The sequence below is a fragment of the Streptomyces coerulescens genome, assembly GCF_042657965.1.
Taxonomy (GTDB): domain Bacteria; phylum Actinomycetota; class Actinomycetes; order Streptomycetales; family Streptomycetaceae; genus Streptomyces; species Streptomyces coerulescens.
Map to the genome: position 1 here is coordinate 517,519 of NZ_JBHSKM010000044.1, position 48,641 is coordinate 566,159.

At 69.4% G+C, this 48,641-nt stretch carries 46 protein-coding genes and 3 pseudogenes (1 of these 49 running past the window's edge); 28 read left to right on the forward strand and 21 right to left on the reverse strand.

Features of this window, described 5'->3' with window-relative positions:
• Nucleotides 1-1,028: the 3' portion of an acetoacetate--CoA ligase gene (locus ACFPQ9_RS39715; protein WP_380864325.1), read on the forward strand. The gene continues 967 nt to the left of window position 1, outside the view; 1,028 of the gene's 1,995 nt are visible here — the last part of the coding sequence; the start codon falls outside the window, past its left edge; the stop codon is at nt 1,026-1,028.
• 137 nt (nt 1,029-1,165) lie between these two features.
• Here ACFPQ9_RS39715 and ACFPQ9_RS39720 read toward each other — a convergent pair whose 3' ends face one another.
• The 4 genes and pseudogenes from ACFPQ9_RS39720 to ACFPQ9_RS39735 all read right to left on the reverse strand — a co-directional run bounded on the left by ACFPQ9_RS39720 (nt 1,166) and on the right by ACFPQ9_RS39735 (nt 6,343).
• Complete coding sequence (locus ACFPQ9_RS39720) at nt 1,166-1,618, reverse strand: ATP-binding protein (protein ID WP_380864326.1); 453 nt, start codon at nt 1,616-1,618, stop codon at nt 1,166-1,168.
• Nucleotides 1,578-2,799, reverse strand: a pseudogene (locus tag ACFPQ9_RS39725) (PP2C family protein-serine/threonine phosphatase). Before ACFPQ9_RS39725 ends, ACFPQ9_RS39720 begins: the two are co-directional and overlap by 41 nt.
• Nucleotides 2,800-3,599: 800 nt before the next feature.
• A complete protein-coding gene (locus ACFPQ9_RS39730; RefSeq protein WP_380864327.1) occupies nt 3,600-4,244 on the reverse strand; it encodes a DUF6461 domain-containing protein in 645 nt (214 codons plus the stop codon).
• Between the two features lie 86 nt (nt 4,245-4,330).
• On the reverse strand, nt 4,331-6,343 hold the full coding sequence (locus ACFPQ9_RS39735; protein WP_380864329.1) for a hypothetical protein: 2,013 nt from the start codon (nt 6,341-6,343) through the stop codon (nt 4,331-4,333).
• Between the two features lie 480 nt (nt 6,344-6,823).
• Here ACFPQ9_RS39735 and ACFPQ9_RS39740 point away from each other — a divergent pair.
• The 3 genes and pseudogenes from ACFPQ9_RS39740 to ACFPQ9_RS39750 all read left to right on the forward strand — a co-directional run.
• A pseudogene (locus ACFPQ9_RS39740) lies at nt 6,824-6,910 on the forward strand (IS5/IS1182 family transposase); the annotation flags it as partial.
• An 894-nt stretch (nt 6,911-7,804) separates the two neighbouring features.
• A complete protein-coding gene (locus ACFPQ9_RS39745) occupies nt 7,805-8,128 on the forward strand; it encodes an ArsR family transcriptional regulator (protein WP_380864331.1) in 324 nt (107 codons plus the stop codon).
• 16 nt (nt 8,129-8,144) lie between these two features.
• Nucleotides 8,145-8,276, forward strand: a complete 132-nt coding sequence (locus ACFPQ9_RS39750; protein ID WP_380864332.1) for a hypothetical protein — start codon at nt 8,145-8,147, stop codon at nt 8,274-8,276.
• Nucleotides 8,277-8,875: 599 nt separating this feature from the next.
• Here the strand turns inward: ACFPQ9_RS39750 and ACFPQ9_RS39755 are convergent.
• Nucleotides 8,876-9,718 (reverse strand): GntR family transcriptional regulator, encoded by an 843-nt coding sequence (locus tag ACFPQ9_RS39755; protein ID WP_380864334.1) that lies wholly within the window; start codon nt 9,716-9,718, stop codon nt 8,876-8,878.
• A gap of 266 nt (nt 9,719-9,984) precedes the next feature.
• Between ACFPQ9_RS39755 and ACFPQ9_RS39760 the strand changes: the two genes are divergently transcribed.
• The 5 genes from ACFPQ9_RS39760 (at nt 9,985) to ACFPQ9_RS39780 (ending at nt 16,284) form a co-directional block, all read left to right on the forward strand.
• Complete coding sequence (locus ACFPQ9_RS39760) at nt 9,985-11,253, forward strand: extracellular solute-binding protein (protein ID WP_465269611.1); 1,269 nt, start codon at nt 9,985-9,987, stop codon at nt 11,251-11,253.
• A gap of 136 nt (nt 11,254-11,389) precedes the next feature.
• Nucleotides 11,390-12,376, forward strand: coding sequence for a carbohydrate ABC transporter permease (locus ACFPQ9_RS39765; protein WP_380864336.1), 987 nt, complete (start codon nt 11,390-11,392; stop codon nt 12,374-12,376).
• Nucleotides 12,373-13,236 (forward strand): carbohydrate ABC transporter permease, encoded by an 864-nt coding sequence (locus tag ACFPQ9_RS39770; protein ID WP_380864338.1) that lies wholly within the window; start codon nt 12,373-12,375, stop codon nt 13,234-13,236. The genes ACFPQ9_RS39765 and ACFPQ9_RS39770 overlap by 4 nt, the downstream gene beginning before the upstream one ends.
• Nucleotides 13,237-13,268: 32 nt before the next feature.
• Nucleotides 13,269-14,801, forward strand: a complete 1,533-nt coding sequence (locus ACFPQ9_RS39775; protein ID WP_380864340.1) for a beta-N-acetylhexosaminidase — start codon at nt 13,269-13,271, stop codon at nt 14,799-14,801.
• A 46-nt stretch (nt 14,802-14,847) separates the two neighbouring features.
• Nucleotides 14,848-16,284 (forward strand): cellulose binding domain-containing protein, encoded by a 1,437-nt coding sequence (locus ACFPQ9_RS39780; protein ID WP_380864341.1) that lies wholly within the window; start codon nt 14,848-14,850, stop codon nt 16,282-16,284.
• 51 nt (nt 16,285-16,335) lie between these two features.
• Here the strand turns inward: ACFPQ9_RS39780 and ACFPQ9_RS39785 are convergent, their stop codons facing one another.
• Nucleotides 16,336-17,040 carry a thioredoxin domain-containing protein gene (locus ACFPQ9_RS39785; protein ID WP_380864342.1) on the reverse strand — a complete coding sequence of 235 codons (705 nt, stop codon included), beginning with the start codon at nt 17,038-17,040 and terminating at the stop codon, nt 16,336-16,338.
• Nucleotides 17,041-17,204: 164 nt separating this feature from the next.
• Complete coding sequence (locus ACFPQ9_RS39790; RefSeq protein ID WP_380864343.1) at nt 17,205-18,509, reverse strand: YhgE/Pip domain-containing protein; 1,305 nt, start codon at nt 18,507-18,509, stop codon at nt 17,205-17,207.
• A gap of 199 nt (nt 18,510-18,708) precedes the next feature.
• On the opposite strand from ACFPQ9_RS39790, the pseudogene ACFPQ9_RS39795 reads away from it, so the two are divergent.
• Nucleotides 18,709-19,899 (forward strand): annotated as a pseudogene (locus tag ACFPQ9_RS39795) (SMI1/KNR4 family protein); the annotation flags it as partial.
• A gap of 222 nt (nt 19,900-20,121) precedes the next feature.
• Nucleotides 20,122-20,373 (forward strand): hypothetical protein, encoded by a 252-nt coding sequence (locus ACFPQ9_RS39800; RefSeq protein ID WP_380864345.1) that lies wholly within the window; start codon nt 20,122-20,124, stop codon nt 20,371-20,373.
• Nucleotides 20,374-20,457: 84 nt separating this feature from the next.
• On the opposite strand, the gene ACFPQ9_RS39805 is transcribed toward ACFPQ9_RS39800, so the two are convergent.
• Both ACFPQ9_RS39805 and ACFPQ9_RS39810 read right to left on the reverse strand, forming a co-directional pair.
• Nucleotides 20,458-20,580, reverse strand: coding sequence for a hypothetical protein (locus tag ACFPQ9_RS39805; protein ID WP_380864347.1), 123 nt, complete (start codon nt 20,578-20,580; stop codon nt 20,458-20,460).
• Between the two features lie 274 nt (nt 20,581-20,854).
• The gene (locus tag ACFPQ9_RS39810) at nt 20,855-22,060 is read right to left on the reverse strand and encodes a DUF4241 domain-containing protein (protein WP_380864348.1); all 1,206 of its coding nucleotides are present in this window, start codon (nt 22,058-22,060) and stop codon (nt 20,855-20,857) included.
• A gap of 488 nt (nt 22,061-22,548) precedes the next feature.
• On the opposite strand from ACFPQ9_RS39810, the gene ACFPQ9_RS39815 reads away from it, so the two are divergent.
• The gene (locus ACFPQ9_RS39815; RefSeq protein ID WP_380864349.1) at nt 22,549-23,211 is read left to right on the forward strand and encodes a pyridoxamine 5'-phosphate oxidase family protein; all 663 of its coding nucleotides are present in this window, start codon (nt 22,549-22,551) and stop codon (nt 23,209-23,211) included.
• Between the two features lie 110 nt (nt 23,212-23,321).
• Here the strand turns inward: ACFPQ9_RS39815 and ACFPQ9_RS39820 are convergent, their stop codons facing one another.
• From ACFPQ9_RS39820 to ACFPQ9_RS39835, 4 genes are all read right to left on the reverse strand, one after another.
• Entirely contained in the window at nt 23,322-25,040 is a 1,719-nt protein-coding gene (locus ACFPQ9_RS39820; RefSeq protein ID WP_380864351.1) for an acyl-CoA dehydrogenase family protein, read from the reverse strand.
• Between the two features lie 64 nt (nt 25,041-25,104).
• The gene (locus ACFPQ9_RS39825) at nt 25,105-25,701 is read right to left on the reverse strand and encodes a PadR family transcriptional regulator (RefSeq protein WP_380864352.1); all 597 of its coding nucleotides are present in this window, start codon (nt 25,699-25,701) and stop codon (nt 25,105-25,107) included.
• A 93-nt stretch (nt 25,702-25,794) separates the two neighbouring features.
• The gene (locus ACFPQ9_RS39830) at nt 25,795-26,427 is read right to left on the reverse strand and encodes an HAD-IA family hydrolase (RefSeq protein WP_380864353.1); all 633 of its coding nucleotides are present in this window, start codon (nt 26,425-26,427) and stop codon (nt 25,795-25,797) included.
• A gap of 29 nt (nt 26,428-26,456) precedes the next feature.
• On the reverse strand, nt 26,457-27,659 hold the full coding sequence (locus tag ACFPQ9_RS39835; RefSeq protein ID WP_380864355.1) for an MFS transporter: 1,203 nt from the start codon (nt 27,657-27,659) through the stop codon (nt 26,457-26,459).
• Between the two features lie 89 nt (nt 27,660-27,748).
• On the opposite strand from ACFPQ9_RS39835, the gene ACFPQ9_RS39840 reads away from it, so the two are divergent.
• The 8 genes from ACFPQ9_RS39840 to ACFPQ9_RS39875 all read left to right on the forward strand — a co-directional run bounded on the left by ACFPQ9_RS39840 (nt 27,749) and on the right by ACFPQ9_RS39875 (nt 34,402).
• Entirely contained in the window at nt 27,749-28,510 is a 762-nt protein-coding gene (locus ACFPQ9_RS39840; protein WP_380864357.1) for a DeoR/GlpR family DNA-binding transcription regulator, read from the forward strand.
• A gap of 220 nt (nt 28,511-28,730) precedes the next feature.
• Complete coding sequence (locus tag ACFPQ9_RS39845; RefSeq protein ID WP_380864359.1) at nt 28,731-29,072, forward strand: ArsR/SmtB family transcription factor; 342 nt, start codon at nt 28,731-28,733, stop codon at nt 29,070-29,072.
• Nucleotides 29,069-30,859, forward strand: a complete 1,791-nt coding sequence (locus tag ACFPQ9_RS39850; RefSeq protein ID WP_380864361.1) for a SulP family inorganic anion transporter — start codon at nt 29,069-29,071, stop codon at nt 30,857-30,859. The genes ACFPQ9_RS39845 and ACFPQ9_RS39850 overlap by 4 nt, the downstream gene beginning before the upstream one ends.
• Complete coding sequence (locus tag ACFPQ9_RS39855) at nt 30,856-31,263, forward strand: pyridoxamine 5'-phosphate oxidase family protein (RefSeq protein WP_380864362.1); 408 nt, start codon at nt 30,856-30,858, stop codon at nt 31,261-31,263. Before ACFPQ9_RS39850 ends, ACFPQ9_RS39855 begins: the two co-directional genes overlap by 4 nt.
• Nucleotides 31,263-31,676: an ATP-binding protein gene (locus tag ACFPQ9_RS39860; protein WP_380864364.1), complete on the forward strand. Its 414-nt coding sequence runs from the start codon at nt 31,263-31,265 to the stop codon at nt 31,674-31,676. The genes ACFPQ9_RS39855 and ACFPQ9_RS39860 overlap by 1 nt, the downstream gene beginning before the upstream one ends.
• Nucleotides 31,677-32,146: 470 nt before the next feature.
• Complete coding sequence (locus tag ACFPQ9_RS39865) at nt 32,147-32,500, forward strand: zinc ribbon domain-containing protein YjdM (protein ID WP_380864366.1); 354 nt, start codon at nt 32,147-32,149, stop codon at nt 32,498-32,500.
• A gap of 378 nt (nt 32,501-32,878) precedes the next feature.
• Complete coding sequence (locus ACFPQ9_RS39870; RefSeq protein ID WP_380864368.1) at nt 32,879-33,856, forward strand: M48 family metallopeptidase; 978 nt, start codon at nt 32,879-32,881, stop codon at nt 33,854-33,856.
• 195 nt (nt 33,857-34,051) lie between these two features.
• Complete coding sequence (locus ACFPQ9_RS39875) at nt 34,052-34,402, forward strand: ArsR/SmtB family transcription factor (protein WP_380864369.1); 351 nt, start codon at nt 34,052-34,054, stop codon at nt 34,400-34,402.
• Here ACFPQ9_RS39875 and ACFPQ9_RS39880 read toward each other — a convergent pair.
• The 4 genes from ACFPQ9_RS39880 to ACFPQ9_RS39895 form a co-directional block, all read right to left on the reverse strand.
• Entirely contained in the window at nt 34,365-34,970 is a 606-nt protein-coding gene (locus ACFPQ9_RS39880; RefSeq protein ID WP_380864371.1) for a hypothetical protein, read from the reverse strand. The genes ACFPQ9_RS39875 and ACFPQ9_RS39880 overlap by 38 nt on opposite strands.
• Before the next feature lie 197 nt (nt 34,971-35,167).
• Complete coding sequence (locus tag ACFPQ9_RS39885; protein WP_380864372.1) at nt 35,168-35,506, reverse strand: ArsR/SmtB family transcription factor; 339 nt, start codon at nt 35,504-35,506, stop codon at nt 35,168-35,170.
• 5 nt (nt 35,507-35,511) lie between these two features.
• On the reverse strand, nt 35,512-35,694 hold the full coding sequence (locus ACFPQ9_RS39890) for a hypothetical protein (RefSeq protein WP_380864374.1): 183 nt from the start codon (nt 35,692-35,694) through the stop codon (nt 35,512-35,514).
• Nucleotides 35,695-35,758: 64 nt separating this feature from the next.
• Nucleotides 35,759-36,127, reverse strand: a complete 369-nt coding sequence (locus ACFPQ9_RS39895; RefSeq protein ID WP_380864376.1) for a winged helix-turn-helix transcriptional regulator — start codon at nt 36,125-36,127, stop codon at nt 35,759-35,761.
• A gap of 74 nt (nt 36,128-36,201) precedes the next feature.
• On the opposite strand from ACFPQ9_RS39895, the gene ACFPQ9_RS39900 reads away from it, so the two are divergent.
• Nucleotides 36,202-36,888, forward strand: coding sequence for an NADPH-dependent F420 reductase (locus ACFPQ9_RS39900; protein WP_380864420.1), 687 nt, complete (start codon nt 36,202-36,204; stop codon nt 36,886-36,888).
• Nucleotides 36,889-36,989: 101 nt separating this feature from the next.
• On the opposite strand, the gene ACFPQ9_RS39905 is transcribed toward ACFPQ9_RS39900, so the two are convergent.
• The 3 genes from ACFPQ9_RS39905 to ACFPQ9_RS39915 form a co-directional block, all read right to left on the reverse strand.
• Nucleotides 36,990-37,616 (reverse strand): hypothetical protein, encoded by a 627-nt coding sequence (locus ACFPQ9_RS39905; protein ID WP_380864377.1) that lies wholly within the window; start codon nt 37,614-37,616, stop codon nt 36,990-36,992.
• A gap of 173 nt (nt 37,617-37,789) precedes the next feature.
• Complete coding sequence (locus ACFPQ9_RS39910) at nt 37,790-38,968, reverse strand: sensor histidine kinase (protein ID WP_380864378.1); 1,179 nt, start codon at nt 38,966-38,968, stop codon at nt 37,790-37,792.
• Nucleotides 38,949-39,602, reverse strand: a complete 654-nt coding sequence (locus tag ACFPQ9_RS39915; protein WP_380864379.1) for a response regulator transcription factor — start codon at nt 39,600-39,602, stop codon at nt 38,949-38,951. The genes ACFPQ9_RS39910 and ACFPQ9_RS39915 overlap by 20 nt, the downstream gene beginning before the upstream one ends.
• A gap of 112 nt (nt 39,603-39,714) precedes the next feature.
• On the opposite strand from ACFPQ9_RS39915, the gene ACFPQ9_RS39920 reads away from it, so the two are divergent.
• From ACFPQ9_RS39920 to ACFPQ9_RS39935, 4 genes are read left to right on the forward strand one after another with little or no spacing between them, the layout of a single operon-like run.
• Entirely contained in the window at nt 39,715-40,284 is a 570-nt protein-coding gene (locus tag ACFPQ9_RS39920) for a hypothetical protein (RefSeq protein WP_380864381.1), read from the forward strand.
• A gap of 2 nt (nt 40,285-40,286) precedes the next feature.
• Nucleotides 40,287-41,576 (forward strand): peptidoglycan-binding protein, encoded by a 1,290-nt coding sequence (locus ACFPQ9_RS39925; RefSeq protein WP_380864422.1) that lies wholly within the window; start codon nt 40,287-40,289, stop codon nt 41,574-41,576.
• Nucleotides 41,577-41,617: 41 nt separating this feature from the next.
• Complete coding sequence (locus tag ACFPQ9_RS39930) at nt 41,618-42,331, forward strand: ABC transporter ATP-binding protein (protein WP_380864383.1); 714 nt, start codon at nt 41,618-41,620, stop codon at nt 42,329-42,331.
• A gap of 47 nt (nt 42,332-42,378) precedes the next feature.
• Nucleotides 42,379-43,551, forward strand: coding sequence for an ABC transporter permease (locus tag ACFPQ9_RS39935; RefSeq protein WP_380864424.1), 1,173 nt, complete (start codon nt 42,379-42,381; stop codon nt 43,549-43,551).
• A gap of 291 nt (nt 43,552-43,842) precedes the next feature.
• Here ACFPQ9_RS39935 and ACFPQ9_RS39940 read toward each other — a convergent pair whose 3' ends face one another.
• Nucleotides 43,843-45,018 (reverse strand): cytochrome P450, encoded by a 1,176-nt coding sequence (locus ACFPQ9_RS39940; RefSeq protein ID WP_380864385.1) that lies wholly within the window; start codon nt 45,016-45,018, stop codon nt 43,843-43,845.
• A gap of 204 nt (nt 45,019-45,222) precedes the next feature.
• Here ACFPQ9_RS39940 and ACFPQ9_RS39945 point away from each other — a divergent pair, with 204 nt between their 5' ends.
• The 3 genes from ACFPQ9_RS39945 (at nt 45,223) to ACFPQ9_RS39955 (ending at nt 48,591) form a co-directional block, all read left to right on the forward strand.
• Nucleotides 45,223-46,821 (forward strand): amino acid permease, encoded by a 1,599-nt coding sequence (locus tag ACFPQ9_RS39945; RefSeq protein WP_380864387.1) that lies wholly within the window; start codon nt 45,223-45,225, stop codon nt 46,819-46,821.
• Nucleotides 46,822-46,898: 77 nt separating this feature from the next.
• Nucleotides 46,899-47,837: an urea amidolyase associated protein UAAP1 gene (locus ACFPQ9_RS39950; RefSeq protein WP_380864389.1), complete on the forward strand. Its 939-nt coding sequence runs from the start codon at nt 46,899-46,901 to the stop codon at nt 47,835-47,837.
• Nucleotide 47,838: 1 nt separating this feature from the next.
• The gene (locus tag ACFPQ9_RS39955) at nt 47,839-48,591 is read left to right on the forward strand and encodes an urea amidolyase associated protein UAAP2 (RefSeq protein WP_380864390.1); all 753 of its coding nucleotides are present in this window, start codon (nt 47,839-47,841) and stop codon (nt 48,589-48,591) included.
• Nucleotides 48,592-48,641: the final 50 nt, after the last annotated feature.

The following is a 48,641-nucleotide window of genomic DNA, read 5'->3' on the forward strand; positions in this document are numbered from 1 at the left end:
GGATGGTCTGGAACTTCCTCGTCGGCGGGCTGCTGCACGGCAGCACGATCATCCTGTACGACGGCAGCCCCACCTTTCCGGACGTCAACGGGGCCTGGCGGATCGCGGAACAGACCGGTGCCACCATGGTCGGCGTGGGCGCGGCCTACCTAACGGCCGTCGAGAAGTCCGGGACGCATCCCGCCGCCGAGCTCGATCTGAAGCGACTGCGTTCCATCCTCCAGACCGGATCGTCCCTGCCGTCCAGCACCTGGCGGTGGGTCTACGAAAGGTTCGCCCCCGGCATCTGGCTGCAGTCGATCTGCGGCGGCACCGACGTCTGCTCCGTTCTCGCGGGCGGTTCCGCCCTGCTGCCCGTACACGAGGGCCGGATCCAGTGCCCCGCGCTCGGCGTCGCGCTGGCCTCCTGGGACCCCTGCGGACAGCCTCTGACGGGTGAACAGGGCGAGCTGGTGGTGACCGCGCCGCTGCCGTCCATGCCCCTCCACTTCGTCGGCGACCCCGACCGCACCCGCTATCGTGCCGCCTACTTCGACGTCTACCCCGGGATCTGGCGGCACGGCGACTGGGTCACGATCGACGCGGACCTCTCGGTCGTCGTCGCCGGCCGCTCCGACTCCACCCTCAACCGCATGGGCGTACGGATGGGTTCCGCCGACATCTACGCGGTGGTGGAACAGCTCCCCGGCGTCGCGGACAGCCTCGTCATCGGCGTGGAACAGCCGGACGGCGGATACTTCATGCCGCTCTTCGTCGTCACGGCTCACGGCATCACACTCGACGACGGACTGCGCGAACGCATCACCGCGGCCCTCAAACGCCGCCTGTCCCCGCGCCATGTGCCCGACGTGATCGTGCAGATCCCCGCCGTCCCGCGCACGCTCACCGGCAAGAAGCTCGAAGTACCCGTCAAGCGAATCCTCCAGGGTTCCCCCGTCGCCGACGTCAGCAGCGCTGGATCGGTGACGCACTCCGAGATGCTCGCCTGGTTCGCGGACTTCGCCGCCCGTTCGGCCCCGGACGGATGAGCCCACCGCCCTCAGCTGTACCGGCTTCCTCGCATCGCCGCCTCCGGCAGCCGCACCGCGCCGATTCGGACCACGTTGCCCTGAGCAGACCTTCAGCCGAGCCGCACACGGTCGAGCGTCACTTGAGCGTCGAGAACTCAGCGATGTCCTGACACCGTCGCCGGTACGGTCGACGGCCTCCAGAAATCCGCACGCCGGACCGGCTCCGTGATCTCGTCGTCCGCTCGACCCGTTGCCAAGAATTCGTGCCGGGGTGCCACTGGTGAGTCCGACGCCGCAGGAAGTGTGAAGATCCCTATGAGCCTTGTTCCATTGCCCCAGCGCCTGCTCGGCCCAGATGGTCTTGCCTCGGGCGGCGTAGCGGGTTCCCAGCGGCCGGCGAGCTGGGCGACAAGGAAGAGTCCGCGGCCGCCCTCGTCCGCGGCATGGGCATATCGCAGGTGCGGGGCAGTGCTGCGCCCGTCAGAGACTTCGCATATCAGGGCTCGGTCACGGATGAGGCGCAACTGGATGGGGCCGGAGCCGTATCGGATGGCGTTGGTGACCAGTTCACTGACTATCAGTTCGGTGGTGAAGGTGAGTTCCTCCACGTTCCAGGTGCTCAGCTGCCTGCTTGCCAGGGTGCGCGATGTGGCGACTATGGCGGGGCCAGGTGGCAGAGTCCACGTGGCGACCTGGTCCGGGTCGAGGGCGTGGGGTCTGCGCCAGGAGCAGCACGACGTCTTCATCGTGCCGCGGTGACTCCCCTGCCTGGATGGCGGTCTCGCAGTCGTCCAGCGCTCGGAAGGGGTTGGCGAGGGCGTGGCGCAGGCGTGCCGGCTCTCGCTGCGGGGCACCCGCGTCGGCCCGGGCAAGCCCTTCGTTGTAGAGGGCGATGGTGGTGCCCTCGGGTAGCTCGAGTTCCAGGGTCTCGTACGACGGGGTGCCGCTGCCCAGCGGCGGCCCGGTGGGGACCTCCGGCCGCGTAGACGCAGGTTGCTCCGGCTGCCCGTTCCATGAGGGGCCTGTCCCTGGGTGCCTGGTCCGTGAACGTTCCGGCGACCAAGTCGTCGAGATGGGCCAGCAGCTCGTCGGGAGCCTTGTCCTGCGCGGCGAGGGTATGGACTGCGGTGCGCAGTCGTCCCATGACCGCGGCGGCGTGCATGCCGTGTCCCGGCACATGGCCCACCACGAGGGCCACTCGCGCCCCGGACAACGGCATGACATCGAACCAGTCACCGTCGGCGTGCTGCGAGAGGTGTCGCCAGGCCACCTCAACCGGGCTGAGATCTGGGAGAACCCGAGGCAGCAGGCTGCGCTGCAGGATGAGGGCGGCGTTGAGTTCCCGGGTGTAGCGCCGCGCGTTGTCGATGCACACAGCTGCCCGACCGGTGAGTTCTGTGGCGAGCGTGAGGTCGTCTTCGTCGAACGGGTCGATGGTCGTGGTCCGGTAGAAGCTGGCCAGGCCCGGCGCAATCCCACGGGCGGTGAGTGGCACCACCATCAGGGAGTGGGCTGCCCGTCCGATCAGCTCTTCTCGGTTCGAATCGTCCATGGGCCTCTCGGTGGTGGCTTCCAGATGCGGTACCAGGCAGGGGACCATCTCGGCGAGGTGCCGCGTGTGAGGGGACGAGTGGGGCAGGGTGGCCTCGCCTACCGTGGAGACCGACCGTGCCACCGTTGCTGCAGCAGGCTGGGAGGCCGCACGCCGAAGGACCGTCTGCGGGTCCATCGGTCCGGGCGGTGGCGCCTCGCCGCGGAGGACGTCGTCGAGCACGTCCACTGTCGCCATGTCGGAACGCCGCGCACGTACCACCACACACGGAACCCCCACCGAAACACTGCCGACGGAGGTTCCTCACATGTCACGCGCTATCACACTGCCCCTATGGCAGGGGCCCGTATGCAGGCCGACCACATCGTGCTAGGAGGTCGAAACGTCACAGGTCACGTCTAGCTGAGCGCAGCGCGCGGCACCGGGCGACGTGTAGCGCCACGGTCAGCTGTCAGGTCAGCGCAGCGACTCGGGCCCGCCACAGTGGGCAAGATACTCGGCGGCACCGCGGGGCAGGCCAGCGACCATCACGTCCGGCAAAGTCGGGATCACGACCCGCAGCCGCGCGCCGCGCTCTGGCAGCAAGGCCCGGGCCGAAGCAGAGGCATGGACGGCAGCGAGCAAGGAGCGTGCGCGGATCCGCCCGCTCCGGGTTTGCCCAGGGGCACACGCCGCAACCCATGCATGGTGGACACCAACCAGGCCGCGTCAGCGGTAGGAGGCGCCCAGCGGGGTAGGTCAAGCTTCAGGTCTCCACCACTTCGCGGAACGTGCTCTCGCGCTGGACCAGGTGCAAGAAACTCGCGTGCGGGCTGGCCACGCACCGGCACCGTACCCTCGACTTCGACGGGATGAACACCTACCGGCCTCAGGTCGGCCTCGACCCCGCACGCGCAGTCGACGGCCGGAGATGGAGCATGGGACGGCCTCGCCGGATCGGGAATCCGCCGGCAAGCTGGAACTCGCAGTCACTTCCGTGGACGTGACCGATGCTGCGCCCCTTGGCCGCCTGGTCGGATCTCCAAGCACGCTCGTGGTCACCAGGAGGAGGGAGGTGAGGTGCGGGTGACCACGGCAGGAAGCTGCCCGTGCTCGATCACCTGCCGCGGCAGTAACAGCCCGAAATGCTCACCGACGACCTGCAATACCCGGCGCTTCTGTTCGACAGGCGACAGTTCCTCGTCCGCGCCGAGCAGGTCATCGATGGAGCCTTCCGGCGGGATGACTCCGGCCGCTTCCAGCGCCGGGCGCAGCAGGTCAGGCTGGGCTCCGGCGGGGTCGTAACCGAAGCCCAACTCGAAGTGCAGCTGAACCTCACCGTCGGCGAGGTACCTGAACAAGGAAGGCGGATCGTCCGGCCGTGGGTCGAAGATCAGCACCTCGGCGCCGCCGCGGGACACTGCCGGGTCCAGGGCCCAGCCTTCGCTGCCCCCGCACTCCACGATGAACGACCAGTCGCCACTCTGGCCGATGCGGCCTACGCAGTAGACATGCGTAAGGTCGACCATGCGGGACGCTTCCTGGATGGTGAGGGCAGGCCCGATCTCGACAGGCTCATGGTCGGCCATGCGTTCAGCCAGTTGCTGAGGGCTGAGGCCGCGGGCGCAGGTGATGTACAAGTCGGTGGCGTTCAGGTTCGGGCTGTGCCAGGCGTCGGCGATCAATGCGAGGCTGTCGGGCATTGCCGATAGCTCCTTCCGTACACAACGTGGGCTGGTGGGGCACAGCGAGAACCCGGTGCGGTGCCCCACCAGCGGTCAGCAACCTGTCATGGCTTGGGTACCGTGCAGGCCACGGTCACCTTGGACGCATCGCAGTGCGCGAACTGGGGGAAGTCCACCCAGTACGGGTCCTTGTCCAGCATCCGGTACTTGGTCGAGAAGCCCGAGCTGAACGCTCCCCCCATCGAGGTGGAGTTGATCCATCCCGACATGGCCGAGCGGCCACACACTTCCTTCCATGTCGGAGCAGCCGCACGGAGGTCGTCGTACAGGTGCCATTCGCCCTGCTTGACCCGGGTGGCGTAGGTCTGCACGCAGTCGTTGCCGGTGTCGACCTCGTTCATGCCGCCCATGCTGGCGGGCATGCCGCCGGAATTGTAAGTAGAGGCGTAGGCGAACTCGTCACACGACGCCTTGTCGCCCGCGCTGATCTCGGGAACCGTGGTGGCTTCCGGGTTGCCGTAGGTGGCCGCCCATCCGTCAGGGCAGATCACCTTGCGGTTGTCGTCCGGGTCGCGGTTGTGCGCGTTCTTTGACGCGGCAGGCAGGTAGAACAGCGGCTTCTTGGCTGCCTCACTGCCGGGGTGGTTGGGCAGTTTGGCCTGCATCAGCCACGCGTGCGCGACGGCCGGCGGCGTCTTGGCGAAGTTCATCACCCACGTCGGTATGTACTTGTAGAAGGTGCAACCCGGCGTGGTGGAGGAAATCTTGTCGCAGCGGATCTGCGCACCATCGGCCTGCCACCGCATGGCGGCCGCGGTCGCCACCGGCGAATAGGCAGTGATCTTCGTGGACAGGTTCAGCGTGTCCGCGTTGTTCGCCGCGTTCCAGGTGTGGTCGATCTTCCCGACCGCGGAGTGTGAGAACGGATCCGCCCCCGTCCACACCAGCGCCCCGTTCCACGACTGCGGACCGTTGGAGCACCGGTCGGCCAGGAGGCAGTCGAACTCCACGTTGAGCGTCACCGACCCGAACTTCGGGTCGATCGCCACCGGCACGAGGACCAGTTGCTGCGTGAACGTCGCCGAGGTTCCCGCCAGTTTCACCTCCTGGCCGACCGCCCACGAGGCGTTCAAGACTTCACCGGTGGGCCTTCCGTCCTTGATGACGATGCCCTCGTACTCGTAGTTGAAGCTTCCGACGCACGCCTCATAGCGCTTGATGTGTGAGCCGGCCAGGTTTGCACACCAATCGACCAGGTGAGGCAGCGGCGCCCTCACCCCGTTCGTCCCCTTGGTGAGGGCGTCGCGGATCTTCTTGCTGGAGTCCGGCACCAGCCGCGAGCACGGCTGAATCCCCGTCGTCTCGTTCAGCTCGCCGCAGTTCCAGCCATCCGAAGCACTACGGCCGATGGGCGGGTCGGTTGGAGGCACCGCTTCAATGGACGGCTGGGCGATCTTCTGCGGCTCCTGGTAGCCGTCCTGATTGACCGCCGGAGCGTCCTTCTTCGGCTCGGGCAGGGTGATACTCACCGCCCGGCCGCGGGTGTGGAACTTCGCCCATGACGACCAATTGGTCTCGTACAGGCTGCCGTCGTAGGCGCTGGTACGGAACGCATAAGTGGTGTTCGGCTTCAAGTCGCCGTACCTGATGGTGACCTGCGCCGTTCCGCCGGACGTCACGAAATCGGACACGATCACACCGTACGCGGCGGGTTGACCGGTGTCAGGGTCGGTGAGTTTGACCTGGTCCTTCGGATTGCCGGCGGCGTCCGTCGTGTAGACCTGGAAGGTCAAGTTCGCCGCGTCGCCATCGGCGTCAGTGACGGTGTTGCGCAGTGTGACGTTGGTGCGATTGGCCTGCCACACGCCAGCCGAGTCCTTGGTGAACGGCGGGCCGGCCCTGAGGTTCTTGCCTGAGACGGGCCGGTTGTCGTTGGCCTTGGCGAGGGCCTCAGGGCCCGCCGCAGGCCGGGAGGACGGCGCATAGTCCCAATCGGGAGTGCCATCACCGCTGTCGGCTGCGGCGGCCACGCCGCCGGATCCCAGAAGCAGGATCGAGCAGGCGCCGAGGGCGAGTTTCGACAGGATGCGTCTTCTGCCTAATAAGCTTCCGGACAAGAGAAGTTTCCCCTCTGGCCCCGCCCACGTGTTCCCTCTGAGCGAGGCTCGTCGGTTGCAGTTCGTCGCACTGCTGTTCTATGAACTTGCGACCTAGGGCGGCAAGTTGCATCAACCGGGGCACACGCCAGGAACCGGGATGTGGTGGACGTGACGATGGGCACGGTTGTGCACTGTGGGGTCACGATCCTGTGAGGGAGCCGTGAAGGCACCTGAGCGTTTTGAAGGGGAATTTGATTCACATCGAAGTGCCATCAGCGGTTCCAGTACCGCGGTGGGTTCACGGCCCCGGCTGAACCCGAGTCCTGGTCAGCAAGACGCCGCAGGTGAGCTGCTGGACATCTGCACCCGGCACGCAATGGGATTACCTGCCATAAGAGTTGGGCCTCGGCTTCGGTTCCTCCTGCTGGCGGCGGCTGGCCGAACGGCAGCAGGCCGGGTGTGGGAGGACTCGCGAAGCAGCCCAAAGAATCGGTCCGTTGCCCGGTCGACCGCGCATGGCCGGGCTCGAAGCACCACGTACTGACCGATGCGCACGGCACGCCGCTGCGCGTGTCGTTCGGGAACGACACCGGCACACAGGTCGACCTGAGCAAGCTCAAGGGCGTGGACATCGTCAGCGACAGCAGCACCGACCTCTCCTGCCCCTGGGCCACGAGCTACCCGGACGTGCCCGGCGCCGACGCGATGACGGCCGCGATGAAGAAGGACGTGAAGGTACGCCTCGCGGGCTTCCTCGGCGAGGACATCGGGGGCCCGCCAAACTGCGGTGGCGCGGCCGGGTCAGAGGGACCCGCGCTGAACGTCAGCTTCTCGTTCCTCGTGGCCTCCGGCGACGTACTGGGCGTCGGCTGACGACGGTCGACCGTACGTCGAACGCGGACGGCATAGGCACAAGGGCGTACTGGTACGACAGTGCCGCCATAGGGCCAGACGGCTCTTTACGGGCCGCGCCCGCAAAGGGTCACCGAAGCCTGGTGGCAGGCTATTCACCCGGCCTGGCGTTTGGCGCTGCTTCGCATCCCACGCTGCGGGTGGCTTTGCAGGGGTGAAGGCTACGGCCTGGTTGGTCGCGAAGAGCTCCCGGGGCGGATACTGCGCGTCGGGCGTAAGCCGCATGGCGTCGCCGCGTCCTTGCTTCGGGTGCTCGAGAGAGCAGAACCCAAGTGCAACGGTGCGCACGGCGGACACTCAAACCCACCTACTCAGAAGCCCCGCCGGTCCGCACCTGCGGGGCTTCTCGTCACACGCCGCTCTCACACGCCTATCACCAACTGCGTCGACTCCCCCGGAGCAGAATGCCTTGACCTGGCTTTACGCGCCCACCTGGACTGGCCTGGACGCCCACGGACGGTCTCCACCAACCTGCGCCATGTGGTGCCAGGTGCACACAATCCAAGGCGATTTCATTCGTTGTCGCAGGCCAGAGGGCGCCGAGGCTGCGCACCACCACAGGCGGAGGTGCGGGGCGACACTGCGGAGCTTCTCGCAGGTCTCTTCCCCCTCGCGTTCGGGAGTCGACTGCCCCATGATCCCGCGTGCGCGGCGACCGAACTCGCCGACGCCGTCGGCATGGAACAGTCCGCCTGCTCCCACCAGTTGCGCCTGCTGCGCAACCTCGGCCAGGTCACCGGCGAGCGCCGGGGCTGCTCGATCATCTACGCGCTCTACGACAACCACGTCGCCGGACTCCTGGAGCAGGCCCTCTACCACGTCGAGTACCTGCGCCTCGGCCTGCGCGACACCCCGGCGTCGACCCCTGACACCGTGGCCGTGGCTCGCTGAGCTGGACGGCTGCGCCATGTCAGCCAAGGTCGTCAAGGCCGGCGACCAATTGCGCCACAACGACATGGCCCGCAAGACCTCACGGTGCGGCACCTGCGCCGCCTTCGACTTCGCCGCGATCTACCGAGAGCAGCCCAGCACTCCGTAACACCAGCCGACCACATCGGCCCGCTGGGCTGCGGTGTAGCGCGATACCGGCACCACGGCGCAACCACCGCCGACCCGATGGTGAGGGCTGCCCCCGCCCGATCGAGCTCAGCAAGGCGCGGCGATACGCGTCGCCGAGCACGCGACGAGACCGTGTCGGGCACCGGGTTGGTGCGCGGACCATTCGGTCAGGCCAGCTGGGCCCCGCTGAACTCCAGAGAACCCCGGTTGACCTTCGTCGCTACAGGCGACCTGAGCAGCAGCTCATCACCTCTGACGCCCCATCAGAACGAGCGTCAAATGAACGTCACTAGCGTCATTTCAGCGTCGAGGTATCGCCCGAAATGCCCACACTGCACATAATGCGCACGCACAAAACCGCAGTTCAGGAGCCCTTCCCCGCCCGTTCAAGGATCGCGACACACTCCACATGATGAGTCATCAGGATCACGTCGGGCGTGCGCTCGCCCACATGGTGCGTGACACCCACCTGCACCCGGCCTGCGCATCACCGAACAGCCCTCTGAGGCAGTTCCGGTGCAAGCTCGCCCGGTCGCCCGCTCTGCGCGGCCTGCCCCTCGCCCCGGATCGCGCCCGCCGTCACCGCTCCGCGTGGACGTCCCCCTGAGCCGTGAGAACGACCCCTTCCCGCTGCGAAAAAGCACCAGGCGGGATGCCCGGGATGGATTGCGTCGGGGTCGTCTGCTCGTCACCGGCCGACAACCCCAGGGTCAGGCGGGTGACGATGCGGTAGCGGTCGCCGCGGTAGATGGAGTGGACGTATTCGACGGCCCGGCCGTCGGTGTCGTGGGTGAGGCGCTCGAAGAGCAGTGCCGGCGACAGGTGCGGCACGCCGAGGATCTTGGCCTCGGCCTGGCTGACGACGGTGGGCTCGATCGTCTGCACGGCCTCGCTGACCCGGACTCCATGGCGGTCGTGCAGGTGCTCGTACAGGTCGCCCGCCTCCAGTTCCTCCGCGCTCAGCGTGGGCACCAGGCTCGCGGGGATGTGCAGGTGCTCGATGGCCATGGGCACTCCGTCGACGAGCCGTAGCCGCGCCACGTAGACGATGTCGGCGGCGGGTGACAGGTGCAGTTTGCGGCCGACGCGGGCCCCTGCCGCGATGGTGGTGAACTCCAGCAGACGGCTGGTCCAGGCGCCGGACGCTCTGGGCACGACCATGGCCTGGTGGTCCGACACCAGCTCCTGTGTGATCTTCTCCGGTGCCACGAACATGCCGCGGCCGTGCTCACGCACGAGGAGTCCCGCGGCGACGAGTTCGTCGACGGCTGCCCGCAGGGTCGGCCTGGAGACCTGTAGCGCGGCGCACAGGGATCGCTCGGATGGGATGGCGTCGCCGGGGTTCAGCGATTCCATGAGTTCGAGGATGTGGTCCCGGACGCGTTCTCGCTTGAGAACCGTCCCCGACTCGCCAGCGTTCATGCTGCTGCTCCCGCCCCGCCGTCCATGACAACCCTTGACCAGTGTCCGCCACTTCTTACCACTGATCGGGTACTGGTCAGGTGGAGTGTAGCCACCAACTGTCCGCCATGACACGGCTCGGCGTGAATCGTTCAACCAAAAGCCCGGTCAGCGCGGAGGGTTGACGCTTCGATTGGTCTATGCCACCTTCATCGACCAACAAGAGGTCACCTGACCAGTCGATGAACTGGTCAGGTGGCGTGGTGCTTTCCTCCCAGGGGTGAACTGTGAAGCTCCGCATGCTTGCTGGTGTTTCCGCGCTGGTGCTCGCCGGCGGCCTCAGTGCCTGCGGCGGCGATTCGGACTCGTCCGGTGAATCCGCCGAGGGCCGGACGACCATCGATGTCTGGCTCATGCGCGACAGCGTCTCCGCGCAGTTCCAGAAGGAGTTCGTCGCGGGCTTCGAGGCCGCCCATACGGACATCGACGTGAAGGTCCAGATCCAGGAGTGGGACGGCATAGGCGAGAAGGTGACCGCCGCACTCGCCAGCAACGACGCCCCGGACGTCATCGAGACCGGCAACACCCAGGTCGCCCAGTTCGCGCAGAGCGGCGGGCTGCTCGACCTCAGCGACAAGGTCGACGAACTCGGCGGCGGCGACTGGCTCAAGGGGCTGGCCGAGCCGGGCGCCTACGAGGGCAAGCAGTACGGCATCCCGTACTACGCCGCCAACCGGGTCGTCATCTACCGGACCGATCTGTTCAAGAAGGCCGGCGTCGACGCCGCGGCCATCAAGACACGGGAACAGTGGATCGCCGCGACCCAGAAGCTCAACAAGGGCGGGACGCAGGGCATCTACCTGCCGGGCCAGATGTGGTACGCGCTGGCCGGGTTCATCTGGGACGAGGGCGGCGACCTCGCCACGCGGTCCGGCGACACGTGGCAAGGCTCGCTCGACAGCCCGGAGGCCGTACGCGGCATGAACTTCTACGAGCAGCTCCAGGCTCTCGGCAAGGGCCCGAAGGACTCCGACGAGGCGCAGCCCCCGCAGGCCGAGGTCATGGCCAAGGGGCAGGTGGCACAGATCATTTCGACGCCCGGCGGCGCCAATGTCGTCATCGCGAACAACCCCGACCTCAAGGGCAAGCTCGGCTTCTTCCCGATCCCCGGCAAGACGGCCACGCAGCCCGGTTCGGTGTTCATCGGCGGCTCCGACCTCGTCATCCCGGCGGCATCGGGCAAGCAGGACGCCGCCTTCGCGTTCATCAAGGAACTCACCGGTGACGCCTGGCAGCGCAAACTCGCCGCGGCCATGAGCTATGTACCGAACAAGACGACCCTGGCCGACGCGGTCGCCGCCGACCCGGGCGCCTCCGCGATGGCCGTGGGCGCCGCCGTCGGCCGGGCGACACCCAACACCCCCGGCTGGGCCGCCGTAGAGGCGAAGAACCCCATCAAGGACTACATGACCGCCGTGCTCACCGGCGCCGACGCCGCGTCCGAGGCGGCCAAGGCGTCCGCGGCGATCACCACGGCCATGAAGACCGGCTCCTGAGCCGCCGGCCGATGCCGGACTCGACACGCCGTGCTCCTGACCGGCCCAGCTCTTGACCGGCCGAGCTTCTGCCCCGCCATGCCTTTGACCCGTCGTACAGCGCGAGCCGCACATCGAGAGGAGAGGAGAGGACATCGTGACGGTCGTCCGTGAAACCGATGCGCCACCCGCCTCGCACCCCCGGCCGGCCGGCGCCTCCCACCGGCTGGGCCGCGGCGGCGGGCGCCGGCTCGTCGGGAGCGGAGCCTGGCCCTATCTGCTGATCGCCCCCGCGATCCTGGGCATGCTGTATCTCCTGGCGTACCCCCTGGTCCGCACGGTGCTGATCTCGCTCCAGGACTTCCAGCTACGTCAACTCATCCAGGGCGACGCCCGGTTCGTGGGCCTGCGGAACTACGAGACCCTGCTGACGGACGCCCACTTCTGGCAGGTCGTGCGCCGCACGTTCCTCTTCATGGCCGTGAACGTCACCCTGATCATGGTGATCGCCACCCTGGTCGCCCTGGTGATCGAACGGCTGGGCCGGGTGGGCCGTATCACCGTCCTCAGCGCGCTCGTGCTGACCTGGGCCATGCCGGTGATCGCCGCCACGACGGTCTTCCAGTGGCTGTTCCACTCGGAGTTCGGCATCGTCAACTGGGCCTTGCAGCAACTGGGGTTCACGTCCTTCGACCGCTACCCCTGGTTCGCCCACGGAACGGCCGCCTTCACGATCCTGGTCGTGCTGATCGTCTGGCAGTCAGTGCCGTTCGCGGCGATCACCCTGTACTCGGCCCTGGTCACCGTGCCGACGGAGTTGTACGAGTCGGCACGCATCGACGGCGCCTCGGCGCGGCGCATCTTCCGCGCCGTCACCTTCCCCATGATCCGGCCGATCTTCATGCTGGTGTTCTCGCTGGAGGTCATCTGGACCTTCAAGGCGTTCGTCCAGATCTGGGTGATGACCAACGGCGGCCCCGGCGACGCCACCACCATCCTGCCCGTCTACGCGGTGCAGACCGCCCTGTCGAGTCAGCGCTACGACCTCGGCTCGGCGGCCTCGATGGTCACCGTGCTGATGCTGGCCGGCGTGCTCGTCTTCTACTTCCGACAGATGTTCCGCCAGGAGGGCGAGGCCCTATGAGCGTCCAGCGAGACATCACCTGGACCATGACACGCCGGCGGCTTCGGCGCATGCCGCTGCACATCGCCGCCGCAGTGATCGTCGTGGTCTGTCTCTTCCCCGTCTACTGGATGGTCGCCACCGCGTTCAAGCCCAACCGCGACATCCAGTCCGACAGCCCTCAACTGCTGCCCCACACCTGGACGTTGGACCACTTCCGTGCCGCTGTCGACGCCGACGGCTTCGGACTGTTCTGGCGCAACAGCATCCTCGTGACCCTGGGCGCCGTCCTGCTCTCCCTGCTCGTCGCACTGGGCGCGTCGTTCGCGGTGGCACGCATGCGCTGGCGCGGCAGACGGCAGTTCATGCTGATGGTGTTCATCGCGCAGATGGCGCCCTGGGAGGCACTGATCATCCCGGTGTACATCATCTCCCGCGACACCGACATGCTCGACCGGCTGCCCACCCTGACGCTGGTCTACTTCATGATGACGCTGCCCTTCACCATCGTGGTGCTGCGCGGATTCATCGCCGCCATCCCACCGGAGTTGGAGGAGGCTGCGCAGGTCGACGGCTGCACACGCCTGAGGGCCTTTCGGCACATCGCCTTCCCGCTGCTCGCCCCTGGGCTGATGGCCACCTCGCTGTTCGGCTACATCACCGCCTGGAACGAGTTCACCTACGCCAACTTCCTGATCATCAAGCACCAGGACAGCCGCACCCTGCCTGTGTGGCTGTCGTCCTTCCAGAACGTCTTCGGCACGGACTGGGGCGCCACCATGGCCGCCTCCACGCTCTTCGCCCTCCCCGCGCTGGCCGTGTTCCTGCTGCTCCAGCGCCATGTGACGGCCGGCTTCGCCGCCGGCGCCGTCAAGGGCTGACACTCCCCCGCACCCGACCCCCGGAGACAGCTGTGCCCGCACGCCCGCCGGTGACCTTCTCCCTCCTCCCCCACCCCACCAAGGCCCACGCCAGAGCGGGCCACTTCACCTTCGCCCCGGACACCTGCCTGCGCATCAGCAGCGGCGCCGAACCCGCAGCCGAACTGCTGCGCACGCTGCTCGCCCCTGCCACCGGACTGCCGCTGCGCTCCGCCGAGGACGCGGCCGTCGTCCTGGCGCTCGACCCGGCCCTGACCGGACTCGGCAGCGAAGGCTACGGACTGACGGTCGGACCGCACTCCGTGCTGCTGCGCGCCGCGCAGACCACCGGCCTGCTGCGCGGAGTCCAGACGATCCGTCAACTCCTGCCCCCGCAGGCCCTGATGGCATCACCGCAGCGCGGTGTGCGCTGGTCACTGCCCTGCGTGGAGATCACGGACGTCCCCCGGCACCGCTGGCGCGGCGCGATGCTCGACGTGGCCCGCCACTTCCAGCCCGTGTCCTACCTGCGCCGTTACGTCGATCTCCTCGCCCTGCACAAGATCAATGTCTTTCATCTGCATCTGACCGACGACCAGGGCTGGCGCATGCCGGTCGCGGCCTACCCCAAGCTCACCGAGATCGGCTCACAGCGCGCCCAGTCCATGACCCGCCCCGACGGGGGTGACTACGACGGCGTGCCGCACGGCGGCGCCTACACCCGCGCCGAGTTGGCCGACCTGGTGCGGTACGCGGCCGCCCGAGGCATCACCGTGATGCCCGAGATCGAGATGCCCGGCCACGTCCGCGCCGCCCTGGCCGCGTATCCGCATCTGGGCAACCGCCCCGACCGGGTGTTGGACGTGTGGACCAGATGGGGCGTCTGCGACACCGTCCTCGGGGTTCACGAGGAGGTCTTCGACTTCTGCCACACCGTCCTGGAGGAGGTCATGGACCTCTTCCCCTCCCCCTACCTCCATATCGGCGGGGACGAGTGCCCGACCGTCGAATGGGAGGAGAGCCCGCAGGCCAAGGCACGCGCCCGGGACGCGGGGCTGAACGGCCCCGCCGCACTGCACGGCTGGTTCCTGGGCCGCATCGGAGCCTTCCTCGCCCGCAACGGACGAAAGCCGGTCGGCTGGGCCGAGACCGGAACCGAACTGCCCGACCACTTCACCGTGATGGCCTGGCGCGACCCCGCGCACGCCCTGGCCGCCGCCGAACGCGGCCTCGACGTCATCAACGCCCACCACCGCACCACCTACTTCGACTACCCACAGAGCGCGAGCCCCCAGGAACAGCCGGCACAGCCCGGCGCCGTCGTCGCACTGCGCGGCGTGCACGCCCACGACCCCGTCCCCGAAGGGGCCCCGCCCGAAGCCGCCGCCCGCGTCCTGGGCACGCAGGCCCACCTCTGGACGGAGTACGCCGCCACCCCCGACCGCCTCGAACACCTCACCTATCCCCGGCTGTGCGCCCTGGCGGACCGCGCCTGGAGCGGCCCGACACCGTGGACGGACTTCCGCTCCCGCCTGGACCGGCACCTCCCACGCCTCGACGCCCTCAAGGTCTCCCGCCACCCCTGATCCCCCGAGCACGACGAACCCCACATCCCGTGTTGGAAGGAATCGCATGAACTCCCGAACCACTCCGAGCAGACTGCGTATCGCCGCAGCCGCCTCCGTGGCCATGGCCATGGGCACCGTCGGCCTCACCGCCCTGACCGGCACCGCCAGCGCCGCGGCCGACGACGTGACGGTCCAGTACCGGACCAGCGCCACAGGTGTCACGGCGGACCAGGCCGAGCCCTGGCTGAAGGTCAGGAACACGGGCGACAGCGCCCTCCAGCTCAGCACCGTCAAGGTGCGCTACTACTTCAAGGCCGACTCGGCCGGTGCCGCCTACCGCTTCGCCTGCTCCTGGGCCGTCAAGGGCTGTGCCAACATCACCGGAACCTTCGGCACCCTGGCCAACCCCACGGCCACCGCCGACCGTTACCTGGACATCGGCTTCACCGCGGGCGCCGGCACCCTCGCTCCCGGCGCCGACACCGGCGACATGCAGCTGCGCTTCCACCGGGCGGACTGGCAGACGCTCAACCAGGGCGACGACTACTCCTTCGGCCCCGCCCAGACGTCCTACGCGGACTGGTCGAAGGTCACCGCCCAGGTGTCCGGCAGCACGGTCTGGGGGACGGCGCCCGAGGGCAACGACCCGACCGATCCCCCCACCGACCCGCCGACCGACCCTCCGGGCGGCGGACAGAGCCTGTTCGACGACTTCAACTACACCAGCTCCAGCGACCCGAAGATCTCGGCGAACGGCTGGAACGTACGTGCCAACTCCGGCGGGCCGGGGGTGCCCGGTGCCACGTGGTCACCGGAGAACGTCACCTTCGCCGCCTCCGGCGGCAACTCGATCATGAACCTGCGCACCTCGACCGCCGGCACGGCCGAGAGCACCAAGCACACCGAAGTCCTCACCAAGGCCATGAAGTTCAAGAACGGCACCTACGCGGCTCGCGTCAAGTTCTCCGACGCACCCGTGTCCGGTCCGGACGGTGACCGCCTCGTCCAGACCTTCTTCACCATCAACGACCTCAAGGCGCCCATGGCCGACGACTACGCGGAGTACGACTTCGAGTATCTGCCCAACGGCGGCTGGGGCGAGCCGTCCAACATCCTGTACACGACGTCCTGGGAGACCTACAACCCCGATCCCTGGCAGGCCGTCAACCAGCACAGCGAGTCCCGGCAGAGCTACGCCGGCTGGCACGACCTGGTCCTGACCATCGACAACAGCAGCATCAAGTACTACGTCGACGGGCAGCTCTTCGGCACCCATGACGCCGCCTATCTGCCCGAGCGGCCCATGTCGATCAACTTCAACCAGTGGCTGATCGACCTCGCGGGCCAGACCAGCACCAGTCCGCGGTCCTACGACGAACAGGTCGACTACGTACTGCACGTCAAGGACCAGGTCCTGACCCCGGCGCAGGTCGCGGCGAAGATCAGCGCCTACCGCACGGCCGGCACCACGTTCGAGGACACCGTCCCCAGCAGCCAGTAACGCGGCAACTCTTCAGCGGGGCCCTACCGGTTCTCACCGGCGGGGCCCCGGCTAGAGAGTGGTGTCCTTCCACTCCCCGGGCCGGTCGTAGATCTGCTTCAGCAGCACGGCGAAGCTTTCGCTCTCGAAGAGCAGGCCGTTGTACTGGACCGGGATCTCCTTGTCATTGATCACGGCCGTGGGTGTCCCCGGGCCTTCGGGATCCTGTGCTCCTCCAGCCTTCTCGTAGGCCTTCTGAGAGGCGGCGACGAAGGCGCGGTACTTCATGGAGGTCACGGCCGCGTCGAACTCCGGGCTGCGCAGTCCCTCCACCTTGCCGGCCAGTTCAAGCAGGTAGGCGTCGGTGTAGCCGTCGACGCTCTCCTCGGGCTGATGGGCGTAGAGCACCTTGTGGTACTCGACGAACTTGCCCTCCTCCAAGGCGGCCCGAAGCGCGTTGACCGCCTTCTTCGAGCCGGTCCCGCCGACCCGGTCGTCCAGGAACGAAGCGAGGGTGTACTCGGTCTTGACCCAGCGCTCGCGAAGCACATCCCGCAGTTCCGGGCCGGCGCCGGTGGTCTCGAACTCCTCACAGACCGGGCAGCGGGGGTCCTCATAGAGGTGCACCTTCACCGGCGCCTCGGGATCGCCGACCGTGATGGTGGTGCCGTCCGCACCGAGCGATTCCGGCAACTCCTCAGTGCTCGCGAAGTCGGGCTCATGCTCCGCAGCTCGCTGCCCGCACCCCGCCACCACCAATACCGCGGTTGCGCACATCACAACCCACCGGCCCCCACGCACCATGCGCCATCCCCTCCCCAGAGAACAGCGTGACTTTAGATCATCCGTACGACCGACCGCACCAGCAAAAGCTCCTCACCGGGCCCGTCCGCGGGCGCGCGGCCGACGTGTTCCCTCCCAGGTGGGCGGCCTGGTGCCGATCACGGTGCCTGGTCTGCCGTCGCGGCGGGCCGTGTGGTCAGGCGGTGCAGCCCTTTGCGGTCGTAGTAGAGGGTCATGCCGAACCCGAACAGCAGGGCGAGGGCGACGCCGATGGCGATCATGACCCAGCCGCGGGTCAGGCCGGCGTCGGCGCGGGCGTCGAAGTAGAGGATGGCCCGTACGCCGTCGCTCAGTTGCCGCATCGGTTCGAACAGCGCCAGGAATCGGTAGAAGCCCGGAACGGCGTGGAGGGGAATCGTCGCCCCCGAGGACGGCAGGGCCAGGGCGATGAACACGAACATGGACACCACTTGGCCGATGCCGCCGAAGGCGGCGTTGATGGCCTGCACTCCCAGGCCCACGGCCAGGCTCGCGCAGTAGGAGAAGATCCACAGCAGCGGCAGGTGCGCTGCGTCCATGCCCAGGATGCCGATCGCGGCGATCATCAGCAGGCTGGTGGTGAGCACGGTGATTCCCGCGGTCATGAGCATCTTCAGCAGCAGTGTCTGCGTGCGACTGATCGGCACCGTGGGGCGCCGGGTGTGCCAGGGACCGATCTCGTTGTCGGTGTAGCCCAGGCCCGCGTCGACGCCGTTGTTGATGATGTTTCCGCCCACGAAGCCGGTGAGCACCAGGAGCAGGGCGAAGTAGAAGGCGGTGAGGCCGAGGCCGGTGTGCCTGCCGATGGGGTGGCCCACCTTGGTGGTGACGGTGATCGGATCGCCGAGGAGCGCGCGGGTCGTGGAGTCGGCGTCCTGGGCGGAAGACCGGGTCGTCAGTTGCCGGCCGATCGTCAGGGATGCCTGGTGAGCCGCACGCTGGGTGATCTGGGCGGCCAGGGAGGAGCCGAGGCTGCCCAGTCCGGGGTTGGTCAGGACCGTGAGGGCGGGGCGTGCTGTGGCCCGGGGCGTGGTCAGCGCCGACACCGACGTGGTGAAGTCGGTGGGGATGACCAGGGCGCCGTAGATCTTGCCCGACGCGAGTTCGTCCTGCATCTGGGCCTGGCTGAGCCGGCGCCACTCCACGGTGCCCGCGGGGGTCGCTGCGGCGATCGACCGGCTCACCTGCGTGCCCACGGTCTGTTGTTGTCCTGGCAAGGGCGGGCCCTGGTCCGTGTTGACCAGGGCGATCGGCAGATCGCGCAGGTTGCCGTTCGGGTTGAGGATGCCACCCATGTAGAGCAGCGTCAGACCCAGGGCCACCAGCGCGGACAGGAGGGTCGGCACCAGCCAGAGCGTTCCGTGACGTGCGACGGCGAGGGCGCGCGCGAGCGACGGCTGCTGCCCGGAACCCGCTGAGGTCATGGAACTCCCATGGGGACACGGTCCTGCACTGTCCGGACCTGCCTGCGGAAAGCGACGATAACCCTCTGTAGTCAGGGCATCCCTTCACGACACGGCCGCAACCCGGGGCCGGTTGCGTACGAGACAGCCCCTCGGCACCGAACCCCCGGCCGCGGTCGGCAACGGCGCGCTGTCAGTGGCACCTGGCAGCATCGGGCGCATGACGGACACCTCGGCATTCGACTGGCGTTCCTTCCTGCTCAGGTGGAGCGGGGAGTGGGCAGATTCCCTCCCGGACGGCGAGGCGCAGGGCGAGGACGACAAGACCGCCCGGCAGGCGCGGTGGCTGGGCTTTCCGCCCGCGCCCGGAGAGAGGATCGCCGCCATGGAGGAGCGCCTCGGTCGCCGGATGCCCCCGTCGTACCGGGAGTTCCTCGAGGTCAGCGACGGATGGCGGCACGCAGGCGGGTTCGTATGGCTGCTGGCGGGGACCCGGGACGCGCACTGGCACGACAACGAGTCGGGACTCGCCGACTTGTTCGAGGAGCACCTGGACGACGACGCCGGGCCTGAGGAGCGGTTGGAGGCGGACATCTGGCGGCGCGGGCTGCAGTTGGACGTGGAGTCCGACGTCACCCACGTCCTGCTGGATCCCGAGGACGTGGACGAGGACGGCGAGTGGGCCGTGTACACATGGGCGAGCTGGCGGGCCGAGCCACCCGAGCGGCACGACAACTTCCTGGAGTTCATGCGGGACATGTACCGGGAGTTCCACAGCCTGCGGGCAGGCCCGAGCGGCGGGGAGCCGGTGTTCGTCAACGACACCACGCGAGAGCTGGACGCCCGGGTGGAGGAGGCGCGGCTGGAGGCGCTGCGCGGCAACTGGGAGGGGGCCGCGAGCTCGCTGGACGAGGCCAAGAAGTACGGCCGGCCACGCGCCGGCGGGCTGGGTGACCAGATACGCAGCCTGCTCGGACAGACCTACATGGTGTACTTCGACGGCCTGGTGACGAACCCGCGCTACGCGTCCGAGCTACTGCCACCGCTGGTCGCCGAGCACGCGGCGCACCCGTACCGCGGCGACTCCTCCCTGATGTTCCATCTGAGGGGCGCCGACGACGACCTGGTGTCCCTGGCCTACGCGACGCTGGATCAGGTGCGGAACGGCACCTACCGGTGCACGGTGGCGGGGCCGTTCGGGGAAGCGGTCGAGCGGGCGCGCGAGCTGGCGCAGTGGGGAGACGCCGACGGGGCGTGGCGGACACTGATGGATGCTCTGCCCCTGTGGGAACCGCTCGGACCGGACCATCTGGCGCCGCTGGGGTGGGTGGCCGATCCCGTGCTCGGGCCGCTCCTCACCCCGGAGCGGGGCCGCGAGCTGCAGTCCACGCCGCGGGGCGGGCAGGCGGGCCGGCGTGTCGTTTGACCTCATCGCCGTTGGGGGTGGGGGATGTTGGGGTTGGTGATGGAGTCGGCCGTTCTTGAATCTGTCAGGTACTCCGCGGTGTGTCAGGACTGCGGTGCCGAGTTGGAGTGTTCCGGTGTCCAGGCGCTCGTCAGCGGCCGCTTGCGGTGGGATGTCGAGTCTGTGTGTTCCACCTGTGGGTTCGCGGTCGCCGTGTGTGGCGGGGACATGCCGAGCGAGCTGCGCGAGCAGATGCTCGCCGAGCGTGGACCAGCGACGCTGCAGGTAGTCACTGCGTCGGCGAAGAGGGTCGTGATCATGCGGGTGCTCCGTGCCGAGCTCGGCCTTGACCTGGTCAACGCCAAGGCTGTGCTGCGGCGCGTGCTGAGCGGTGACTACTCAGGAACGCTTCCTGAGGTGGAACATCTGGCCCGACAGCTGCGGGCGTCAGGCATCGCTGCCACGGCTACTCGGTCATAGGGCGGACAGGAGAAGTACGGTGTCGTTGCCCGGAACCCCTGGCTCCGCGAATCGAGTGTGACGTGCGGCCTCTCGTGGGTTCACCTACTGCTGCGATGGTCCGCGACCGTCGAGGGACTCCTGCGCCACCTGTGAGAGCTGCGCGTCCGGTGCCGCCATGCCCCGGATCAGATCACCAAGGATCACGGCCCGCTGCTCCTGACTCATGTCGACGTCGGCGATGAGCGGGCCACGCCGCGTGGATTCCCGACTGGAGCGTGCAGCCAGCTGCTGATGTCGTCACCGGACCGTTCGCGCACAGCCCTCACCGCCTTCGTCCCGGTCAAGTGCCTCTTTGGTCGGAGCACATGATCGTGCGGAGTCGGTTCGCACGTCCGCCGAACATCGAGTTGTCGAGCTTCTCAATCGCCGTGTGCTCTATGGAGTTCGCGGCGGTCCCAGGCTCGGGCAGTGCGGCCTCGCGCCGATGGGCGGCGGGCCCTTACTCTCCCCCGTCGGCGGAATGGAGCTGGAAGTCGACGACGACGCAACCAACCTGTCCGTCATCGGTGCGGCCGATCCAGACGGGGTAGGCCCCGTCGCCCTGGCCGGCGCGGAAGGCGATGAGGTTCGGCTCGGGCTCCACGCTGGGCAGTTCGACGGTGAAATGGCTGTCGAGGGGTATGAACAAGTCCTCGTCCAGCTGGTCTTCGTTCACCGTCCGCGTCGCATCCATGAAAGCCGCCGTGCCGGTATCCACGCCAACCCCGTAGAACTGGCCCTCGCCGAGCAGCCCCAGGTCCTCGTCGGGCCGGAGGGCCATTTCCCACTCGCGGGGCGGGATGTCCAGGAACGTCACCTTGGCCGCGGCGACACCGACCCCGTGTGTCGTGCGCAAAAGCGACAGCGTGACCGGGAACTCGCCCGGTGGCACAGCGACGGTCCGTGGGTTCTCTCCGATCCAGCCGGGGTCCGAGACCGCCAGCTGCCCTGAGGTGATCCGCAGCAGGCCGGCGTCAACGGGCTCGACGACGGCCGGCCCATCCGGAGTGTCGCAGACGCCCGGACTGAACAGTTGCTCGATTCCGGTGGCGCGCAGCGGTCCCGATCCTTCGTCCACCGACACGTCGCTCAGGACTACGCTGGTGGCGGGCTCGTGGCCCTGCTGGGCGAGGAACGGCGCGAACACCTGCCAGTCGCCGAATTCCGGTACGGGGCAGAGGAAGCTTTCGACGGGCGCCGGGAACCGTCGCACGGGGACGCTCGACGGGCCGGATGTTCGAGCGTGCGGTGGCTCCGTCGACGCTCCCCTCGGCCCGGTGAACTCGGACCTCACCTCGACCTGCCCGTCGGCCGAGACGGTCGTGGTCTCCTGAACATCCCACTTCCCGGACGAGTGCTTCTGCTCGTTGGAAAACTGCCATCGGGTGTTCCGGTGCGCCAGCAACATCCCCGCGCCGTGCGGTTTGAGGTCGATCATCTGCATGCGCCAGGACCTGTCGTCGAACAGGTACACACGCCACATCCGGCGCGGCCAGTATTCGGCCAGTGCCAGGGGTCGCTCCCGCGCGGACAGCAGAACCGCGTACTCCATCCCGGCCGCATGTCTGCGTGCCGCGACCGCGCGCGACATCGGGTCCGGATGGGTCATTCCCTGGTGGGAACCCCACATGTTGCCGTACGACACATCAAGACTGTCGAAGATCACAGCCGCGCAGCTCCCCCCGTGGCAGCAGCCGCCCCCGAGCAGTGGCGCTCGACGGGTGGCCCTGCCGCATCGCCCTGCCCTTCCGGGGCTTCGTTGTGCCGCCAGTCTGCCACTGAGGTGTGACACAGAGGATCGTGGGAGGCCGGCAACCTGGGGTTACCGACGAAATGGGCCGCCCCGGGTGACGAAACACAGTCGGTTCGGCGGGCCCCATCGGTGATGCCTGCGTTCGCGTCAGCGCCGACGCTCAGGGGCGGGGAACGTGGGCACTCCTGCGCGGGAATCCAACCCGCCGGAAGCCACGTTACGGCTGGTCGACGAATTCCGTCGGTTGGCCCGACCGCGGTCTTGGCAGAACAGGCGACACGGACACGGGCGGCCTTCTCACCACCAGGCACCACACAACGGCCACGACACCGTGCTCCATCCAGCGTTAGAGTGCCGTCGCCCCCCACGCCCGGCAAGGCCATAGGAAGGCAACGCGTTCCGTGACCCACCCCCACGAGTCCACCGGTTCCCTCGGCGAGCGCCGCCTGCAGCAGCTTCTCGGTACGGCGGACCAGGCCGCCGGCTTCTACGACCGCCAGGTGCAGCCCCGTCTGACGCCGCAGATGGCGGAGTTCATAGGTCGGCAGACCATGACGTTCCTGTCCACGTCGGATGCGGGCGGGGCCTGCGACGTGACATTCCGGGCCGGTCCCCCGGGTTTCGTCACCGTGCTGGACGACGGCACGCTCACGTACCCCGAATACCGCGGGAACGGGGTTCTCGCCAGTGCGGGAAACATCACCGAGAACCCCCATATCGGAATGCTTTTCGTCGACTTCGCCCAGGACCACATCGGCCTGCACGTCAATGGCACCGCTCGGCTCCACCGGGACGATGAGCAGCGACGGGCCTACCCCCGGCTTCCGGTCGACACCGCTCCAGGGCGCCAGCCCGAATTCTGGGTGCACATCACGGTGGAGGAGGCGTATGTGCACTGCTCCAAGCACATCCCCCATCTCGAACCGGCGCCGCGTCCCCGCGCGAGGGCGCAGCGGCCGAAGGATGCCGATTATTTCGTCGCCCGTCCCGAGCACCAGTCCCCGGCGTACGAGGACGAGCAGACTGCGCCCACTCGCACCGGATCGCTGCCGGGCAGGGGTTGACCAGTGAGGGGCGGCCTCCGCGCGGTAGGTCGCGCGGAGGCCGCGGTACGGGTGTCACCGTTCCCGGGCACCGGCACCGTCAGGTGTCGACGGAGCCCCTCGGCGCGCCGTCAGGGCGTCATCTCGTAGGCCCCGGACAGTGCCTCGACCCGGTCCCAGACGCGGTTCGAACGCACTGCGTCGACGACGGGGCGCCGGACCGCGCCGAGGGCCCAGCTCTGCTGAGCCTCGGTGGCGGAGTCCTTGCCGTGCAGTTCGACGGCGTAGGCGGAGAAGTCGCGGACGAGGACGGAGAACAGTTCGTCGAGCACGTCCTCGTCGAGGCCCGTGAGGCGGGCCTGCTCCAGGATCAGCTGGCCGTGCACCACCAGCGCGAACAGCTGGCCGACGGCGAGCAGGAGGTCGAGGTCGCGGCTCTGCTCCTCGTCGGGGGCCGCGGTGGTGACGAACTCGCACAAGGCGTCGGCCTGTTCGCGGAAGCGGGCGACGTTCGGGACGCCGGCGTAGGCGTCGTAGGCGGGGCGCCAGTCGTGGAAGCGCACGGAGCCGAGGCCACGGGCCGGTCCCTGTGAGAAGAGGAACGTGTCGTCGGCCGCGTCCTGGCGGGTCGGGACGGGCGCGAACTCGGCCGGGTTCAGGAGGTGGTTGCGCATGAACTTGAGGATCAGCGCGAGGTTGACGTGCACCGTGCCCTCGAGCTTGGGCAGTCCCCGGATCTCGACGGCGGCCTGGGCGAAGTAGGTGTCCTTCTCGAAGCCCTTGGCGGCGATCACGTCCCACATGAGGTCGATGACCTTCTCGCCCTCCGTGGTCACCTTCATCTTCGTCATCGGGTTGAAGAGCAGGTAGCGGCGGTCGTCCGGCGAGGCGGAGCGGAAGTAGTCGACGGCACGGTCGCTGAACAGCTTCATGCCGACGAGGCGGACATAGGCGTCGGCCAGCTCGCGGCGTACGTGCGGGAAGGCGGTGACGGGACGGCCGTACAGGATGCGGTTGTGCGCGTGGGTGACCGCCTCGTACATCGCGTGCTCGCAGATGCCGATCGAGGCGGTGCAGAGGTTGAACTTGCCGACGTTGACGGTGTTGAGGGCGGCGTCGAAGGCGGCGCGACCCGTGTGCAGAACGTCTTCCGGGGCCACCGGGTAGTCGTCGAGGCGGAACTCGCTGACGTACTTGGAGGAGTCGACGACGTTCTTCACCAGGTGGTAGGCCGTGTGGCGGCTGTCGGCGGCGAAGAAGACGTAGCCGTCCGGCCCCTCGATGTCGGTGCGCCGGCCGAAGACCGAGACGAGCCCGGCGGCGTTGCCGTTGCCGATGTAGTACTTGGAACCCGATGCCCGGAAGCCGCCGTTGCCGTCCGGCGTGAGCAGCATGTCGGTGGAGTAGATGTCGGCGCCGTGCGTCTTCTCGGAGAGGCCGAAGGCGAACACCTCGCCCTGGGTGAGGAGTTCGGCGGCGCGGGTGCGGGCCGCGGTGTTGTCGCTCTGCCAGACCGGTCCGAGACCGAGGATGGTCACCTGCCATGCGTACCAGTAGTCGAGACCGTAGAACCCGAAGATCTCGTTGAGGGCCGCGATCCGGGCCGTGTCCCAGCGCTGGTCCTTGTCGTCGGCGGCGGCTGCCGGGGTGAGGAAGGTGGCGAACAGCCCTTCCTTGGCGGCGAAGGCGAGGAAGTCGGCCAGCCAGGCGCGGGAACGGTAGTCCTCGATCAGCCTGCGCTTGCCGCGGTCCTCGAACCAGTCGACGGTGGCGCGCAGCAGCCTGCGGGTCTCCGGGTCGAACTGCGCCGGGTCGTATGTGCGCGGGTTGAAGAGGAGGGAGTCGGCCATGGAGGTCCGCCTTCCGGGGGTTGAGGGTGAGGGTGCGGGAGAGCGAGGAGTGGTGGCCGGCACCTCAGGTGTGCGGGTGCGGCGGGCCGAGCCGGCGGAGCGTGGCGAGTACGTCGTCGAGCCAGGCGATCGTCATGCGCTCGTATGCGATGCCGCCGCGCAGCACGACATGCTGCAGCTCCTGACCGGCGTCGAGCGGGGTGGGAGCCGTCGGGCCGGTGAAGTCACGCAGTTCTCCGGCGAGGTAGTGAGCGAGCCGGTCGCTGTGTATCCGGCGGTGCCGTTCGACCTCGCGGATCAGCAGGGACGGATCGTCGAAGGCGGCGCCGCGGATCTTTACGGCGAGCTCGTGCCGGATGCTCTCGGGTTCGATCGGTTCGTGCAGCCACTGAGAGAGGGCGGCGCGGCCGGGGCCGATGACCGAGTACTCCTTCTTGTCCGGCCGGCTCTGCTGCGGCAGTCCGCGGACGGCGAGCAGGCCGTCGCTCTCCATGCGTTTGAGGACGCGGTAGATCTGCTGGTGCGTGGCGGTCCAGAAGTATCCGATGGACCGCTCGAACCGCCGGGCCAGCTCATAGCCCGAGCCCGGCTTCTCCAACAGGGAGACGAGGATTGCGTGCTCGAGCGCCGTGCCCCGATCTTCATATGCAACTCGTTGCATAGCCAAGAGGAGCTGCTCAGGTGAGACCGGGGTCACGGCGGCGGCGTAGGGCGATCCGGCGGCGGACGGCGCGCCCATCGCGCCGCAGTGGGGTCATTTCGGGATGCGGCGGGGAGACGGCAGCCAGGTGTCGACGGCGGCTGCCAGCCTGTCTCGGTCCGTGAAGACGTGTCCGTTCATGCCGGTGGCCTGCGCGGCGCGTACGTTGACCTCGCGGTCGTCGACGAAGAGGAAGTCGGCCGGGGCGGCCCGCATGGCGAGGGCGCAGTGGTGGAAGGCTGATGGGTCCGGTTTCGCTGCTTTGATCTTCCCGGAGAAGGCGACGTGGTCCAGATCGTGCAGCCAGGGATGCGCGGCGAGGAAGGCGTCCGCGTGGTCCGAGGGGATGTTGGACAGCAGGGCGACCTCCGCGACGGCGCGGAGGGAGCGGACGTAGGCGACCATCCGGTCGTCGACGCGTGACCAGCTGTCGATGTCGGTGAGGCGTAGTTCCTCGATCGTGTCGGCGTCGAACCGTGGCGACAGCCCGCGCAGTACGGCGGTCCAGTACTCGGAGGCGGACTGCCGGCCTGCGTCGTAGGGCTCGCGGCAGGCCCAGTAGGCCGCGGTGAACGCGTCGACGGGTGCGTGGCAGCGAGCAGCCATTCTTTCCAGGGCGCCCGGGCGTTGGTGGCGGGCGATGACCCCGAAGAGGTCGAACAGAACGATCTTCCGGTCGGTGCGCATGGTGGCGGTTCCTTCGGATCCCGTGGGGGTCAGTGGCTGCTTGTTGTCATCTCGGGGGTGCGCTCGGACCCGGTTCGCATGACTCCCGCGGCCGCGGCGGTGCTCGCACAGAGCACAGTGAGCAGGACGAAGGTGTGGTTCAGGGCGACGAGGTGGGTCAGCCAGCCGATGACGGCGGGGCCGGCGAGCATGCCGACGTAGCCGAGCCCGGCGACGCGGGAGACGTTGGCGCCCGCGGCGGCGGGGTCGGCATGTCCGGCCGCGCTGAACAGTTGCGGAACACAGCCGGAGAGCCCCAGACCGAAGAGCGCCCAGCCCGCGAACGCGGTCCACATCCACGGGAAGAGGGCCGCGACGGTGATGCCGACCGCAGCCGTGGCCGCGCCGTGGCGCAGGATCGCCATGGCCCCGAACCGGGCGACAAGACGGTCGGCGAGCAGCCGGCCGATGGTCATCGTCGCCGCGAAGGTGCCGTACGCGAAGGCGGCAGTGCTCGCGGAGGCACCGAGGATGTCCTTCAGGTGCAGGGCGCTCCAGTCGTTGGCGGCTCCCTCGCACAGCATCACCATCAGGGCCAGGGCGGCGAGCAGCCAGATGCGCCCGCTGGTGCCGGGACGGCCGGTGGTGGGCGTCTGTTCGCCCTGCTCCACGAGGTCGGGGTCGGCGGTCGTGGGTGCGGCCGGCAGCAGGGCTCGTGCCGAGAGCAGGGCGATCAGCACACCGAGGGCTCCTACGGCGGCCATGCCCGTGGCCGGGCTCAGGCCGGCGCTTGCCGTGGCCGCACCGATCACCGCGGCGAAGACTCCGCCGACCGAGAACGTCGCGTGGAAGGCCGACATGACGGGACGGCCGTACGCCTTCTCCACGTGCACGGCGTGGGCGTTCATGCTCACGTCCAGGCAGCCGTTGCAGAAGCCGAAGGCCAGCAGCGCGCCTGCCAGCGTCCATGGCTCCCGGGGCAGGCCGGGCAGTACCAGGGCGGCACTGCACAGCACGCCGGTGGCGGGGACGACGATCCGCGGTCCGAGCCGGTCGGTCAGCGGCCCGGCCACTTGCATGCCGAGGAACGCCCCGAGCCCCAGCACCACCAGCAGTCCTCCGAGCGTCGCGTGGCTGATGTCCACGCGCTCCTCGATGGCGGGGATGTACACCACCCAGGTGCCCATCAGGGCGCCGCACAGGATGAAGTAGACGAAGGTCGCCACTCGGGCGGCTCGGAGGGAGTGATCCATACTGGCCACCGTAACGAACATTCAGCATGTTTGAACATTGGCACTTCACACACATTGATTGTTCGTTTAGTGCGGTGTTGAATCGCGGTATGAGCAACGCAGACCGGCACGGGACGATCGCGCAGGCCGTCAGGGAGTCGGGAAGGATCACGGTCCAGGAACTCGCCGAACTGACCGGTGCCTCCGAGATGACCATCCGCCGGGACCTCGACACGCTGGCCGCGCAAGGCGTACTCGAACGGGTCCGCGGCGGCGCACGCACCCTGCTGCTGCGGGGTGAGGAGCCGCCCTTCGCACTGCGCGTGCGCGAGTCCGTCGATATCAAGCGCCGCATCGCAGCCGAAATCTCCTCACTCGTCGCCGACGGCGAGACCGTCCTCCTGGACAGCGGCACGACCTGCCTGGAGGTCGCCCACCTGCTGCGCCGACGGCCGGTCACCGTGATGCCCCTGTCCTTGCAGGCCATCCATGTGCTGGGCGAGGGCTCGAGCCCGGCCACCCTGATGGTGCCCGGCGGGCAGCCCCGTGCCGCCGAGGGAGCCCTGACCGGTCCGCTCACCCTCGCGTCCCTCGCGGCACTGCGCTTCGACACCGCCGTCATGGGCTGCTGCGGCCTGAGCGCGCTCGAGGGCATGACCGCCTACGATCTCGACGACGCCGCCGTGAAGAAGGCCGGCATCGCCTCCGCCCGCCGCGTCCTCGTCGCCACCGACGGCAGCAAGCTCGGCCACACCGCCCACGCGCACGTCGGCCCGTCCACCCTGGTGGACACCCTCGTCACCGACGCGACAGCGCCCGCCGACGAGGTCACCGCCCTCGAAAGAACCGGCATCGTCGTCAAGGCCGTCTGAGCAGACCGTTCCGCTCGTTCCGCTCGTTCCGCTTGTTCGGCCGAGGGCCCTGGCGCCGCAGAGCACAGCATCCACGGGCACAACCGGATGCGAAATTGCAAAATTTCGCAACTGCCTAGATGCTAGACATGCTGTGCTCGCAACCTCCGGTGGCCGCGGGCCCAGCCTCACCGCATCTGCCCCGTAGTGGGGCGGGCGTCTCAGGGGAAGCCGAGGGGTTGTGTCCGTTCCGCTGTACCAGGCCAAGGCCGAGTTCTTCCGGATGCTGGGGCATCCCGTACGGATCCGGGTGCTGGAGCTCTTGCAGGACGGACCGATGCCGGTGCGGGACCTGCTGACCGCCATAGAGGTGGAGGCATCGGGCCTGTCCCAGCAGCTGGCGGTGCTGCGCCGCTCCGGCATCGTCACCGCGGCCCGGGAGGGCTCGACCGTCGTCTATGAGCTGGCGGGCGGGGACGTGGCGGACCTGATGAGGGCCGCGCGGCGGATCCTCACCGAGATGCTGGCCGGGCAGGGCGAACTGCTGGCCGAGCTGCGGGAAGCCGAGGTCTCCGCGTCATGACCTCGGCGATCGGCCGGGCTGCAGCCCGGTTCACCGCGCTCCTGCCCGGCCACGCCGACCTGGCGGACGTGCGGCGCGACCCGCGCAGGGATCTGCTGGCCGGTCTGACCGTGGCGATCGTGGCCCTGCCGCTCGCTCTCGGCTTCGGGGTGTCCTCGGGTCTCGGTGCCGAGGCGGGCCTGGCGACCGCCGTGGTCGCCGGTGCGCTCGCCGCCGTGTTCGGTGGATCCAACCTCCAGGTGTCCGGGCCCACCGGAGCCATGACCGTGGTGCTGGTACCGATCGTCGGCGCGTACGGTCCTGCCGGGGTTCTGACGGTCGGGCTGATGGCGGGCGTCATGCTCGTGGCGCTCGCCGCGCTGCGCGCCGGGAAGTACATGCAGTACGTGCCCGCGCCCGTGGTGGAGGGATTCACCCTCGGGATCGCCTGCGTGATCGGCCTCCAGCAGATCCCCAGCGCGCTCGGCGTGCCCAAGCCCGAGGGCGACCGTGTGCTGGTGGTGACCTGGCGCGCCGCCGGAGAGTTCGCGAGGGATCCGAACTGGACGGCGATCGGCCTCGCGCTGTCGGTCGCGGCCGTCATGCTCGTGGGTGCCCGCCGGCGGCCGACCGTCCCGTTCTCCCTCCTCGCCGTGATCGCGGCCACCGTCGTCGCCCAAGCTGCCGGGCTGGACGCGGCGAAGCCGATCGGCGACCTGCCCTCCGGCCTCTCAGCGCCGTCGCTGGGCTTCCTGGACCCCGGCTCGCTGAACACTCTGCTCGCCCCGGCGGTGGCCGTGGCAGCCCTGGCGGCCCTGGAGTCCTTGTTGTCCGCCTCGGTGGCGGACGGCATGACGGTGGGTCAGAAGCACGACCCGGACCGCGAGTTGTTCGGTCAAGGGCTGGCCAATATCGCGGCCCCGCTGTTCGGCGGTGTGCCGGCGACCGGAGCGATCGCCCGGACCGCGGTCAACGTCCGCACGGGCGCGGGCTCCCGGCTGGCCGCCCTCACCCATGCCGCGATCCTCGCATTGATCGTCTTCGCGGCGGCGCCCTTGGTGTCGAAGATCCCGCTCGCCGCCCTCGCCGGGGTGCTGCTGGCCACGGCCGTCCGCATGGTCGAGGTCGGCTCGCTCAGGGCGATGGCCGGAGCCACCCGCGCGGATGCGCTGATCCTCGTCCTGACCGCGGTCGCCACCCTCGCGCTGGACCTGGTGTACGCGGTGATCATCGGTCTGGCCGTGGCGGGCGCCCTCGCTCTGCGGGCCGTGGCCAAGCAGGCCCGCTTCGACCAGGTGCCGCTCGACCGGGGCGACCACAGCGCCGAGGAACACGCGCTGCTGGCCGAGCACATCGTCGCCTACCGGATCGACGGACCGCTGTTCTTCGCCGCCGCGCACCGCTTCCTGCTGGAACTGACCGAGGTGGCCGACGTCCGGGTCGTCATCCTTCGTATGTCGCGGGTGTCGACGATGGACGCCACCGGTGCCCTCGTACTCAAGGACGCGGTGGAGAAGCTCACCCGGCGCGGCATCCTCGTCCTGGCCTCCGGCATCCGGGCCGGCCAGCGCCAGGTCCTGGACTCGGTCGGCGCGCTGGACCTTCTGCAACACGACGGCCGGGACCACGCCACGACCCCCGACGCGATCCGGGACGCCCGCGACCACCTGCGACAGGCCGGCGTCCTGCCCCCGGCGGCCGCCCACCCCAAGCAGCCGGCGATCCCGAACCCCACCCGGTCCCCCCAGTCCTCCCAGTCCCCCCAGTCCTCCCAGTCCCCCGAGTCCCGTGAGGAGCCCGCGCGATGAGCCGTCCCCCGGCAGTCGGGAGCATGGCCGAGGTCTCCGGCGCGGAAGCTCTGTGGCTGCTGGAAGGCAGCAGCCTCGGGCGCCTGGCGTATCCGCAGCGGGGACAGATCGTCGTGCGGCCCGCCCGGCACGTATGGGAGTACGGACGTCTGATCGTCCGGGTCCCGGTCCAGGCGGCTGTCGTCCCCGAGGCGGTGACGTACCAGGTCGACGACATCAGAGTCGTCGCCGGCACCGGCTGGACCGTTACTCTGTCCGGTCCCGCCGAAGTGATCGGCGATCCCGACGAGGCGGCCCACTACCGTCGTACGCTCTCCGGCTGGACGCATGGCCCGCACGACACCGTGCTGCGCCTGCACCCCAAGACGGTCAGCGGCTTCCGCCTGGCCCGAGCGGAGGGCTGATGTCCACGCGACTCGCAGCCCTCCCGTACCGGCACGTGCTCACCCTGCCGGCCCTGCCGTCCGCCGTGCGCATGGCCCGCGAGACAGCCGAACAGGCGCTGACGCAGTGGGGGATCGGCCTGCGCCACCCCGCCGTGGACCCGGCACTGCTGATCCTGAGCGAGCTGGTGACCAACAGCGTCCGGCACGCCGCTGTCCTCTCCCCGCAGCTGACGGTGATCTACGCGGCCGGCCGGGACTGCCTGGCCTTCGCCGTCCATGACCGCCACCCCTACCGGCCCCCACTCGTCGGCGGGGCCGGAGGCGGGCTGGCGACCGTCATGGAACTCACCCAGGGACTGGGCGGCACCGCGGTCGTCCGCGGCGACGCCGACAAGCGGGGCAAGAGCATCTGGATCACCCTCCCCCTGTGACCCCAACAGGGCTGCACCACAAGGAAGTTCACCTCATGACCATCGACTGGCGCTACACCAGCGAGCAGGATCTCGGCATCCTGTCCGTCGCCGGATACCTGGGCCCGCACGGAGTCCACCGCTTCGCCGGAGCGGTCGGCTGGGGCCGTCGCCCGCGGCACCGGACCGGTCATCCTCGACCTGACCGAACTGCGCGGCTGGTCCCCCGAGGGCCAGCTGGCGATCACCGAAGCCGCCCACCGACTCACCGCGGCGGGCCGGAGCCTGGAACTGGCCGCCATCCCCGCCGACGGCTCCCTGGTCCCGCCCGGCGACGGCCCGCACATCCCCGTCCACCATGACCTCGCCACCGCCCTCGCCGCCCACACCCGCTCCTCCCCGGTCCCCGAGGAGGGCCGACAGGAGTGGCGTACCGACGCCTGGCCCACCTGATCCACCCATCCGTTCTCTCAACGAAAGACACTTGCGCCATGAGTGAAAACCTTCCCCCTTGCCCCGAATGCTCCGGCACGTTCGCCTACGAGATGGGCGTGCTCCTGGTGTGCCCCGAGTGCGGCCACGAGTGGTCACCGTCCGAGCAGTCCACGAGCCCTGCCTCCGAGGGCCGGGTGATCAAGGACTCGGTCGGCAATGTGCTCGCCGACGGTGACACCGTGACGGTGGTCCGGACACTGAAGGTCAAGGGCAGCCCGACCGGGATCAAGGCGGGCACCAAGGTGCGCAACATCCGCCTGGTCGACGGCGTGGACGGCCACGACATCGACTGCAAGGTCGACGGGTTCGGCGCCATGCAGCTCAAATCCAGCGTGGTCAAGAAGGCCTGACCTGAGACCCCTGACCCGATACCCCTGATCTGATACGCCTTGTTCGGGCGCATCGGCGGCGCCGTCGGGTGCGGTTACGGCGGATGGAGCGGGCACACATTGCCGGAGTCCGGCATGGTGGCGCGCGGGGGCCTTCTGCGAGCATCCGCACCAGTGCGGTCCAGGAAGGCGCCAGGAAGGCGCATGGTTTTGTCGCCCCTGGCTGTCGGCGAGGCGATGGTGCTCGTAACAGGGGGAACAGCGACCTTGATCAGGGTTCGGGGTACTCGCCGCCGGGCGGCGTCAGCAGCCGCGTATGCCGTGGCCGTCGGAGTGCACCTGGGAGTCGTGGGTCTGATGGCCGGGGGTCTGGCCTTGATCGTCCTTGGCTGGGGCTCCATGGTGCAACCGGCAGTCGGCCTGGTCCTGCTCGCACTCGGCGGCTATCTGTGGCCCCGCCCGGCCAGACTGGCACGCGGCCCGCTCACCCTGGAACGGAAGCAGGCAGCAGAGCTGTTCGAGCTGCTGGACCGGCTGGCCGACGCGGCCGGAGTGCGGCGGGTCGACGTCGTACAGCTCGACGTGGGCTTTTCGGTACGAGTCGCCACCTTCGGTGTGCGGCGCAGGCGCGTGCTGTTCCTGGGCTATCCGCTGTGGACGGTGTACGGACGGCAACAGCGTCTGGCGGCCGTCGCGCACGCCTTGGTGCGCCAGGCCCACGACATCCGCGACGACGCGGTGATCGACGCGGCCCTCGACACCCTGCGCAGAGCATCGACTCTGGCCAGTCGGCCACCCGCGTCGGACGATGCCGCCGATCAGCTCCTGCGACCGTCCGCGCTGTCGCGGTACGGCGACGAAATGACCACCGCGGCCAGTCAGTTCATCTCTCGGACCCGCCTGGTCGACTGGACTCTGTGGGTGCCCGGACTCGCCGCTCGCGGGACGCGGCGGCTCCTCCTGAGAGCTGCCCGGTCCGCGGTTCGCGACGCCGAGCGTCGGGCCGACGTGGCCGCTTCGCGCATCGTCTCTCCTGCAGCGGCCGCAGCCGCGGCTCCGGACCGGGACCTCGCCCGTCAGGTCGCCGCCGAGATGCATCGCCTGGCCGTCACGCTGCGCACCTTCGGCCCTGCCCGTGACGGCGACAGCGCCGCGGAACGCTACTGGGAAACCGTGCGCCGCTACACCGAGACGGAGCAGCTCGGACCGAAGGAGACGGTCGACTCCGGTGCCGGCACAGAAGCCATGTCCCTCGACCAGGGCACAGCGGACGCCATACAGGGCGAGCTCCGCCAAGCATCTCTCGCCCTGGCCGAGACGATTCTGCAAGGCGACTACACGGCGACGGTGTCATCCGGAGGGAATCTCCGCACGTAAGACCATGAATTGCTAATATTAGAAACTCCTGAGGCTCTGGTTACAGCGCCCGGTCGCTCGGCTCCTCGGAGGCCGGTTCTGCCGAGCCGGTGCCGCAGGCGAGGATGGGCCCATGCTTTTGATGAATGGGTGGACGCGACGCACCGGGGTTCGGCCGACGGGGCCGTGCTGTTGTGTCGAGGAGGAGACGACACGATGAGTACGCCGCTGTACCAACTGAAGGCCGAGTTCTTCAAGACGCTCGGCCATCCGGCTCGGATCCGGGTCCTTGAGCTGCTGAGCGAGCGCGAGCACGCCGTGTCGGAGATGCTGCCCGAGGTGGGCATCGAACCCGCGCATCTGTCCCAGCAACTGGCCGTGCTGCGGCGGGCGAACCTGGTCAAGACCCGCAAGGAGGGCTCGACGGTCTACTACTCGCTGACCAGCCCGAAGGTCGCGGAACTCCTCCGGGTCGCGCGGACCATCCTGTCCGGCGTGCTCGCCGGACAGGCCGAGCTTCTGGCCGACCTCAAGGCCGCGCAGAGCGAGGGCAAGCCACCGTCGTAGCGACAGCCTCGAACGGCGACCGTCCCCCGGGAGCAGGACGGCCCTCAGTGGCGCGGGTGACGGTCGCCTCTTCTCCCCCCGCCGGGTCCGGCGCCATACGCCTGGCGCCGTCGGGCCACAGGACCTCGACCTCCACACCGCTGCTGCGGGCGTACGCCACGAGATGGGCTGTTGCGTCCCCGCTGTTGGACTGCGAGCCGTCCCAGACCGCGAGCAGGCGAGCGCAGGAGCGCATCAGGCTCTCATCGGCCCCTATGCAGGCACCGCGATCGGACGGGTCGTACTCGAGCAGCCGCACATGCTCCGAGAGCAGCAACAGCTCTCCGGCCGCCCTGCGATCGCCGGCCCCCAGCACGTCGGGCACACCGTTGGTGGCGGGCAGGACGGTCACCACTGGCAGTCCCGCGGCCCGAGCCGCCCGCCCGAAGGCGACCGGCAGCCCCTGCCCGGCGCGCACCAGCCCGGTCTTGCCCGCCCGCGCGAACTCGACCAGCGGCCGGCGCAGTTCCTCCTCCAGCATCGCCAACGTGGACGCGGTGAGATCGGGGTGTCCCGCGACAGCGATCACTTCAGGCCGTCCTTTCTCCACGCCGAGCCGGCACAACAGGGGTCTCACGATTCCACGGCCGGCAAGGGTTTGATCATCCCTGACAGCGCGGGCACTGCGGCAGAGCCGACGGGGGCGGGATGAGGGCCGACAGGCCCTTGCGGACCGCACGGCGTCCGGCTGCCGCCAGGACATGGGGGACTGTCGGACTCTGCCCGTCACAGCGCCGCGTCTGTGCGGCGCAACTCCTCCAGCAGGTCCTGCCGCCCGGCCAGCAGTACGGACAGGATCCGGCGGGCCGCGGCCAGCAGTTCGACGACGTCGCCGCCGGCCAGCTCGTACATCACCGTCGAGCCGGTACGGGTGGCCGTGACGATGCCGGAACGGCGCAGCACGGCCAGTTGCTGCGACAGGCTCGACGGCTCGACCTCGATCGCAGTGAGCAGGTCACGCACAGGCTTGGGCCCGTCCTGCAAAAGCTCAAGGACCCGTATGCGCACCGGGTGCCCGAGCATCCGGAAGAACTCGGCCTTCGCCTCATACAGCGGCCTCGGCAAACCGCTCACCCGTCTGCCGTTCCCGTCGCCTCGGCGTCGAGTCCGTGCCGGCGCGCCAGGCGCACCGCGTCGTCGAGTTCGTCCTGGGCCACCGCGACGGCGTACATGTCGTCCGCCTTCAGGGCCGCCGCCAGACCGGCCCGCGCGGCGCGGACGCGCGCCAGCAGCGCCTCGGCGACTTCGCTCATTCCGACCTCCGGGTCGACTCACTTAGGGAACACCGCAACTCACTAATTGAAGAACTCTTCAATCCTAGCGAGGCCGATCGGCGGCAGAACATGCCGCTTCCTGTGCGGCCATCACCTCATCTCCGTGCTCGAAGGCCCATGCGCCTACGGCGTCGATGGGGATGAGCAAGGTCCGGCCCAGAGCGGTGAGTTCGTACTCGACCCGTGCGGGCGCGCCGGGGCGGGCATGGCGGTCGATGAGTCCGTTGAACTGCAGTCGCCGCAGCGTCTCGGTGAGGACCTTGGAGCTGATGCCCCCGATCCGCTCCCTTAGTTCGACCGGGCGCCTGGGCCCGTCACGCAGTGCCCAGAGGACCACGGCGTTCCAGGTGTTGGAGAGCAGGTCGAAAGCGAGGCGTGCACGGCAGTCGGCGAGGAAGGCGTCGTTCGTCACGCACCAAATGGTGCCCGGACGTGTCTCTAGCGTTCCTACCAATCGTCGTTGCAGGCGCGGAGAGGGAACGTGTGATGAGGATCGGTGTACTGGGGACGGGCAACATGGCCGACGCGCTGGCCACCCACTGGGTGCGCGCCGGGCATCAGGTGACCGTCGGGGGGCGCGACGTGCGCAAGGCGGAGCGGCTCGCGATGCGCATCGGAGGTGAAGCCAGGCCGGGCGGTCTGCGCATGGCGGCAGAGGCCGGTCAGGATGTGGTGCTGGCAGCGCTGCCCTTCGGGGCGGGAGCGGAGGTGGCGCGGGAACTGCACGCGTCCCTGGAGGGCAAGGTGCTGCTCGACTGTTCCAACCCGGTCGGGCCGGGTTTTCGGCTGCTGACGCAACAAGGAGTTTCGGCCGCACAGCACTTGGCCGCGGCGGCACCGGGCGCTCACGTGGTGAAGGCCTTCAATCTCTGTCACGAGGATGTGTGGCGGATGCGGCCACCCGTCTTCGATGGTCGACCCCTGTCCGTGCCGGTGTGTGGGGACGACGAGACCGCCGTCGCGCGTGTACGGCAATTGGTGCAGGACGTGGGCTGTGTACCCGTCGTATGTGGTGGCCTCGAACGGGCAGGGCTCTTGGAGGCGACCGCCGCGCTGTTCATTGCCCTGTGGGTCGGTCAGGGAGCGGATGCGCAGGCCATCGCACCACCGCTGGCGTACGCGACCGGACCGGGCCGGCAGGTGGCGGAGGGCGGCGCGGGGGCATTCGGTTAGTGGCCGGGGCGGGCGCGGTGCTGCGCGGGCGCACCGGTCGGCTCGTGACCTGGCCGGTAGCCCGCGCGTCGCGCCTGTCCCCCGCTCCCGGGCTCCTCGACTCACCGTAGCCACGGGTTGCGGCTCACCACCGGCAGGCGGGCCCACGCCTTGCCGAATCCCCAGACCGCGCCTGCGCCGGCGGCCGCCAATGCGATCAGGACGACGGCGTACACGACGTGGTACTCGGCGAAGGGGTTGGTCGACATGCTGGGCGACCCGTCGGACAGGTGCTTGGCCGGCGGCCACTCGGCCAGCCACATCAGCGCCATCATCAACGTGCCGGCACTGGCGGCCAGTCGCAGCCCGATACCCAGGATCAGCGCCAGGCCGATACTGAGCAGCCCCAGCATGAACAGCCGGTCCGCCCATGCGGCGCCGGCCCAGTCGTGGAAGGTCGACTCCAGCGGGCCCGCCGCGACCGCGCTCAGGAATCCCTTGGTGGGCGATCCGCCGTCGATCCAGCCGTTGCCGGACGGGGTGGCGTAGGCGAAGCCGAATGTCTTGTCCAGGAACGCCCACAGGAAGATGAATCCGGTGAGCAGACGCAGAGTTGCGAACACGTAGGCGGCCACGGAGGTGGTAGCGGCGACGTCCTCCGCAGTGCCGTCGGCCGCCGCCGGACGGGGCCCGCGGAACCACGGGAGTTGGAGCGCGGCACGTCGGTGAGGGTGCTCTTGGACGACCATGGTGGTATCCCTTCGGAGCCGATTGCGGTTGTTGGCGCAGTTCAATGTCGCCGCTTTGGGCTTACCGCCGCTCGATGCCGATGGGTCCGTTTGTGCGGGGCCGAACGGCTCCTTTCCCGGGCCTTGTTGGGCCACGGAAGCGGGGGGCGGTGGGCGGTGGGCGTCACCGCATCTCAGGCGTCCGTCAGGTCCCTCCGCCGCGGGAATGCGACCGTGATGTCGAGCCCGCCCTCCGGGCCCTGCTCGGTGACGATGCGGGCGCGGTGGGCGTCGGCGACGGCCGCGACGATCGACAGTCCGAGGCCGTGGCCGTCGTGGCGTGCGGAGCGGTGGCCGAGCCGTTGGAAGGGCTGGTACAGGGACGGGATGGCGTCGCGTGGGACCACCGGTCCGCTGTTCACGACGCGCACCGTGGGCACCCCGCCCTCAAGGCTGGTGGTCACCCGGATCCAGCCGCCGGCATGGGTGTAGCGCTGGGCGTTGCCGACCAGGTTGGTCACCAGCCGTTCCACCAGGCCGGCGTTGCCGTCGGTCGGAGCGGAGGCGAGCGTGACGTCCAGGGCGACGTCCTCTGGTTGGGTCGGCGTGACGTTGTCGAGCACGTCGGTGACGACCTCGGCCAGGTCCAACGGCTCGGTCCGGAAGACCCCGCTCTGGCTGCTCGCCAGGGTCAGCAGCGCCTCGATCAGGCGCTCCTGCTCCTCACCTATGGCCAGGGCCCGCTCGCACACGGCCCGCAGGTCCTTCGTGTCCGGGTCCGGATTGCCGAGCGCGACCTCGATCAGCGTACGTTGCAGGGTCAGTGGGGTGCGCAGTTCGTGCGAGGCGTTGGCGACGAAGCGTCTCTGGGCGTCGAACGCGGTGTCCAGGCGGGCGAGCAGTCCGTCGAAGGTGTCGCCGAGGTTCTTCAGTTCGTCGTCGGCGGGGCCGGGCATCGCGAGCCGTTCATGCAGGTTGTGCGCGGAGATACGGCGGGCGCGTTCCGTCATCACGCGTACGGGGCGCAGCACCCGCCCGGCCATCAGCCAGCCCAGCCCGCCGGAGACGCCGGTCATGACGCCGAGTGCGATCCCGGACCGGGTGAGCAGCGTGCGCTGGGCCTCCTGCCGCTGGCGGTCGGCGACGTACGAGATCTGGGCCGTTATCTCCTGCACCGCCGGGTTGCGTGAGGCGTTGCCCGTGGTGATCTTGGTGCCCTTTGAGGCGGGGCTCTGCACGACCAGGAGGTAGGTGACGGCGAGCAGGGTGGCGCCCGAGACGAGGAACAGCGTGCCGTAGAGGAGGGTGAGCCGAAGCCGGGCCGACCAGCGGATGCGGAACCGGCCGGCCGGCTCAGATGCGGTAGCCGACATGCGGCACCGTCTCGATCAGGGGCGGGTCGCCGAGCTTGCGGCGCAGTCGGCTGATGGTCACCTTCACGGTGTTGGTGAACGGGTCGGTGGCTTCGTCCCAGGCCCGTTCGAGCAGTTCCTCGGCGGAGACCACCGCGCCGCGCGCGGCCAGCAGCAGCTCCAGTACGGCCATCTCCTTCGGGGACAGGTCCAGTTGGCGTCCGCCGCGCCAGGCCGAGTGCTCGGCGGGCGACAGGGACAGATCGTCGTGGGTGAGCACCGGGGGCACGGCGGGGTGTGCGCGCCGGGCCAGAGCGCGGATCCGTGCGACCAGTTCGGCGAAGGCGAACGGCTTGGTCAGATAGTCGTCGGCGCCCAGGCTCAGTCCGTCGACCCGGTCGGCGATGGTCGACGAGGCCGTGAGCATGAGAATGCGGGCCCGGCAGCCGTGCTTGATCAGCGCACGGCAGACCTCGTCGCCGTGCATCAGCGGGAGGTCCCGGTCGAGCACGATGACGTGGTAGTCGTACACGGTCGCCTGCTCCAGCGCCTGTCGGCCGTCCAGTGCCAGGTCGATGGCCATGCCTTCCTGCCGTAGACCCGCGGCGATCGTCTCGGCGAGTTCGAGGTGGTCGTCGACAATCAGCACTCTCATGCCGGTCAGGATGCCCCGGACCCCATAACAGGGGCATAACACGTGGAGGGGGCGAGAGAGGCGGGCACGGCTGTTCCCCGGGTGTAACCGTGCCCGGCGTACAACTCCGTGCATGTTCTCCACACAGCGACGTGCCCTGATCGGGCACGCACTTCTTCCCGTGTCCCTGCTTATCGCGGGCGCGCTGATCAGCGGCTGTTCCGGTGAGTCCAGCGCGGTCGCCGACGGTGACGCGGCCTCGGAATCCTCCGCGTCGGCGAACGGCGCGTTCGACCAGGCCCTGGAATTCGCCGAGTGCATGCGGGCAGAGGGCGTATCCGAATTCCCCGACCCCCAGCAGGCCGACGGCGGCATCCGCATGGACGCCGGCGGTGTCGACACCAACTCCCCCGAGTTCCAGGGCGCCATGGAAGCCTGCCGCGACAAGGCTCCGCAGGCCGAGGGGCAGGCGCAGGGCGGCGAGCCGCTCGATCCGACGAAGGTCGCCGCCTGGGCGGAGTGCATCCGTGAGAACGGCGTGCCGAAGTTCCCGGACCCCGAGATCAACGGCGGTCAGATGGCCCTCGACTTCGCCGGTGCCGGCCTGAGCATGGCCGACCCCGCCTTCCAGAAGGCGCGTTCCGCGTGCCAGGACAAGTGGCCCGGCGGCGGCATGATGATCCAGGGCGGTGGGGGCCGGTGACCATGCGGGAGGAGGCGGAGCACCTCCCGCAGGTCGCGGAGCCCTTCGGGAACCCGGCGGTCCCCGACGTCGCGGAGCGGGCGCCGGCTGTCGCCGAGGAGGCGGCACTGACGGCGCCGGCCGAGGACTCCTACCGTCCGACGGCCGACCGGCGCGGGCGGCGTGGCCGCCGTACGGCCGCCCTCGTGGTGATCGCGATCGCCGTGGCCGCCGGCGCGGGACTCACCGCCACGGGCGCGTTCAGCGGTGACGGCGGCCCCACGACACAGGCCGCCGCCGAGGGGCCTGCCGCGACGACGAAGGTGCAGCGGATGACGCTGACCAGCACCGAGACCGTGGAGGGCACGCTGGGCCACGGCGAGCCGACCGCTGTCACCACCGGCTCGGCCGCCCCCGCCTCCGGGCAAGGCGGCGGCAACCAGCCCGCCACCGACGGCGAGTTCATCACCTGGGTGCCCGGCGAGGGCGACACGCTCAAGCGTGGCGACACCGTCTACCGGGTCAACGAGCGCAAAGTGCCCCTGCTGTACGGGTCCGTCCCGCTCTACCGCACGCTGGAGCAGGGCAGCGAGGGCTCCGACGTACGGATGCTGGAGCGCAACCTCGCCGATCTGGGCTACGACGGCTTCGACGTGGACGACGCCTACACCTCGGGCACGGCAGCGGCGGTCCAGGAGTGGCAGGACGATGTCAACGCCGAGGAGACCGGGACCGTACGGCCCGGCGATGCGGTGGTCGCCTCCGGGGCCCGGCGGGTTGCGGAGCTGAAGACCTCGCCCGGCGCGGTCGCCGGCGGCGAGGTGCTGACCTGGACGGGCACCGAGCGGGTCGTCTCCATGAGTCTGGACCCGCAGCACGAGGACCTGGTGGAGGAGGGCTCCAAGGCCACGGTCCGGCTGCCGGACGGCAGCACCGTGGTGGGCGAGGTCAGCGATATCGGCACGCCGGGCCATGACGCCGCCGCTTCCGGCGCCGGGGCCGGCGTCGCGGGCGAGGGCGCCGATGAGGCGACCCTGCCGGTCCGCCTCGACATCCACGACCAGAAGAAGCTGGGCCGCTACCAGGCCGCGTCCGTGGACGTGGTCCTGGAGGCCGACAGCCGCCGAGACGTACTCGCGGTGCCGGTCAACGCCCTGATGGCGCGGCCGGGCGGCGGCTATGCGCTGGAGGTCCTGAAGGCCGGCGGCGGCAGCGAGATGGTGCCGGTGGAGCTGGGCATGTTCGCCGGCGGCCTGGTCGAGGTGAGGGGCTCGGGCATCGAAGAAGGCATGAGTGTGGGGGTGCCCAAGTGAGCCAAGTGGATCAGGTCACTCAATTTGGTCAAGGGAGTCAAGTGGCGCCTCATGTGGTCGAGTTGAGCGGGGTCTCTCAGCGGTACGGGGAGGTCGTCGCGCTGGCCGACACGGATCTGGTGATCGGGCGCGGTGAACTGGTCGCGATCGTCGGGCCGTCCGGGTCCGGGAAGTCGACCCTGCTCAACATCATGGGCACGCTCAGCCGCCCGACCTCCGGGCGCGTCCGGGTGGACGGCCATGCGGTCGAGGAGCTGAGCGACCGCGAGTTGTCGGCACTGCGCGCCGCGACCATCGGCTTCGTGTTCCAGCAGTTCCATCTCACCTCGGGCATACCGGTGCTGGACAGCGTGGCCGACGGGCTGCTCTACAGCGGCACCCCACGCGCCGAGCGGCGTCGGCTCGCCGAGACGGCGCTGCGCCGGGTGGGGCTCGGGCACCGCCTGTACCACGAGCCGCACCGGCTCTCCGGCGGGGAGAAGCAGCGGGTCGCGATCGCCCGTGCCGTCCTTGGCGATCCTCCGCTGCTGCTGGCCGACGAGCCGACCGGGGCGCTCGACTCCCGGTCCGGCGCGACCGTGCTGGAGCTGCTGCACGAGCTCAACGAGGCCGGTACCACGGTCGTCGTCATCACCCACGACCGGGATGTCGCCGCGTCGCTGCCGCGCGAGGTGCGGCTCAAGGACGGGCGGATCGAGCACGACTCGACCGCCGGCCGGGAGTTGACGGCCACCGTGTCCGGGGCGGAGCGGTGACCGGGTCCGAGGGGCGTGCGGCCGGCTCGCGGCCCCGTCCGGCCCGGATGAGCCCCGCCGACGTACTGCGGGTGGGCGGGTACGGGCTGCGGGCCCGGCCCATGCGGGTGTTCCTGTCCGCGCTGGGCATCGCCATCGGCATCGCGGCGATGGTGGGCGTGGTGGGCATCTCCACCTCCAGCACGGAGGATCTGGACCGGCGGCTGAGCGCGCTGGGCACCAATCTGCTGTCCGTCACACCGGGGCCGTCGCTCAGCGGTGACGCCTCCCATCTGCCGGGCGAGTCGGTGGAGATGGTCGGCAACATTCCGGACGTGGAGTCGGTGACGGCGCTCGGCAAGGTGGACGCCAAGGTCTACCGCAACGACCACATCCCCGACGCCGAGACCAGCGGTATCGCCGTCTACGCGGCCAAGACCGACCTGCCCGGGACGACGGGCGCGCAGCTGACCGACGGCCGCTGGCTCAACGCCGCCAACGACCGCTATCCGTCCGTCGTGCTGGGCCCCCGCGCCGCCGAACAACTCGGGGTGCACCGGGCCGGATCCGATGTCCAGGTATGGCTCGGCGACCGCTGGTTCACCGTGATCGGGCTGCTCGCGCCCAACGAGCTGACTCCGGAGCTGGACACCCAGGCGCTGGTCGGCTGGCCCTACGCGCGGGAGAACCTCGGCTTCGACGGCTACCCGTCGGTGCTCCACGTTCGGGCCGTGGAGGAGCGCGTCTCTCAGGTGCAGGGTGTCCTCGGGGCGACCGCCAACCCGGAGAAGCCCGACGAGGTGGCCGTTTCCCGGCCCTCCGACGCGCTCGCCGCGAAGGAGGCCACGGACGACACGCTGAGCGGACTCCTCCTCGGGCTCGGCGCGGTGGCGCTGCTGGTCGGCGGCGTCGGGGTGGCCAACACCATGGTCATCTCCGTGCTGGAGCGCCGCTCCGAGATCGGACTGCGCCGCTCGCTGGGGGCCACGCGGAGCCAGATCCGCAGTCAGTTCCTGTGCGAGTCCCAGCTGTTGTCCGCGCTCGGCGGCGTCGGCGGGGTGATCCTGGGGATCGCGGTCACCATCGGCTACGCCTCCTATCAGGGCTGGCCGTCGGTCGTCCCGGCCTGGGCCATGGCCGGTGGCATCGGCTCGACGCTGGTCATCGGCGCGCTGGCGGGCTTCTATCCGGCGGTGCGCGCGGCCCGCCTGCCGCCGACGGAGGCGTTGGCGACACCGTGATCGACAGCCGCGTACGGCAGGGCGACCGCGCCCTTATCAACGGTGCCCCTCGCCACTCCCTCACGAGGGACACCGGGCCCGTGCCCTCAACGGGGCTCGGCCGGGGAGGGTGCCGGTGTACTTCAGCGAACGGAGCCTGCGCGAGCGGCCGGGGTCGCACACGAGCCGGGGCGGGAATTGGTGGGGCAGTGTGCCGCGGCACCCTCGGCGTCGACGAAGTCCGCGGCATGCGGCGCGTCTTGGCGGAAGCAGCGCAAGGACCAATATCGCTCGACCGAGCCGAGAGAGTGATCAGGCGAGCGTGTCCCACAGCACGTGCAGGGCGGGAGGCTTGCGGAAGACCAGACCGTGCGGGGCGGCGGGGCGGTCGGGGTCGAGGCGCAGGGCGGGGAGGCGTTGGAGCAGCCGCTGGAGGGCGATGCGGGCCTCCAGGCGGGCGAGGTGCGCGGCGATGCAGTAGTGCGGCCCCTGTGCGAAGGCCAGTTGGAGGCGCGCGTTCTCGCGGCGGATGTCGAATCGGTCGGGGTCTGGGAAGACTGCCGGGTCGCGGTTGGCTCCCGCGAGGGAGACGGTGACCAGTTCACCTCGCCGGACCGCGGCCGGGCCGAGGACCGTGTCACGCGTGGCATAGCGGTCCACGACCGCCGCGCCGGGTTCGAGGCGCAGCGATTCCTCGATCGCGCCGTCCAACAGGTCGACGTCGGCTCGGACGAGGGCGAGTTGGGCCGGGTGTCGCAGCAGGTGCAGCAGCGCGTTGGTGATCATCGCCTCAACGGTCTCTATGCCGCCGAACATCAGCACAGCGGCGTTGGAGGCCACTTCGGGCGGTGTCAGCCGTCCGGCGGCGGAGCCGAGGAGCGACGCTGCTCCCCGGGAGGCGATGGTGGTCACCACGGCATCCCGTAGCTGCGCGTACGCCGCGCCACCGGCTGGTCCTGCCGCTCGCCCGGCGGTGAGGTCCGAGACCGACCGCACGATGGCGTCGTACCAGCGCAGCACCGTGTCCGCGGTGGTCCCGACCAGCCCGAGCGCCTCGGTCACCACGGCGACCGCGAGCGGCCCGGCGAAGCCGCGTCGCAGCTCGGCGGCGCGCGCCGGTTCCAGTGCGGTGATGAGCCGGTCGACCTCCCGCTCGATGAACGAGGCGAACCCGTCGTGCACGGCCCGGGGCCGGAAGGGCGCGGCGAAGGGCTCACGATGACGGGTGTGCGGGTCTCCGTCCAGGGACAGCATGCTCGGCCCGACGACCTGTGCGGTGGAGAACCTGGGGTCGTCCACGGTGAAGGTCGCGGCGTCCCGCATCACGCTCAGCGCCAGGTCGCGACGCGTCACCAACCAGCCGTCCAGCTCGGGCAGCCAGGAGACGGGCTCATGCGCGCGCAGCAGCGCAAGCCGCGCATGCGGATCCCGGGTGAGTTCGTCGAGGGTGGTCGCGGCGCCGAGCGGGCAGGATCCGACCGCCCTCATCCCACACCTCGGCCATGCGCTGGGAAACCGTTCATGGCCAAGGCTAACAACGACGCCGACGGCTGCTGCCTGCCGATCCGACAGGCCCCGCACGCGAGGGCCCGGTTACACGACGTTAACGCCCGTGACTCGGCTGTGAGACCGCTTCACCCCACGATCGCAATACCTGTCAGCCGATAGGTAATCACGTTCGGAGGTGCGGTGATGAACCCGTCCGAGCTCACCCCTGCGTCACATCCCGTCGACGGCGTCAAAGACGGCGCCGCTCCCGTCGGCTATCACCAAGAACTGCGGCGCGGGATGGGCGACTTCGCGTCCTTCGCCGCGGGCTTCTCCTTCGTGTCGATCCTCACCACCGTCTTCCAACTCTTCGGCCTCGGCTTCGGCCTCGGCGGGGCGGCGTTCTTCTGGACCTGGCCGTTGGTCTTCATGGGGCAGCTGCTGGTCGCGCTCTGCTTCGCCGAACTGGCCGCGCGCTGGCCCATCTCCGGGGCGATCTACCAGTGGTCGAGCCGGCTGGCCGGCACCACGGTCGGCTGGTTCACCGGCTGGATCATGATCATCGGGCAGATCCTCACCGTAGCGGCGGCCGCGATCGCCGCGCAGGCGGTACTACCGGGCATCTGGTCCGGCTTTCAGTTCGTCGGCGGACCCGACGCGGACCCGTCGGTCGCCTCCCCGACCGGCGCCCAGAACGCGGTCCTCCTGGGCTGTGTCCTGCTGGTGATCACCACCGTTGTGAACATCCTCGGCATCCGTCAGATGGCCGCAGCCACCAGCGTCGGCGTCATGATCGAGATCGTCGGTGTGATCGCACTGGTGCTGGTGCTCTTCTTCCTGCCCGAGCGGGGCCCGCAGGTAGTGGTCCACAACACCGGCTGGGCCGCAGAGGGAAGCTACCTCGGCGCCTTCCTCGCCTCTTCGCTCATGGCGGCCTACGTCATGGTCGGCTTCGACTCGGCCGGCGAACTCGCGGAGGAGACGCACAGCCCACGCCGGACCACTCCCCGGACCATCCTGCGTGCGCTGGTCATCTCAGGCATCGGCGGCGCGCTGCTGATCCTCTCGGGGTTGTCGGCCGCGAGCAGCCTGACCGACGGCAACCTGGCCGCCGGGGGCCTTTCCTGGGTGCTCACCGACCGGCTCGGAGACGTGCTGGGCCGACTGCTGCTGTGCTGCGTCGCCGTAGCCGTGTTCGCCTGCACGCTCGCCGTGCAGACCTCCGGCGCACGCATGATCTACTCCATGGCGCGCGAGGGCGCCCTGCCCTTCCACCGGCACCTGGGCAAGGTATCGGACCGCACCGGCACACCGATCATCACCTCGATCGTGGTGGGCGTGGGTGCCGCGATCGCGCTCCTGGTGAACGTCCGTCAGTCGGCGATCTTCACGGCGCTGTCCAGTCTCTGCATCGCCATGCTCTACCTGGCCTATCTGGGCGTGACGCTGCCGTTGCTGATCGCCCGGATCAGGCACCGGGGCACCGACCGGCTCCCGGACGGCGTCGACGAGACGGGCCGGCCATTGTTCTCGCTGGGACGCTGGGGAACCGTCGTCAACACGCTGGCCGTGCTCTTCCAGATCGGCATGGCGGTCAACCTGCTGTGGCCGCGCGCGGAGATCTACGACCTCACCGAGGGCACCTGGTGGCTGCAATGGAGCGCGCTGCTGTTCATCGGGCTCAGCCTCGCCGTCGGGGCCGCCTACTTCCTCTCCCGTCGGCTGCACCACCGCATCGAGCTGAGGCACGTCCCCCACACGCACCTCGAGCCGCCCGCCGAAGCCGTCCCCGAGCCCGCCTGACGGCCTGACGGCACACCTCCTGCCACGCACCACCGGAGGCGCTGACCGCGCACCGACGAAGGGACGACGGCACACCCATGACGAAGACCGAAGGGCCACGGCCCGGTACTCAGCACGGCCTGCAGGCCACCGGAAACCCTCTCCAGGAGCCAGCCATCGGGCAACCGCCTGCCGGTGTCCGCGACCTGCACCTCACCGACAGTGTCTCCAGCGCCCGCGACGACGCCCGTGCCCAGGGCGGACAGGCGGGCGAGTGGATGCCGTATCTTCCGGCCTCCGCCAGTCCGCACTGCCCACCGGGAGTGGACCCGGCCGCCCTGGTGTGGGCGGAGACGGTGGCACCCGGCGGCTACACCCACAAGGTCCTCGCCCGCGGCAGCCGGCTGCGCTTCGACGACCCGACCGGCGACGCCTGCGCCCATCTGCTGCTCTTCAACGCCCTGGAGCCGGTCGAGCGGCTCAACGTCGCCGACACCCAGAAGATCCCCTGGCAGGCCTACCTGGGCGTGAACCACCCGCTGTTGTCCGGCGACGGCCGGGTCCTGGCCGTCGTCACCGGTGACTCCTCCGGTCGGCACGACGCCTTCTGCGGCACCACCACCGACGCGTGGAACGAACGCAAGTACGGGGACGCCCGCCCCGAGGGACCGTCACCGTCCGGCCGAGGCCTGTTCATCAAAGCGGCCGCCAAACACGGTCTGAGCCGACGCGACCTGCCGCCCAGCCTGTCCTTCTTCCAGGGCGTACGCGTCGAGGCCGACGGCGCCCTCACCCGGCAGGGCAGCGCGGGCCCCGGCGCGCATGTCGAACTCGTCGCGGAAATGCCCCTCTTGGTGCTGGTCGCCAACGTCACGCATCCGCTGGACCCGCGCTCCGAGTACGTCGTCGGGCCCCTGCGGGTGCACGCCTGGCGCGGCCTCGCGACAGGACCCGACCAGGAGCGGTTCACCGCAACGCCCGAACTGCACCGGGCGTACCTCAACACCGTCGACTACTGCGAAGCCCGGGGGCTGTGACATGGCGACCAGTCGGACCGAGAACACCGTCCCGGTGGGGGCTGTCCATGCCGAGGGCTCACCCTTGGACTGGGGAGTGAGCCTGGTCGAGGGCCACGTGGTCCTGGACGACAAGGTGGCGCCCAACGCACCCTGGTCGGCGGTGGTGGCCGAGGGGCATGTCCTGACCATCGTCGACGTCGGCGGCAACCAGTCCGCCGACTGCCTCCTCTACAACGCCGACGACCCCGAAGAGCGCTACAGCGTCCCCGACACACTGGCCTGGCAGGGCAACGCCTATGTGCGCACCGGCACCGTCCTGCGCAGCAATGAGGGCCGCCCGCTGATGACCGTCGTCGCCAACGAGATCGACCGTCAGGACACCATCGGCGGCGCCTGCGGCAAGGAGTCCAACACGCTGCGCTACGGCCATCATGTGATGTTCCATCACGGCTGCCGCGAGAACTTCCTCGCCGAGGCCTCCCGGCGCGGCCTGGGAGTGCGGGACCTCGTCTCCAACCTCAACTGGTTCATGAACGTGCCCGTCGAGGCGGACGGCTCGCTGGGCATCGTCGACGGCATGTCGGCGCCCGGTCGCCGGGTCGCGGTGCGCGCCGAGACGAACGTCCTGGTGATGGTGTCCAACTGCCCGCAGATGAACAACCCGTGCAACGACTTCAATCCGACCCCGCTGCGGATGATCGTCGTGGACCCGGGCAGCCCGACGGGCCCTCACGACGCGAAGGCGCAGGGCACGCCGGAGGCTGCTGCCTAATGCTGTTGTCAAGCCACGAGACGAAGAGGTGGCCGGGCTTCGTAGGGGCG

What these genes read in the sequence shown, in the direction of transcription:
- ACFPQ9_RS39730 (WP_380864327.1), bottom strand. Translation starts at nt 4,244, where the DNA reads ATGCCCGACAGCCTCGCATTGATCGCCGACGCCTGGCACAGCCCGAAC.
- ACFPQ9_RS39750 (WP_380864332.1), top strand. Translation starts at nt 8,145, where the DNA reads ATGTCAGCCAAGGTCGTCAAGGCCGGCGACCAATTGCGCCACAACGAC.
- ACFPQ9_RS39755 (WP_380864334.1), bottom strand. Translation starts at nt 9,718, where the DNA reads ATGAACGCTGGCGAGTCGGGGACGGTTCTCAAGCGAGAACGCGTCCGG.
- ACFPQ9_RS39770 (WP_380864338.1), top strand. Translation starts at nt 12,373, where the DNA reads ATGAGCGTCCAGCGAGACATCACCTGGACCATGACACGCCGGCGGCTT.
- ACFPQ9_RS39780 (WP_380864341.1), top strand. Translation starts at nt 14,848, where the DNA reads ATGAACTCCCGAACCACTCCGAGCAGACTGCGTATCGCCGCAGCCGCC.
- ACFPQ9_RS39785 (WP_380864342.1), bottom strand. Translation starts at nt 17,040, where the DNA reads ATGTGCGCAACCGCGGTATTGGTGGTGGCGGGGTGCGGGCAGCGAGCT.
- ACFPQ9_RS39790 (WP_380864343.1), bottom strand. Translation starts at nt 18,509, where the DNA reads ATGACCTCAGCGGGTTCCGGGCAGCAGCCGTCGCTCGCGCGCGCCCTC.
- ACFPQ9_RS39800 (WP_380864345.1), top strand. Translation starts at nt 20,122, where the DNA reads ATGCCGAGCGAGCTGCGCGAGCAGATGCTCGCCGAGCGTGGACCAGCG.
- ACFPQ9_RS39805 (WP_380864347.1), bottom strand. Translation starts at nt 20,580, where the DNA reads ATGAGTCAGGAGCAGCGGGCCGTGATCCTTGGTGATCTGATCCGGGGC.
- ACFPQ9_RS39820 (WP_380864351.1), bottom strand. Translation starts at nt 25,040, where the DNA reads ATGGCCGACTCCCTCCTCTTCAACCCGCGCACATACGACCCGGCGCAG.
- ACFPQ9_RS39825 (WP_380864352.1), bottom strand. Translation starts at nt 25,701, where the DNA reads ATGCAACGAGTTGCATATGAAGATCGGGGCACGGCGCTCGAGCACGCA.
- ACFPQ9_RS39830 (WP_380864353.1), bottom strand. Translation starts at nt 26,427, where the DNA reads ATGCGCACCGACCGGAAGATCGTTCTGTTCGACCTCTTCGGGGTCATC.
- ACFPQ9_RS39835 (WP_380864355.1), bottom strand. Translation starts at nt 27,659, where the DNA reads ATGGATCACTCCCTCCGAGCCGCCCGAGTGGCGACCTTCGTCTACTTC.
- ACFPQ9_RS39840 (WP_380864357.1), top strand. Translation starts at nt 27,749, where the DNA reads ATGAGCAACGCAGACCGGCACGGGACGATCGCGCAGGCCGTCAGGGAG.
- ACFPQ9_RS39850 (WP_380864361.1), top strand. Translation starts at nt 29,069, where the DNA reads ATGACCTCGGCGATCGGCCGGGCTGCAGCCCGGTTCACCGCGCTCCTG.
- ACFPQ9_RS39855 (WP_380864362.1), top strand. Translation starts at nt 30,856, where the DNA reads ATGAGCCGTCCCCCGGCAGTCGGGAGCATGGCCGAGGTCTCCGGCGCG.
- ACFPQ9_RS39860 (WP_380864364.1), top strand. Translation starts at nt 31,263, where the DNA reads ATGTCCACGCGACTCGCAGCCCTCCCGTACCGGCACGTGCTCACCCTG.
- ACFPQ9_RS39865 (WP_380864366.1), top strand. Translation starts at nt 32,147, where the DNA reads ATGAGTGAAAACCTTCCCCCTTGCCCCGAATGCTCCGGCACGTTCGCC.
- ACFPQ9_RS39870 (WP_380864368.1), top strand. Translation starts at nt 32,879, where the DNA reads ATGGTGCAACCGGCAGTCGGCCTGGTCCTGCTCGCACTCGGCGGCTAT.
- ACFPQ9_RS39875 (WP_380864369.1), top strand. Translation starts at nt 34,052, where the DNA reads ATGAGTACGCCGCTGTACCAACTGAAGGCCGAGTTCTTCAAGACGCTC.
- ACFPQ9_RS39890 (WP_380864374.1), bottom strand. Translation starts at nt 35,694, where the DNA reads ATGAGCGAAGTCGCCGAGGCGCTGCTGGCGCGCGTCCGCGCCGCGCGG.
- ACFPQ9_RS39900 (WP_380864420.1), top strand. Translation starts at nt 36,202, where the DNA reads ATGAGGATCGGTGTACTGGGGACGGGCAACATGGCCGACGCGCTGGCC.
- ACFPQ9_RS39905 (WP_380864377.1), bottom strand. Translation starts at nt 37,616, where the DNA reads ATGGTCGTCCAAGAGCACCCTCACCGACGTGCCGCGCTCCAACTCCCG.
- ACFPQ9_RS39910 (WP_380864378.1), bottom strand. Translation starts at nt 38,968, where the DNA reads ATGTCGGCTACCGCATCTGAGCCGGCCGGCCGGTTCCGCATCCGCTGG.
- ACFPQ9_RS39915 (WP_380864379.1), bottom strand. Translation starts at nt 39,602, where the DNA reads ATGAGAGTGCTGATTGTCGACGACCACCTCGAACTCGCCGAGACGATC.
- ACFPQ9_RS39920 (WP_380864381.1), top strand. Translation starts at nt 39,715, where the DNA reads ATGTTCTCCACACAGCGACGTGCCCTGATCGGGCACGCACTTCTTCCC.
- ACFPQ9_RS39925 (WP_380864422.1), top strand. Translation starts at nt 40,287, where the DNA reads ATGCGGGAGGAGGCGGAGCACCTCCCGCAGGTCGCGGAGCCCTTCGGG.
- ACFPQ9_RS39935 (WP_380864424.1), top strand. Translation starts at nt 42,379, where the DNA reads ATGAGCCCCGCCGACGTACTGCGGGTGGGCGGGTACGGGCTGCGGGCC.
- ACFPQ9_RS39940 (WP_380864385.1), bottom strand. Translation starts at nt 45,018, where the DNA reads ATGAGGGCGGTCGGATCCTGCCCGCTCGGCGCCGCGACCACCCTCGAC.
- ACFPQ9_RS39945 (WP_380864387.1), top strand. Translation starts at nt 45,223, where the DNA reads ATGAACCCGTCCGAGCTCACCCCTGCGTCACATCCCGTCGACGGCGTC.
- ACFPQ9_RS39950 (WP_380864389.1), top strand. Translation starts at nt 46,899, where the DNA reads ATGACGAAGACCGAAGGGCCACGGCCCGGTACTCAGCACGGCCTGCAG.
- ACFPQ9_RS39955 (WP_380864390.1), top strand. Translation starts at nt 47,839, where the DNA reads ATGGCGACCAGTCGGACCGAGAACACCGTCCCGGTGGGGGCTGTCCAT.